Annotated in this window: 58 protein-coding genes (2 of these 58 cut by a window edge); 25 read left to right on the top strand and 33 right to left on the bottom strand. The window is 65.0% G+C overall.

What is annotated here, in order from left to right; genetic code table 11:
- From GR702_RS09280 to GR702_RS09290, 3 genes are all read right to left on the bottom strand, one after another.
- Positions 1-1,636: the 5' portion of a DEAD/DEAH box helicase gene (locus GR702_RS09280; protein ID WP_160985605.1), read on the bottom strand. Its footprint begins 161 nt before the window's first position; only the first 1,636 of its 1,797 coding nucleotides appear in the window; its start codon is at positions 1,634-1,636; its stop codon lies beyond the left edge, outside the window.
- A gap of 192 nt (positions 1,637-1,828) precedes the next feature.
- Positions 1,829-2,044: a hypothetical protein gene (locus tag GR702_RS09285; protein ID WP_160985606.1), complete on the bottom strand. Its 216-nt coding sequence runs from the start codon at positions 2,042-2,044 to the stop codon at positions 1,829-1,831.
- A gap of 137 nt (positions 2,045-2,181) precedes the next feature.
- Entirely contained in the window at positions 2,182-3,882 is a 1,701-nt protein-coding gene (locus GR702_RS09290) for a M28 family peptidase (RefSeq protein ID WP_202408165.1), read from the bottom strand.
- Positions 3,883-4,032: 150 nt separating this feature from the next.
- Here GR702_RS09290 and rpiB point away from each other — a divergent pair, with 150 nt between their 5' ends.
- From rpiB to GR702_RS09330, 8 genes are all read left to right on the top strand, one after another.
- On the top strand, positions 4,033-4,470 hold the full coding sequence (gene rpiB, locus GR702_RS09295; RefSeq protein ID WP_160985607.1) for a ribose 5-phosphate isomerase B: 438 nt from the start codon (positions 4,033-4,035) through the stop codon (positions 4,468-4,470).
- 20 nt (positions 4,471-4,490) lie between these two features.
- Positions 4,491-5,804 carry a serine hydroxymethyltransferase gene (gene glyA, locus GR702_RS09300; RefSeq protein WP_202408166.1) on the top strand — a complete coding sequence of 438 codons (1,314 nt, stop codon included), beginning with the start codon at positions 4,491-4,493 and terminating at the stop codon, positions 5,802-5,804.
- Between the two features lie 5 nt (positions 5,805-5,809).
- A complete protein-coding gene (locus tag GR702_RS09305; protein ID WP_160985608.1) occupies positions 5,810-6,037 on the top strand; it encodes a hypothetical protein in 228 nt (75 codons plus the stop codon).
- Positions 6,038-6,051: 14 nt separating this feature from the next.
- Entirely contained in the window at positions 6,052-6,528 is a 477-nt protein-coding gene (gene nrdR / locus GR702_RS09310; protein ID WP_160985609.1) for a transcriptional regulator NrdR, read from the top strand.
- Positions 6,512-7,270: an RNA methyltransferase gene (locus tag GR702_RS09315; protein ID WP_202408167.1), complete on the top strand. Its 759-nt coding sequence runs from the start codon at positions 6,512-6,514 to the stop codon at positions 7,268-7,270. Before nrdR ends, GR702_RS09315 begins: the two co-directional genes overlap by 17 nt.
- Positions 7,271-7,484: 214 nt before the next feature.
- Positions 7,485-8,099 (top strand): 30S ribosomal protein S4, encoded by a 615-nt coding sequence (rpsD, locus tag GR702_RS09320; RefSeq protein ID WP_160985610.1) that lies wholly within the window; start codon positions 7,485-7,487, stop codon positions 8,097-8,099.
- Between the two features lie 165 nt (positions 8,100-8,264).
- A complete protein-coding gene (locus GR702_RS09325; RefSeq protein WP_160985611.1) occupies positions 8,265-8,468 on the top strand; it encodes a hypothetical protein in 204 nt (67 codons plus the stop codon).
- 55 nt (positions 8,469-8,523) lie between these two features.
- Positions 8,524-9,705: a benzoate/H(+) symporter BenE family transporter gene (locus GR702_RS09330; protein WP_160985612.1), complete on the top strand. Its 1,182-nt coding sequence runs from the start codon at positions 8,524-8,526 to the stop codon at positions 9,703-9,705.
- Between the two features lie 61 nt (positions 9,706-9,766).
- Here the strand turns inward: GR702_RS09330 and tgt are convergent, their stop codons facing one another.
- The 9 genes from tgt to GR702_RS09375 form a co-directional block, all read right to left on the bottom strand.
- A complete protein-coding gene (gene tgt / locus GR702_RS09335) occupies positions 9,767-10,897 on the bottom strand; it encodes a tRNA guanosine(34) transglycosylase Tgt (RefSeq protein WP_160985613.1) in 1,131 nt (376 codons plus the stop codon).
- A 19-nt stretch (positions 10,898-10,916) separates the two neighbouring features.
- A complete protein-coding gene (locus GR702_RS09340) occupies positions 10,917-11,966 on the bottom strand; it encodes a DUF481 domain-containing protein (protein ID WP_237449635.1) in 1,050 nt (349 codons plus the stop codon).
- Entirely contained in the window at positions 11,963-12,736 is a 774-nt protein-coding gene (locus tag GR702_RS09345) for an ABC transporter permease (protein ID WP_160985614.1), read from the bottom strand. Before GR702_RS09345 ends, GR702_RS09340 begins: the two co-directional genes overlap by 4 nt.
- Positions 12,733-13,689: an ABC transporter ATP-binding protein gene (locus tag GR702_RS09350; protein ID WP_160985615.1), complete on the bottom strand. Its 957-nt coding sequence runs from the start codon at positions 13,687-13,689 to the stop codon at positions 12,733-12,735. Before GR702_RS09350 ends, GR702_RS09345 begins: the two co-directional genes overlap by 4 nt.
- Positions 13,690-13,766: 77 nt before the next feature.
- Positions 13,767-14,795, bottom strand: coding sequence for a tRNA preQ1(34) S-adenosylmethionine ribosyltransferase-isomerase QueA (gene queA / locus GR702_RS09355; protein WP_160985616.1), 1,029 nt, complete (start codon positions 14,793-14,795; stop codon positions 13,767-13,769).
- 77 nt (positions 14,796-14,872) lie between these two features.
- Positions 14,873-15,556 carry a peptidylprolyl isomerase gene (locus GR702_RS09360; RefSeq protein ID WP_160985617.1) on the bottom strand — a complete coding sequence of 228 codons (684 nt, stop codon included), beginning with the start codon at positions 15,554-15,556 and terminating at the stop codon, positions 14,873-14,875.
- A 114-nt stretch (positions 15,557-15,670) separates the two neighbouring features.
- The gene (gene coaD / locus GR702_RS09365) at positions 15,671-16,195 is read right to left on the bottom strand and encodes a pantetheine-phosphate adenylyltransferase (protein WP_160985618.1); all 525 of its coding nucleotides are present in this window, start codon (positions 16,193-16,195) and stop codon (positions 15,671-15,673) included.
- Positions 16,195-17,094: a polyprenyl synthetase family protein gene (locus GR702_RS09370; protein ID WP_160985619.1), complete on the bottom strand. Its 900-nt coding sequence runs from the start codon at positions 17,092-17,094 to the stop codon at positions 16,195-16,197. The genes coaD and GR702_RS09370 overlap by 1 nt, the downstream gene beginning before the upstream one ends.
- A gap of 12 nt (positions 17,095-17,106) precedes the next feature.
- The gene (locus GR702_RS09375) at positions 17,107-17,361 is read right to left on the bottom strand and encodes an exodeoxyribonuclease VII small subunit (protein ID WP_160985620.1); all 255 of its coding nucleotides are present in this window, start codon (positions 17,359-17,361) and stop codon (positions 17,107-17,109) included.
- Between the two features lie 134 nt (positions 17,362-17,495).
- Here GR702_RS09375 and purL point away from each other — a divergent pair, with 134 nt between their 5' ends.
- Positions 17,496-19,667 (top strand): phosphoribosylformylglycinamidine synthase subunit PurL, encoded by a 2,172-nt coding sequence (purL, locus tag GR702_RS09380; RefSeq protein WP_160985621.1) that lies wholly within the window; start codon positions 17,496-17,498, stop codon positions 19,665-19,667.
- Between the two features lie 215 nt (positions 19,668-19,882).
- Here the strand turns inward: purL and serB are convergent, their stop codons facing one another.
- On the bottom strand, positions 19,883-20,764 hold the full coding sequence (gene serB / locus GR702_RS09385; protein ID WP_160985622.1) for a phosphoserine phosphatase SerB: 882 nt from the start codon (positions 20,762-20,764) through the stop codon (positions 19,883-19,885).
- On the opposite strand from serB, the gene miaA reads away from it, so the two are divergent.
- The 4 genes from miaA (at position 20,757) to ilvC (ending at position 25,308) form a co-directional block, all read left to right on the top strand.
- On the top strand, positions 20,757-21,737 hold the full coding sequence (gene miaA, locus GR702_RS09390) for a tRNA (adenosine(37)-N6)-dimethylallyltransferase MiaA (RefSeq protein WP_160985623.1): 981 nt from the start codon (positions 20,757-20,759) through the stop codon (positions 21,735-21,737). The genes serB and miaA overlap by 8 nt on opposite strands.
- Before the next feature lie 167 nt (positions 21,738-21,904).
- Positions 21,905-23,647 carry a biosynthetic-type acetolactate synthase large subunit gene (gene ilvB, locus GR702_RS09395; RefSeq protein WP_160985624.1) on the top strand — a complete coding sequence of 581 codons (1,743 nt, stop codon included), beginning with the start codon at positions 21,905-21,907 and terminating at the stop codon, positions 23,645-23,647.
- 16 nt (positions 23,648-23,663) lie between these two features.
- Entirely contained in the window at positions 23,664-24,182 is a 519-nt protein-coding gene (gene ilvN, locus GR702_RS09400; protein WP_160985625.1) for an acetolactate synthase small subunit, read from the top strand.
- Between the two features lie 106 nt (positions 24,183-24,288).
- Complete coding sequence (gene ilvC / locus GR702_RS09405) at positions 24,289-25,308, top strand: ketol-acid reductoisomerase (RefSeq protein ID WP_160985626.1); 1,020 nt, start codon at positions 24,289-24,291, stop codon at positions 25,306-25,308.
- Positions 25,309-25,352: 44 nt separating this feature from the next.
- Here the strand turns inward: ilvC and GR702_RS09410 are convergent, their stop codons facing one another.
- A complete protein-coding gene (locus GR702_RS09410; protein ID WP_160985627.1) occupies positions 25,353-25,637 on the bottom strand; it encodes an HNH endonuclease in 285 nt (94 codons plus the stop codon).
- A 130-nt stretch (positions 25,638-25,767) separates the two neighbouring features.
- On the opposite strand from GR702_RS09410, the gene GR702_RS09415 reads away from it, so the two are divergent.
- Positions 25,768-27,297 carry a TadA family conjugal transfer-associated ATPase gene (locus GR702_RS09415; RefSeq protein WP_202408168.1) on the top strand — a complete coding sequence of 510 codons (1,530 nt, stop codon included), beginning with the start codon at positions 25,768-25,770 and terminating at the stop codon, positions 27,295-27,297.
- A gap of 25 nt (positions 27,298-27,322) precedes the next feature.
- Here GR702_RS09415 and GR702_RS09420 read toward each other — a convergent pair whose 3' ends face one another.
- Positions 27,323-27,811: an SH3 domain-containing protein gene (locus tag GR702_RS09420; RefSeq protein WP_160985628.1), complete on the bottom strand. Its 489-nt coding sequence runs from the start codon at positions 27,809-27,811 to the stop codon at positions 27,323-27,325.
- Between the two features lie 286 nt (positions 27,812-28,097).
- Here GR702_RS09420 and GR702_RS09425 point away from each other — a divergent pair, with 286 nt between their 5' ends.
- Positions 28,098-29,402 (top strand): ammonium transporter, encoded by a 1,305-nt coding sequence (locus GR702_RS09425; RefSeq protein ID WP_160985629.1) that lies wholly within the window; start codon positions 28,098-28,100, stop codon positions 29,400-29,402.
- Between the two features lie 31 nt (positions 29,403-29,433).
- Complete coding sequence (locus GR702_RS09430) at positions 29,434-29,943, top strand: DUF805 domain-containing protein (RefSeq protein ID WP_160985630.1); 510 nt, start codon at positions 29,434-29,436, stop codon at positions 29,941-29,943.
- Here the strand turns inward: GR702_RS09430 and GR702_RS09435 are convergent, their stop codons facing one another.
- From GR702_RS09435 to GR702_RS09455, 5 genes are all read right to left on the bottom strand, one after another.
- Positions 29,944-31,350 carry an NAD(P)H-dependent flavin oxidoreductase gene (locus GR702_RS09435; protein ID WP_160985631.1) on the bottom strand — a complete coding sequence of 469 codons (1,407 nt, stop codon included), beginning with the start codon at positions 31,348-31,350 and terminating at the stop codon, positions 29,944-29,946.
- A gap of 31 nt (positions 31,351-31,381) precedes the next feature.
- Positions 31,382-32,137, bottom strand: a complete 756-nt coding sequence (locus tag GR702_RS09440; RefSeq protein ID WP_160985632.1) for a class I SAM-dependent methyltransferase — start codon at positions 32,135-32,137, stop codon at positions 31,382-31,384.
- A 94-nt stretch (positions 32,138-32,231) separates the two neighbouring features.
- On the bottom strand, positions 32,232-33,359 hold the full coding sequence (gene prfB / locus GR702_RS09445) for a peptide chain release factor 2 (RefSeq protein WP_160985633.1): 1,128 nt from the start codon (positions 33,357-33,359) through the stop codon (positions 32,232-32,234).
- A 187-nt stretch (positions 33,360-33,546) separates the two neighbouring features.
- On the bottom strand, positions 33,547-34,092 hold the full coding sequence (locus GR702_RS09450; protein WP_160985634.1) for a peroxiredoxin: 546 nt from the start codon (positions 34,090-34,092) through the stop codon (positions 33,547-33,549).
- Between the two features lie 53 nt (positions 34,093-34,145).
- On the bottom strand, positions 34,146-34,382 hold the full coding sequence (locus tag GR702_RS09455; RefSeq protein WP_160985635.1) for a biotin/lipoyl-containing protein: 237 nt from the start codon (positions 34,380-34,382) through the stop codon (positions 34,146-34,148).
- 542 nt (positions 34,383-34,924) lie between these two features.
- Between GR702_RS09455 and GR702_RS09460 the strand changes: the two genes are divergently transcribed.
- Complete coding sequence (locus GR702_RS09460; RefSeq protein ID WP_160985636.1) at positions 34,925-35,809, top strand: HpcH/HpaI aldolase/citrate lyase family protein; 885 nt, start codon at positions 34,925-34,927, stop codon at positions 35,807-35,809.
- Positions 35,810-35,897: 88 nt separating this feature from the next.
- Here GR702_RS09460 and GR702_RS09465 read toward each other — a convergent pair whose 3' ends face one another.
- A complete protein-coding gene (locus tag GR702_RS09465; protein ID WP_160985637.1) occupies positions 35,898-37,262 on the bottom strand; it encodes a M28 family peptidase in 1,365 nt (454 codons plus the stop codon).
- 124 nt (positions 37,263-37,386) lie between these two features.
- Here GR702_RS09465 and GR702_RS09470 point away from each other — a divergent pair, with 124 nt between their 5' ends.
- The 4 genes from GR702_RS09470 (at position 37,387) to GR702_RS09485 (ending at position 42,138) form a co-directional block, all read left to right on the top strand.
- Positions 37,387-38,418, top strand: a complete 1,032-nt coding sequence (locus tag GR702_RS09470; RefSeq protein WP_160985638.1) for a hypothetical protein — start codon at positions 37,387-37,389, stop codon at positions 38,416-38,418.
- Between the two features lie 103 nt (positions 38,419-38,521).
- Entirely contained in the window at positions 38,522-40,201 is a 1,680-nt protein-coding gene (ettA, locus tag GR702_RS09475) for an energy-dependent translational throttle protein EttA (RefSeq protein ID WP_160985639.1), read from the top strand.
- A 306-nt stretch (positions 40,202-40,507) separates the two neighbouring features.
- Complete coding sequence (locus tag GR702_RS09480; protein ID WP_337192560.1) at positions 40,508-41,347, top strand: RcnB family protein; 840 nt, start codon at positions 40,508-40,510, stop codon at positions 41,345-41,347.
- A 179-nt stretch (positions 41,348-41,526) separates the two neighbouring features.
- Positions 41,527-42,138, top strand: coding sequence for a 2OG-Fe(II) oxygenase (locus GR702_RS09485; RefSeq protein ID WP_337192561.1), 612 nt, complete (start codon positions 41,527-41,529; stop codon positions 42,136-42,138).
- 6 nt (positions 42,139-42,144) lie between these two features.
- Here the strand turns inward: GR702_RS09485 and GR702_RS09490 are convergent, their stop codons facing one another.
- The 4 genes from GR702_RS09490 to GR702_RS22300 form a co-directional block, all read right to left on the bottom strand.
- Entirely contained in the window at positions 42,145-42,675 is a 531-nt protein-coding gene (locus GR702_RS09490) for a DUF1003 domain-containing protein (RefSeq protein WP_160985641.1), read from the bottom strand.
- Positions 42,675-44,273, bottom strand: coding sequence for a lysine--tRNA ligase (locus GR702_RS09495; RefSeq protein WP_160985642.1), 1,599 nt, complete (start codon positions 44,271-44,273; stop codon positions 42,675-42,677). The genes GR702_RS09490 and GR702_RS09495 overlap by 1 nt, the downstream gene beginning before the upstream one ends.
- A gap of 146 nt (positions 44,274-44,419) precedes the next feature.
- The gene (locus GR702_RS09500; protein WP_160985643.1) at positions 44,420-44,710 is read right to left on the bottom strand and encodes a DUF2218 domain-containing protein; all 291 of its coding nucleotides are present in this window, start codon (positions 44,708-44,710) and stop codon (positions 44,420-44,422) included.
- A complete protein-coding gene (locus GR702_RS22300) occupies positions 44,707-45,165 on the bottom strand; it encodes a PadR family transcriptional regulator (protein ID WP_272916660.1) in 459 nt (152 codons plus the stop codon). The genes GR702_RS09500 and GR702_RS22300 overlap by 4 nt, the downstream gene beginning before the upstream one ends.
- Before the next feature lie 436 nt (positions 45,166-45,601).
- On the opposite strand from GR702_RS22300, the gene GR702_RS09510 reads away from it, so the two are divergent.
- Both GR702_RS09510 and GR702_RS09515 read left to right on the top strand, forming a co-directional pair.
- Positions 45,602-48,331 (top strand): ATP-dependent DNA helicase, encoded by a 2,730-nt coding sequence (locus GR702_RS09510; protein WP_160985645.1) that lies wholly within the window; start codon positions 45,602-45,604, stop codon positions 48,329-48,331.
- A gap of 29 nt (positions 48,332-48,360) precedes the next feature.
- Positions 48,361-48,936, top strand: coding sequence for a SixA phosphatase family protein (locus tag GR702_RS09515; protein WP_160985646.1), 576 nt, complete (start codon positions 48,361-48,363; stop codon positions 48,934-48,936).
- A gap of 56 nt (positions 48,937-48,992) precedes the next feature.
- Here the strand turns inward: GR702_RS09515 and GR702_RS09520 are convergent, their stop codons facing one another.
- The 7 genes from GR702_RS09520 to GR702_RS09550 all read right to left on the bottom strand — a co-directional run bounded on the left by GR702_RS09520 (position 48,993) and on the right by GR702_RS09550 (position 53,724).
- Positions 48,993-49,448 (bottom strand): MerR family transcriptional regulator, encoded by a 456-nt coding sequence (locus GR702_RS09520; RefSeq protein WP_160985647.1) that lies wholly within the window; start codon positions 49,446-49,448, stop codon positions 48,993-48,995.
- Positions 49,449-49,473: 25 nt separating this feature from the next.
- Positions 49,474-49,770, bottom strand: coding sequence for an integration host factor subunit alpha (locus GR702_RS09525; protein WP_160985676.1), 297 nt, complete (start codon positions 49,768-49,770; stop codon positions 49,474-49,476).
- Between the two features lie 107 nt (positions 49,771-49,877).
- The gene (locus tag GR702_RS09530; RefSeq protein ID WP_160985648.1) at positions 49,878-50,846 is read right to left on the bottom strand and encodes a beta-ketoacyl-ACP synthase III; all 969 of its coding nucleotides are present in this window, start codon (positions 50,844-50,846) and stop codon (positions 49,878-49,880) included.
- Entirely contained in the window at positions 50,846-51,919 is a 1,074-nt protein-coding gene (plsX, locus tag GR702_RS09535) for a phosphate acyltransferase PlsX (RefSeq protein WP_160985649.1), read from the bottom strand. The genes GR702_RS09530 and plsX overlap by 1 nt, the downstream gene beginning before the upstream one ends.
- A 45-nt stretch (positions 51,920-51,964) precedes the next feature.
- A complete protein-coding gene (rpmF, locus tag GR702_RS09540; protein WP_160985650.1) occupies positions 51,965-52,144 on the bottom strand; it encodes a 50S ribosomal protein L32 in 180 nt (59 codons plus the stop codon).
- 189 nt (positions 52,145-52,333) lie between these two features.
- The gene (locus GR702_RS09545; RefSeq protein ID WP_272916658.1) at positions 52,334-53,035 is read right to left on the bottom strand and encodes an MBL fold metallo-hydrolase; all 702 of its coding nucleotides are present in this window, start codon (positions 53,033-53,035) and stop codon (positions 52,334-52,336) included.
- 50 nt (positions 53,036-53,085) lie between these two features.
- The gene (locus tag GR702_RS09550) at positions 53,086-53,724 is read right to left on the bottom strand and encodes a S24 family peptidase (protein ID WP_160985678.1); all 639 of its coding nucleotides are present in this window, start codon (positions 53,722-53,724) and stop codon (positions 53,086-53,088) included.
- A gap of 114 nt (positions 53,725-53,838) precedes the next feature.
- On the opposite strand from GR702_RS09550, the gene GR702_RS09555 reads away from it, so the two are divergent.
- Positions 53,839-54,039: a hypothetical protein gene (locus tag GR702_RS09555; protein WP_160985651.1), complete on the top strand. Its 201-nt coding sequence runs from the start codon at positions 53,839-53,841 to the stop codon at positions 54,037-54,039.
- On the top strand, positions 54,029-54,421 hold the full coding sequence (locus GR702_RS09560; protein WP_237449638.1) for a hypothetical protein: 393 nt from the start codon (positions 54,029-54,031) through the stop codon (positions 54,419-54,421). Before GR702_RS09555 ends, GR702_RS09560 begins: the two co-directional genes overlap by 11 nt.
- A gap of 41 nt (positions 54,422-54,462) precedes the next feature.
- On the opposite strand, the gene GR702_RS09565 is transcribed toward GR702_RS09560, so the two are convergent.
- Positions 54,463-55,636: the 3' portion of an acetolactate synthase large subunit gene (locus GR702_RS09565; RefSeq protein WP_160985652.1), read on the bottom strand. Its footprint extends 500 nt past the window's final position; the window shows 1,174 of its 1,674 coding nt (coding positions 501-1,674); its start codon lies off the right edge, out of view; it ends in the stop codon at positions 54,463-54,465.

Consider the following 55,636-nt stretch of genomic DNA (forward strand, 5'->3'; position numbering starts at 1 on the left):
CTTCGCGGTCACGGCTGCGATGCTTGGCGGCCTCGCGCGGCGTGTCGGGCGAACGCTCGATAAGGATCGTGCTCTCGTATTCGCCATCGTCGCGCGCCGTGCGCTGGACCGCGTTGGCGAACTGGTCGGCAAGATTGCGCGGGATCTGGAAGTGCGTCTGGTCGGCCGAGATGCGGATCTGCCCGACCGCATCGCGGGTGACGTGGCCACGGCGGCACAGCACCGGCAGCAGCCAGCGCGCCTCCGCGTTCTGGCGACGGCCCACGTCCATGCGGAACCACACCACGTCCTCGAAGCCGGGGCGTTCGCGCCGCTCGCGGTTTTCGGGTGAATTGCCCAGCAGTTCCTCCGGCTGAGGCATCGAGGCGCGGTGCGCAACCACCAGCGCGGCGGCGAGATCCTCGGCGCTGACCTTCTCGAGCAGGACGCGCGCGATCTCGCGGTCGTCTTCCTCGGCTTCGACGGGCGCCAGCAGCTTTTCCATCAGTCGCTCGCGATCCTGCGCGCGGATGGCTTCCAGCGTCGGAGCCTCGCCCCATTCGGCCTGGATGCGGGCGCCGCGCAGCATCATCTCGACGCGGCGGCGGCGCGGATAGGGTACGAGCAGGACGGCCGTTCCCTTGCGCCCGGCGCGGCCGGTGCGGCCCGAACGGTGCTGCAGGGTCTCGGCGTCCCGCGGAATCTCCACGTGAACGACGAGGCTGAGCGAGGGAAGATCGATGCCGCGCGCCGCGACGTCGGTCGCCACGCAGACCCGTGCGCGGCGATCGCGGAGCGCCTGGAGAGCGTTGTTGCGCTCGTTCTGCGAATGCTCGCCCGAGAGCGCCACGGCGGAGAAGCCGCGCTCGACCAGGGTCGCGTGCAGGTGCTTGACGTTGTCACGCGTGGCGCAGAACAGGATCGCCGTTTCCGCGTCGTGGAAGCGCAGCAGGTTCACGACCGCGCGCTCGATGTCGGAAGGGGCGACCGTGACGGCCTGGTAGGAGATGTCTCCATGGCCACGGTTCTCGCCCACGGTCGAGATGCGCAGCGCGTTCTTCTGGTAGCGCTGGGCCAGCGCCTCGATCGGGCGCGGCATGGTGGCCGAGAACAGCAGCGTGCGCCGTCCCTCGGGCGTCGCGTCGAGGATTTCCTCGAGGTCTTCGCGAAAGCCCATGTCGAGCATCTCGTCCGCCTCGTCGAGCACGACGGCGCGCAGGGCCGAGAGGTCGAGCTTGCCGCGCTCAAGGTGATCGCGCAGGCGCCCCGGCGTTCCGACCACGATGGTCGCGCCGCGCTCCAGCTGGCGGCGCTCCTTCACCGGGTCCATGCCGCCGACGCAAGTGACGATCCGCGCGCCGGTCTTGGCATAGAGCCACTCCAGCTCGCGGCTGACCTGCTGCGCCAGTTCGCGCGTGGGAGCGATGGCAAGCGCGAGCGGGCCTTCGGAATACGGGATGCGCCCGTCCTCGAGAAGCTCGTCGCTCATGGCGATGCCGAAGGCGACGGTCTTGCCCGAGCCGGTCTGCGCCGAGACAACGAGGTCGCGGCCGCGCGCGTCGGGTTCCGTTACCGCGGTCTGGACGGGAGTCAGCGCTTCATAGCCATGCGCTGCGAGGGCCTCGGCGAGAGGCTGGGAAACTTGCGAAAAGGTCATAACTGGCGAATCGATCCTGCCGCATGAGCGGCCTTGGGGAGCGTGGGGAGGGCTGCGAGGGTCGCCCGCAGGCGCACCGATTGCCCTGCCCATAGACCAAACCGCAAGAATTTGCGCGTACCAAATTCACTTTTCTGCAATTTGACCGGCGCAGCGGGCGGCTCGCACCTGTCCGGGCAGGCGCGAAAGAGGTCAGCCGGCGCGGCTCCACAGCGGACGGAACGCGCGATCCGCGTCCGGGCACTGTTCGGGCAGGAGGTCGAAGCTGGGCTGGAATCCGAGCAGGATATACATGTCCCGCTCAAGGAAGGGGGCGGCGTCGCCCGCGCTCATATCGACGCGCGCGCACTCGCCCAGGCCCGGCAGCTTGGTCCGGAAAAGTCCTTTGCGCACAGGCGTTACGCGCATGACAGATGTACCCCTGGAAATGTTGGCGGCTTGTGGAGGGCGCCCGCTAACGATCCTGACAGTGCCGATCAAGCTGGCCCGCAGGCTGTCACAAATCGGAAAGACGGGCAAGTATCGTGGCCCTGGCCTAAGGGCACCTACTTACGTGCGCTGGGGGCACGCGCCTCGCTGTAAGTCGGAATGCTGGCCGCAGGCGCGTCGAGGCGAACCCATAGCGCCAGCGCCACCGCGCCTGCCAGGAGAACTGCGGCCAACGGCGCACTGCGCGTGATAGCGGGGCGAAGCTGCAGGAAAGCGAGCCATGTGGTCGCCAGCGGCAGCACCGCCACCATCGGCAGCATCGGCCCTACCGCCTGCATCAGCGTGTATCCCAGCATCAGGCCGTATCCGCCGACGAGCGGGGCGACGACCGCCCCCGCCGCGAGCCCTGCATTCCCGCGCAGGCGAAGCAGGGCGACCACGCCTCCCAGCATCAGCGGGATCGTCAGCACGTAGGCGGCGACCGGCGCCAGCGCTTGCAGCGCCGCCCCGGCAACCCACAGCGGAACCGCGAAGCCGGCTTCCCCCGAAGGCGTGGCAGGCTTGCGCCCGGCTATCAGGATGCCTGCGGCAAGGCAGGCGCATAGCGCCATGGCCTGCAGCCTCGGGATCGCCGCGAGCCGGTCGTAGTAGTCTGCCGCAGGTCCCGCGCCCGAAAGCAGGTTGAGCAGGTACAGCCCGCCGCCCGAGATCGCAACGAGCGCCAGCATGCGCCCTGCCCCGCCTGCGAGTTCCCGGATGTCGAAGCGCCGCGCCGCGAGCGCCCCATAGCCGATGAGCGCGACCGCCAGCATGCCCCATCCCCAGGCAGTGGCGTAATGAAGCACGAACAGTCCGAAAACGTCGAAGAAGACGATGTCCGGCGCCCTGCCTGGCAGCTGCGCCGCCTGCGACAGAGCGCGGGCAAGGCCGAGCGCCTGCTCTCCCATCTGCTGCAGAGCGCCGGTATCCAGCGCCTGCGGGGTCGCAAGCGGAGAATGGTAAAGGTGGGCACGCCCGATGAACGCGATATTCCACGCCGCATAGCCGCGCGGCAAAGCCACGCTCAGATCCGTGTCGTTGGGAAGCACGCTGTAGATGAAGGTCGCCAGCGACGTACCCGCCGGATGAGGTGCCGTCGCGGCCCAGGCCCGGGCGACGTCACCGTTCAGCGACGAGGTCTGGAACAGGTTGGCCTTGCCGCCCCCGCCCCGCGCCTCGAGGTTGACCACGGCGCCGATGCGCCTGCGCTCCGGCGCCTCGGCGAAGAACAGCTTCGCGCCGGTCAGTCCGGCCTCCTCGCCGTCCGTCAGGATGACGATCACGTCACGCCGGCGCGCGGGGTCGAGCGAAAGCGCGCGCACCGTCTCGAGGATGGCGGCAACGCCTGCTCCGTCGTCGGCTGCCGCAGGCGATCCGGGCACGCTGTCGTAATGCGCCATGAGAGCCACCGCAGGCAGCGCAGGCTCCCGCCCGGGAAGCAGGCCGATGACGTTGACGAGCGGGATAGTGTCCGCCGCGGTCCCGTTATGCCGGTTGAACCATGCGCGCATCTCCTGCGGGAACGCGCCGTCCTGCGTGCGCACGATCAGCCCCATCGCCCTCAGCCGCTGGACGAGATGGCTGCGCACCGTTGCGTGTTCGCGCGAACCGCTGGGGTGGGGATGCCTGCCGATGCGCTTCACGTCCGCCATCGCGCGTCCCGCCGAAAACCCTTCGGCAGGAGCGGATGGCCCCTTTGCCGGCGGCGGCGTCGAGCCGAGCACCGCCAGACCGACCGCTAGGACGAGCGCGGCCACGAATGCCTTGATATTCCCCAACGCAATCTCCCGGTCATCGGCGACAGGCCAGCCTCGTAACGCACGAAAAGCACGGCGGCACCTGTCGGTAGCGCGAGACTGGCCATGCGGGCAACTCGGGACTAAGGGGAGGCGCAAACGAATCCCCGTGAGAAGGACAGACCTCCTCCCATGCGCATTGCGATTGCATCCGATCACGCCGCCGTCGACCTCAAGGCCGAACTGCGCGAGTATCTCATCGAACTCGGCCACGAAGTCGCCGACCTCGGACCGGAAACCGCCGACCGGGTGGACTATCCCGACTATGGCTACAAGCTCGCCTCCGTGGTCGCCGACGGCACCGCGCAGTTCGGCGTGGCGCTCTGCGGCTCGGGCATCGGCATCTCGATCGCCGTGAACCGCGACCCCGCCTGCCGCTGCGCGCTGGTGTCGGAGCCCCTGTCGGCCGCGCTCGCCCGCGAGCACAACGATGCCAACGTCATCGCCATGGGCGCGCGGCTGATCGGGGTCGACATGGCCAAAGCCTGCCTCGATGCATTCCTCTCGGCCGAGTTCGGCGGCGGACGCCACGCCGGCCGGGTCGAGAAGCTCTCCAACCCCTCGTTCTGATCGAAGAGGTCCCAAGAACCATGTCCACAGAAACACTGACTGGCGAAACCGCCATCCGTTCTCCCGGCTTCTTCACCGACACGATCGCCCAGAGCGACCCCGATGTCGCGAAGGCGATCGGCCACGAGCTCAAGCGCGAGCGCAAGCAGATCGAACTCATCGCATCGGAAAACATCGTCTCGAAGGCGGTTCTCGAGGCGCAGGGATCGGTGCTCACCAACAAGTACGCCGAAGGCTACCCGGGCAAGCGCTATTATCAGGGGTGCGAGCCCTCGGACGAGGTCGAGACCCTTGCCATCGAGCGCGCCAAGCAGCTCTTCGACTGCGGCTTCGCCAACGTCCAGCCTCACTCGGGCGCACAGGCCAACGGTGCGGTGCTGCTCGCGACCGTGAAGCCCGGCGACACCGTCATGGGCATGAGCCTGGACGCCGGCGGCCATCTTACCCACGGCGCAAAGGCGGCGCTCTCGGGCAAGTGGTTCAACGCCGTGCAGTACGGCGTCACCAAGGACACGCACCTGATCGACTACGACCAGGTCGAGGCCCTTGCGCGCGAGCACAATCCCAAGCTCATCATCGCGGGCGGTTCGGCCTATCCGCGCGTGATCGACTTCAAGCGCATGCGCGAAATCGCCGATGCCGTCGGCGCGATCTTCCAGGTCGACATGGCCCACTTCGCGGGTCTGGTCGCGGCGGGACTGCACCCCTCGCCCTTCCCGCACGCCCACATCGCCACCACCACCACGCACAAGACCCTGCGTGGCCCGCGTGGCGGCATGATCCTCACCAATGACGAGGCGCTGGCGAAGAAGATCAACTCGGCGGTGTTCCCCGGCCTTCAGGGCGGACCGCTTATGCATGTCGTGGCCGCCAAGGCCGTCGCCTTCGGCGAAGCGCTGCGCCCCGAGTTCAAGGACTACGCCGCGCGCGTGATCGAGAATGCCAAGGTCCTCGCCGAGACGCTGGCCTCGCGCGGCGCCGCGATCGTCTCGGGCGGCACGGACACGCACCTTGCGCTCGTCGACCTGACGCCGCTGGGCGTCACCGGCAAGGACGCCGACGAGGCACTGGAGCGTGCCGGCATCACCTGCAACAAGAACGGCATTCCCTTCGATCCGCTGCCGCCCATGAAGACCAGCGGCATCCGCGTGGGATCGCCGGCTGGCACGACTCGCGGTTTCGGTCCCGAGGAGTTCCGCGAAATCGGCAACATGGTCGCCGACGTTCTCGACGGTCTGGCCAAGAATGGCGAGGCGGGCGACGCTCAGGTGGAGCAGAACGTGCGCCTGCGCGTTGAAGCGCTGTGTGACCGTTTCCCCATCTACGAGGACTGACCAAGATGACCGACCCCCAGCGCCCCAACCAGAACGGCGACTTCGTGACCGATGCACGCCAGGAACTCGCCGGAATGCTCAACGATGGCATGGCCCATCCTTCGACCAAGCCGGTTCTGCTCTGGGGCGCTGCGGGCGCGGTCGCCGCTGCGTTTCTGCCTTTCGTGTCCATACCGATGGGCCTTGCGGCAGGCGCAGGTTACAAGTTCTACAAGCGGGTACGCCCTGATTGATCGAAAGTAACTGAATGCGCTGTCCTTTTTGCGCCCACGACGATTCCCAGGTCAAGGACAGCCGCCCGACCGAGGATGCCACCGCGATCCGCAGGCGCCGCCAGTGTTCGAGCTGCGGCGCCCGCTTCACGACGTTCGAGCGCGTGCAGCTGCGCGAGATCGTGGTGGTCAAGAGCGACGACGCCTCGGGCGAACCCCGTCGCGAACCTTTCGATCGCGCCAAGATCGAGCAGTCGGTGACGCTGGCCTGCCGCAAGCGGGGCATCGGCCGCGACCAGATCGATCGCCTCGCTTCGGGCGTCCAGCGGCAGGTGGAAACTTCGGGCGAGACCGAGGTGCCATCGCGCGTCATCGGCGAGCTTGTGATGGAGGGCCTGCGCCAACTGGACTCGGTGGCGTACATCCGCTTCGCCAGCGTCTACCGGGCGTTCAACGAAGCCAGGGATTTCGAGGAATTTGCAGGAACCGTGCGTGATGTCGGCGTCAATTGAAGTGAAGCAGCCCGTCATCGTGCTGGTCCGCCCGCAGCTGGGCGAGAATATCGGCAAGGCCGCCCGCGCCATGCTCAACTTCGGGCTGACGGAGATGCGGCTCGTCTCTCCGCGCGATGGCTGGCCCAACCCCTCGGCGGGTCCGGCCGCGGCTGGCGCGGACGAAGTGCTGGAGCATGCGAAGGTCTTCGAGACTCTCGCCGATGCCGTGCACGACTGTGCCAACGTCTACGCCACCACTGTGCGCAAACGCGGCGTCACCAAGCCCGTCGTCACGCCCGAAGAAGCCGCGCACGAGGTGCATAAAGATGCCGGCCGCTCGGCCTATGTCTTCGGACCCGAGCGTTCGGGGCTGGAAACCGAGGACGTCGCACTGGCCCGTGCCATCCTGACAGTGCCCATCAACCCGGCGTTCGCCTCGCTCAATCTCGCGCAGGCCGTAATCCTTTGCGCCTACGAATGGTCCAAGGGAGCGGCGCTCGCACAGCCCACGCTGGAGGAACTGCTCCCCCCTGCTCCGCAGCTTGAGCTCGAAGGCATGATCGGCCAGTTCGAGCGGCTGCTGGAGCCGACCAACTACTTCTATCCCGAAAGTCGCGCGGCGGCCACCAGGCTCACCTTGCGCAACATGCTGACCAAGCCCGGCTGGAACAGCCTGGAAGTTCGCACGATGCGCGGCGTTCTCAGCGCGCTGGGCGGCAACCGCAAGCCTCGCGAAGTCGGGACGCCGCAGCCGGACTGACCGGGCGGCCGCTTTCCCTTGACTCCCTGCCCGAAAGCGCTAAGGGCCACGCCTTCACATGGCGCCTGCCCTTTCGGGCCGGTTCGACCACTCGGCCCCGCACTCCGGTGAAGCGGCGGCCGCATCCCGCACGGTAAGGCTGGATGGTGCACCCCGGAAAACTATGGATCGCGCCGCCACAGTGGCAGCGCGGCAGCAGAATGGAAGTAGACTTATGTCGAAGCGCAAGAGCGCCAAGTACAAACTCGATCGTCGTATGGGCGAGAACATCTGGGGCCGTCCCAAGAGCTCGGTGAACCGCCGCAGCTACGGCCCGGGCCAGCACGGCCAGCGCCGCAAGAGCAAGGTTTCCGACTTCGGCCTGCAGCTGCGCGCCAAGCAGAAGCTCAAGGGCTACTACGGCGACGTGACCGAGAAGCAGTTCAAGCGCACCTACCAGGAAGCGTCCTCGATGAAGGGCGACACCGGCCAGAACCTGATCGGTCTGCTGGAGCAGCGCCTCGACATGGTCGTGTACCGCGCCAAGTTCGCGCCGACCATCTTCTCGGCCCGCCAGATCGTTTCGCACGGCCACATCCGCGTCAACGGTGTGAAGTGCAACATCGCTTCGCGCCGCGTGCGCGTGGGTGACATCATCAGCCTGGGCAACAAGGCCAAGGAAATGGCTCTCATCCTCGAAGCGCAGAACCTGCCCGAGCGCGAAGTGCCCGACTACGTCGCTCAGGACGGCACCGACAAGGTGACCTTCGTTCGCGTGCCCACGCTCGACGAAGTGCCTTATCCGGTGAAGATGGAACCGAACCTGGTCGTCGAGTTCTACTCGCGCTGATCGGTCTTCCTTCGGGAACGAACATGCAAAAAGGCGGTCTTTCGAGGCCGCCTTTTTTCTTGTCCGCGTCGTGCAGTCCGCCAGCTTCGGCAGACGCAAAATATTACACGATTTGCTCGACTTGTCCGGGAACTGTCGCATGTTTCTGCGCATTACCGGGGCATCATGAAACGCTATCGCTTCGTCACTCCCCATCGCACCGGCAAATGGTATTCCGACCTGCAGACCGCGCAGCGACACGCCTGCGAAATCGGTGCGGGTTTCCTCGACGGAATGACCGGCAAGTTCGTCGCCTACGTCGAGACCATGCTGGAAGTCGGCAATGCCGATGACGTGACTGGACCGAAGGACCAAGCCCTGGCAGCCTGACGGCTCCGCTCCAGAAACATGGAGCCAAACCTGCCGGAGACGTTAAGAGCGCGGCATGCACCGCCTTCTTCTTCCCGTCTCCGCCTGGTCCTCATCCTTCATCGCCGCGATCGTCGGCTTCGGCGGCACGGTAGCGCTGGTCGTCCAGGCTATGCAGGGGCTCGGTGCATCCGTCGCCCAGACCAGTTCCGCCGTCACCGCCTTGTGCCTTGGCATTGCGGTGACCGGCGCGGCGCTGTCCGTCCGTTGCCGCATGCCGATCGCCCTGGCCTGGTCGACGCCGGGAGCTGCCCTCCTCGCCGCAGCGCCGCCCGCAACCACGTGGCCGGCAGCGCTCGGCGCATTCCTCTGTGCGGGCGCGTTGATGATCACCCTCGGAGCCGTTCCCGCCCTTGGCCGCCTGGCCCAGCGCATCCCTTCATCCATCGCATCGGGAATGCTGGCCGGAGTGCTGCTGCCGTTCTGCCTCGCGCTATTTCGCGCGGGAAACGCTGATCCGCTGCTGGTCTTCCTCGCCGTTCTGGTCTTTCTTGCAGCGCGGATACGCCTTCCGCTTTACGCCCTGCTCATGGTTCTGGCGACGGGCACCGCGCTGGTCGTGGTGCGTGGACAGATCGACGCCCTTCCGCCCGGAGCCACCTTCGGCGTGCTTGTTCCCGTGGTTCCGGAGTTCGCGTGGCAGCCGGTCGCCAGCATCGGACTGCCGCTCTTCCTGGTGACGCTTGCCTCGCAGAACCTGCCCGGCCTCGCTGTGCTGCGAAGCTTCGGGTACGAACCGGAGCCTTCCCGCCTGCTGAAGGGCACCGGAATCGCAACGATGATCAGCGCCCCCTTCGGTGCTCATGCCGTGAACCTCTCGGCGATCACAGCCGCCCTTTGCATGAGCCCCGAGGCTCTGCCCGCACGCTCCCGCCGCTGGCTCGTCGCCTGCATCTACGCGGGCTGGTATCTGGCGCTCGCGCTTTTCGCGCCCCTTCTGGTGCGGTTCTTCCTGGCATTGCCGCCTGCGGCTCTCGCGACACTCACCGGGATCGCCTTGATCCCGGCCCTGACCGGCGCTGTCGAAGCGGCCCTGGCCGACAGGGAGGAGCGCGACGCCGCGATGGTGACGTTCCTCGCGGCCGGTTCGGGTATCACTGTCGCGGGCCTTGGAGGCGCGTTCTGGGGACTGGCCGCCGGCCTTTGCGCCCTTGCCCTGAAATGGCTGTTGCGGCGCAAGCCGGTGTTTCCGGGCTGATCCGGCGCGGGAGACCGCACCCAGTGCATGCTCCCCTTCAGCCGGGACATCCGGGACGGGCTTACTCCTTGCTGAAGTAATCTCGCCGGAAATCCGCCGCGAACGTCGCGAAGCGCTGGTCGGCGATGGCCTCGCGCATGCCCTGCATCAGCTGCTGGTAGAACCCGATGTTGTGCTCGGTCAGCAATATCGCGCCGAGCATTTCGCCGGCCTTGATCAGGTGGTGCAGATAGGCGCGGCTATATGTACCGCAGGTGGGACATGCGCAGCGCGGGTCCACGGGGCCGGTATCCTCTGCATGGCGGGCATTGCGCATGTTCAGGGGACCGTTCCAGGTGAAGGCCTGCCCGTTGCGTCCCGAACGCGTCGGCAGCACGCAATCGAACATATCCACTCCGCGTTCCACGGCGCCGACGAGGTCGTCCGGCTTGCCCACGCCCATCAGATAGCGCGGACGGTCTGCCGGCAACTGCCCCGGCGCGAAATCCAGCGTGGCGAACATGGCTTCCTGCCCTTCGCCCACGGCAAGGCCGCCGATCGCATAGCCGTCGAAGCCGACGTCGGCCAACGCCTCCGCGCTTGTTCGCCGCAAGTCCTCGTCGAGCGCACCCTGCTGGATCCCGAATAACGCGGAAGCCTCGGCATGCTCGCCGCCCTGATCGAACGCGGCACGGCTGCGCCGCGCCCAGCGCATCGACATTTCCATCGAGCGTGCGATCACATCGCGCGGCTGGTCGATCTTGGGGCACTCGTCGAAGCACATGACGATGTCCGAGCCCAGCAGCCGCTGGATCTCCATCGATCGCTCCGGGCTCAACATATGGCGCGAGCCATCGATGTGGCTGGCGAAAGTGACGCCTTCCTCGGTGATCTTGCGCAGTTCCGACAGGCTCATCACCTGGTAGCCACCACTGTCGGTGAGGATCGGGCGGTCCCAGTTCATGAACTTGTGCAGCCCGCCAAGCCGCGCTACCCGCTCCGCCCCCGGACGGAGCATGAGATGGTAGGTGTTGCCAAGGATGATGTCGGCACCCGCCACGCGCACGTCCTGCGGCTTCATCGCCTTCACGGTGGCGGCGGTGCCCACGGGCATGAACGCGGGAGTGCGGATCTCGCCGCGGCGCATCTGGATCACGCCGGTGCGGGCTTTCCCGTCAGTCGCGTGGATGGAGAACTGGAAACGAGGCTTCATGCCGCGCCCGTTACCGCGCCTAGAACCCGTAGACCAGCGAGAACCGCGAGATGGTGTCGGTCTTGAGCGATCCGGCCGGAGGTGAGGTCTCGTGCTCGATCGCGTAGGACAGCTTCGCTCTCAGCCCCTTCACCAACCCGGATTCCAGCGCCGTCAGCGATGTGAAGGTGCTGTTGTCGGAGCCGACATAGGCGCTTGCGTCCTGCATCAGCTTCAACTGGGGATTGATGCGCCAGTCGAAATCCAGCGACGTGAGCATCGACCATGTCGTCTGATTCTGCTGGTCCACGTAGTTGATGCGACGGACGGCTGGACCCAGTTCCACCGCGAGTGTCGTCCTGCGTCCATTGAGAACCCGGTAGCCGAGACCGCCCGAAAGCGAGTAGCGGTCTTCAAAGCCCTGGATGCGGTCGCGCTCGTACTGAACGCGTCCATAGGTGAAGAAGCCCTCGTTCAGGGTATAGCGCGGCTGGTAACCGGCCGAGAACTGCTCGCGCGTGACGGTGCCGCGGTCCTCCTGGTAATCGGCGCGGGCCTGCACCGTGTGCTCCCACTCGATCCCCTTTCGGTTGAAGTTGAAGGCCGCGGTGAAGCCGAAGTTGTCGGTATTGCCGGTCGAGCGGAAGGCGCCGAGTTCGACCTGTCCCTTCCAGAGTTCCAGCACCCCGGAGGCGCGGATGCGTGCAAGCTCCGCCTCGGTCTTGGCAGCAGCCTCGCGCGCGCGGCGATCGAGGTAGGCGCGGTGCAGATCGCGGATCTCGTCCTTGTCGTAGGGCTGGGTCGCCTGTGCGAACCGGACGACGGCCGCGACCGCAGCGCTGTCTTCGGTCTGCATCGCTGCGTCGAGCATGGCCCGAACCTGACGCGCGAGACGCGGCTTCTCGACCTTGATGAAGGGAACGTAGCGGGGATAGGGCGCAAGCTCCAGCACCAGTGGGGGCGGCTCTGCCGGAAGGACGATCAGCGGCGCGGCCTCGTCCTGCGCCTGCGCGGACGCAGGCAGCAGGACGAGCGCCAGCCCCGCGGGAAGGCCGCGTACTGCCATCATGCGGAGAAGGCGGCAGGTCATGTGCGCAGGCGCCATCCGGTGCGGAACACCCAGCTGATGAACCCCACGCAGACGAGCAGGAACAGCAGCGTCAGCCCGAGCGAGAGGCCGATGGGAACGTCGGAACTTCCGTAGAACGTCCAGCGCAGTCCGTTGACGAGGTAGACGATGGGGTTCGCCATCGCCACTGCACGCCAGGGTTCGGGCAGCGAATCGATCGAGTAGAAGGTTCCGCCAAGGAAGGTCAGCGGGGTGAGGATCAGCATCGGCACGATGGTCAGCTTCTCGAAGCTGTCCGCCCATATCCCCAGGATGAACCCGAATAGGGAGAAGCTCGCCGATACCAGCAGGATATAGAGGAACGCATAGAAGGGGTGCGCGATCGAGTAGTCGACGCAGAAGCTCGCCGTCAGAAGGATGATGGCGGCCAGGATCAGCGACTTGGTCGCAGCCGCGCCGACGAAGCCGACCAGCGTTTCGGCTACTCCCACGGGTGCGGAGAGCAGTTCGTAGATGGCGCCTGTGAAGCGCGGCATGTAGATCCCGAAGCTGGCATTGGACGTGCTTTCACCCAGGATCGTCAGCAACAGCAGCCCGGGCACGATGAAGGCGCCGTAGTTCAGGCCATCCACGCCGCCGCTCATCTGGCTGCCGATGGCGGCGCCGAAGACGACGAAGTAGAGCGTCGTGGTGAGAACCGGTGCAAGGATGGACTGCAGCGCCGTGCGAAAGGCGCGCATCAGTTCCTGCTTGTAGATTGTCCAGGCGCTGCGAACGTTGAAGATGTTCATGCCGCAGCCTCCGCGCTCGGTCCGTCCGGGCCTTCGAGCAGGTTCACGAAGATGTCCTCCAGGCTCGATTCGTGGATGTCGATGCCGGTATAGTCGATCCCGGCGCGCGTCAGTGCCTTCGTCAGTTCGGCCACTTCGGCAGTGCCCGCCACTCCGCCTTCGCCGCCGCGATAGCAGAGCACCGCTCCCTCTTCGATCAGCGTAACCGGGTATGCGGACAGGAACTCCGGCAGGCCCGCCAGCGGCTGAGCAAGCGAGATCAACGCCTCGACGCGGCCAAGGCGCTTCATCATGGTGGCCTTGTCGTCCACCATCAGGATCTCACCCTTGCGGATGATGCCGACCCGGTCGGCCATCTCCTCGGCCTCCTCGATGTAGTGAGTGGTCAGGATCACTGTCGTGCCGCGCTCGCGCAGGCGGGCGATCTGCTTCCACATGTCGCGGCGAAGCTCGACGTCGACACCGGCCGTAGGCTCGTCGAGGAACAGGAGCTCGGGCTCATGGGCAAGGGCCTTGGCGATGAGGACGCGCCGCTTCATGCCGCCCGAAAGCGTGCGGATCTGCGCGTCGCGCTTGTCCCAGAGGCTGAGCGCGCGCAGGATTTCCTCGATCAGTGCCGGGTTGGGTGCGAGCCCGAACAGCCCCCGCGAGTGATTGACCGAGCGCAGGACCGGCTCGAACATATCGGTCGCCAACTCCTGGGGCACGAGGCCAACCCGCGCGCGCAGCCGCCGCCAGTGCCTGCCCATGTCCTCTCCGAAAGCATGGATGGTTCCCGAACTGGGCCGCACGAGCCCGCACACGGCGCCAATCAGCGTCGTCTTCCCCGCGCCGTTGGGCCCAAGAAGCGCGAATATCTCGCCCTTCCTGATGCTGAGGTCCACATTTCGAAGCGCGGTGAAGCCGCCCTTGTAGGTCTTGGTGAGACCGGCGATCTCGAGGATGGGTTGCATGGCCCCTGAATGGGACGGAAAGCGCCGTTGGCCAACCCCCTTCGACGCATAATTGTCCGATTATTCGGATGCCTGGCTCAGGGTATGAGCAAGCTGGAGTCGCCGTAGGAATAGAACCGGTAGCCGTCACCAATTGCATGGGCATAGACCGCCTGCATCCGCTCCAGCCCCATCAGCGCCGAGACGAGCATGAACAGCGTCGACTTGGGCAGATGGAAGTTCGTCATCAGGCCATCGATCGCGTTGAAGCGATAACCCGGAGTAATGAAGATCGCCGTGTCGCCCTCGAACGGCCGGATCACGCCATCCTCACCGGTCGCGCTTTCCAGCAATCGCAGCGACGTGGTGCCCACGGCGATCACGCGCCCTCCAGCGGCGCGCGCCTTGTTCAGCCGGTCGGCCGTGGCGGCATCGATGCGACCCCATTCCGAATGCATGCGGTGGTCCGACGTATCCTCGGCTTTCACGGGCAGGAACGTGCCGGCACCGACATGAAGGGTCAGCGTCTCGCGCGCCACGCCGGCAGCGTCGAGCGCATCGACCAGTCCGGGGGTGAAATGCAAGGCTGCGGTGGGCGCCGCGACGGCGCCCTTTTCCCGGGCGAACATCGTCTGGTAGTCGCTCGCGTCGGCCTCGTCAGTCGGTCGCTTGGCGGCTATGTAGGGCGGCAGCGGCATGCGCCCCGCCCGCTCGAGCAGGACTTCGACCGGCTCGTCACCAGGAAAGGCGAGCGTCCAGCTGCCATCGTCGTGCCGCTCCTCGGCCACGCCCATGACCTCCGCAGGGAAGGCGATAGCATCGCCGGGGCGAAGACGCTTGGCATTGCGCACGAAGGCCTGCCAGCGCCGCAGGTCGATCCGCTTGTGGAGAGTGGCACCGATGCGGGCCTCGCCGCGCAACCCCTCGAGCTGCGCGGGAATGACCCGCGTGTCGTTGAAGACGAGGACATCTCCGGCGCGCAGGACCTCGGGCAGGTCGCGGACCTGGCGATCGGCAAGCGGTCCCGCTCCTTTGGCCACCAGCATCCTTGCCGCATCGCGCGGACGCGCAGGACGCAGGGCGATGTTTTCAGGCGGGAGGTCGAAGTCGAAGAGGTCAACGCGCATGGCGCCGCGCGCTAGACCACCCGAACCGCTTGGGCAAGCGCGGCGCTCCTTCGGAAAGGAGCTTGCGCGTCTCTACCTCAGTTCGACTGCGAGTTGCTCAGCTGTGCAGCCGTCGGAACGGCGGGAGCGACCGGTGCCACGGGCACGGCAGGCGCCGGCTTGTTCTCGGAAGCGAGCGAAGCCTGGACGACCTTGGTGGGATTTTCGGGCGGTTCGCCGCGCTGGATCGCATCGACGTACTGCATACCCGAGATCACCCGACCGAACACTGTATATTTCCGGTCCAGCGCAAATCGCGGGTAGAACACAATGAAGAACTGGCTGTTGGCGCTGTTCGGTTCGTTGGTCCGAGCCATGGAAACGGTGCCGCGCAGGTGCGGCATCGAGTTGAACTCCGCTTCAAGGTCGGGAAGCTGCGAGCCGCCCTGCCCCGTGCCGGTCGGATCGCCCGTCTGCGCCATGAAGCCATCGATCACGCGGTGGAATATCACGCCGTTGTAGAAGCCCTGCTTCGCGAGGGTCTTGACGCGTTCCACGTGATGGGGAGCCCACTGCGGCATGAGCCGGATCGCCACGCGTCCGCCGTCCGACAGGTCGAGCAGTAGCACGTTGTCGGGCTCGTGCGACATGTCCGTGTCGATAAGCGTCGGCAGCGGCGCGGGCGCCGTGGGGGCGACCGGTTCCTTGTCCTTGGCGAAAGCCGGGGCGGACATGAGCGCGGCGCCAAGCATCAGCGCAGTCAGGGGAAGGCGAAACTTCATCGATTACTCACAGGCCCATAGTTTGCGGATCCGGCCAACCGGCCGTGGCGCGATAGAGCGCGGCCGCTGTCGACACAATGAACGATTACGCTCAGGGTGCCCCCTGCGGCGTGCTCAGTAGTCTCCAAGAAGACCGTTCTGCTCGATCCTTGCCATCACGTCCTCCCGCACCGAAGTGCTCACGAATTTCGTGATGTCGCCGCCGAACATGGCGATTTCCTTCACCAGCTTGGAGGCGATCGGCTGCAGGCTGACATCGGCCATGAGGAACACCGTCTCTATGGCCGAATTGAGCTGCTGGTTCATGCCCGCCATCTGGTACTCGTATTCGAAGTCGGCGACCGCGCGCAGTCCGCGCACGATGACCGTGGCGCCCTGCTTCTGCGCGAACTTCATCAGCAGCGCATTGAAGCCTACCACGGAGACATTGTCGATCCCCATCGCGGCCACCTCGCGCTCTACCATGGCGATGCGCTCGTCCGGCGTGAAAAGGGGGTTCTTCGAAAGGTTCGTGGTGACGCCGATGATCAGCCGATCCACCAGCTTGGCGCCGCGCCGGATGATGTCGGCATGGCCAAGCGTGATAGGATCGAAAGTGCCGGGATAGACGCCGATACGCTCGGTGACGGAGACTGCCATCAGTGATCCCTCTCGATGATGTAGCGGGCGACGGCGCGCAGAAGGTCCGCCTCGCGGCCATGCTGGGCAAGGTGGCCGACTGCCTGCTCCACCAGCATCCGCGCCTGTTCCCGCGCCCGATCCGGCCCGAGGAGAGAGACGAAGGTTTCCTTGCCAGCGTCCGCGTCCTTGCCCACCGCCTTGCCGGCAACCGCGGCATCGCCCTCGTGGTCGATAAGATCGTCCGCGATCTGGAAGGCCAGCCCGATGTCACGGGCGTAGCCGCGCAGGTGCCCGCGACCTTCGGGCTGCACCCGCCCCAGGATAGCGCCCATCTCCACCGCCGCGCCGAGCAGCGCCCCGGTCTTGAGCTGCTGCAGCCGTGTCACCGTCTGAAGGTCGAACTCGCTCGTCTCCGCGACGAGGTCCATCATCTGCCCACCGGCCATGCCCTGCGCGCCGCTCGCATGGCCAAGCGTGCGCACAAGTTCGATCTGGGTGAAAGGATCGGGGCTCGTGGCAGTGTCAGCCAGCACCTCGAACGCGAAGGCGTGAAGCGAATCGCCCGCGAGAACCGCCGTAGCCTCGTCGAAGGCAAGATGCAGGGTCGGCTTGCCATGGCGCATGGCATCGTCGTCCATGCACGGGAGATCGTCGTGGATCAGGGAATAGACATGGATCGCCTCGATCGCAACGGCGGCCCGTATCGCAGCTTCGCGCTGCACGCCGTACATGTCGGCAACCGCCGTCAGAAGCAGCGGGCGCAGGCGCTTGCCCCCGCCGATCGCGGCATAGCGCATCGCTTCGACAAGCCTGGCGCGCGCGTCGCCCGGAACGGGAAGCAAGGCATCGAACGCGCCGTCGATCTCCTCGGCGATGCGCCCGAGGCTGTCTGCCAGCAGCGAATCGGTCACGCCCATGGCGCCCACGCGTCAGCGGTCCGGCGCATCAAAGGGCTGGGTTCCCGCAGCCCCGCCGTCCGGCCCCGCGACGATGCGCTCGATCCGGGCCTGCGCCGCGTCGAGGCGCTTCTGGCAGTGCTGCCGCAGCTTCTCGCCCTTTTCATAGAGAGAGATCGAATCCTCCAGCGGAACGTGGCCGCTTTCCAGCTGGCGCACGATGGTTTCCAGTGCGCGCAGGGCGTCTTCGAAGCTCAGGGTATCGATGGTTTGCGTGTCGGAAGCCATACATCATGCAATGGCGGGCCCGGCTGGACCGGTCAAGGTGGCACCCCGCGAATTTAGCGCTTGGCACCTGCCCGCCCCCGGCGATTGCCAAGCCATCTAGCGCAGGCGCATCGACATGGCTAAGGCGCGTGCCCATGAGCACGATCACCCCCGAAGTCGTCGAGGCCCATGGCCTCAATCCCGAGGAATACGAGCGCGTCCTCAACGCGCTGGGACGAGAGCCCAACCTCGTCGAACTCGGCATCTTCTCGGTCATGTGGTCGGAGCACTGCTCCTACAAGTCGAGCCGCTTCCACCTCAAGAAGCTGCCCACCCAGGCACCTTGGGTGATCTGCGGCCCAGGCGAGAACGCAGGCGTCATCGACATCGGCGACGGCCAGGCCGCCATCTTCAAGATGGAGAGCCACAACCACCCCAGCTACATCGAGCCCTACCAGGGCGCGGCGACGGGCGTTGGCGGCATCCTGCGCGACGTCTTCACCATGGGCGCGCGCCCGGTGGCGAACATGAACGCACTGCGGTTCGGACGGCCAGAGCACCCGAAGATGAAGCACCTCGTCAAGGGCGTGGTCGCGGGCATCGGCGGCTACGGCAACTGCGTGGGCGTGCCTACCGTGGGCGGCGAAACCAACTTCCACAAGGCGTATGACGGCAACATCCTCGTCAACGCGATGACGGTCGGTATCGCCGACACGAACAGGATCTTCTACTCGGCCGCGACGGGCGTGGGCAATCCGATCGTCTACGTCGGCTCCAAGACCGGCCGGGACGGCATCCACGGCGCCACCATGGCCAGTGCCGACTTCGGTGACGACATCGACGAGAAGCGTCCCACCGTGCAAGTCGGCGATCCCTTCGTCGAAAAGCTGCTGATCGAGGCCTGCCTCGAACTCATGGCGACTGACGCCATCGTCGCCATCCAGGACATGGGCGCGGCTGGCCTCACCTCCTCCTCCGTCGAGATGGCGAGCAAGGGCGGCGCGGGCATCCGCCTGAACATGAACGCCGTACCCTGCCGCGAACAGGCGATGACGCCTTACGAGATGATGCTGAGCGAGTCGCAGGAGCGCATGCTCATGGTGCTCAAGCCCGGCAAGGAAGCGATGGCCGAGGCGATCTTCCGCAAGTGGGAACTCGACTTCGCGGTGATCGGCGAAGTCACCGAAGCCGGTCCGGACGGGGGTCACATGGTGCTGGAGTTCAACGGCGAAGTGGTCTGCGACATCCCGCTAGGGCCCCTCGCTGACGACGCGCCGGAGTACGAGCGGCCTTACGTCACGCCCGAAGAATACAAGGCCTGGGCGAAGGTCCCGGCCCTGGGCGACGTGCCTGCCACGACGGATGTGGGTGCGGACCTGCTCAAGCTCATGGGCGGTGCGGACCTCGCTTCGCGGCGGTGGATCTGGGAGCAGTACGACAGCCAGGTCGGCGCCGACACCATGCAGAAATCGGGCGGCGACGCTGCGGTGGTCCGCGTACACGGAACGAGGAAGGCGCTGGCGATCAGCACCGACTGCTCGCCCCGCTACTGCTACGCCGACCCCTACGAGGGCGGCAAGCAGGCCGTGGCCGAGACCTATCGCAACATCAGCGCGGTTGGCGGCCTGCCGCTCGCGATCACCAACTGCCTGAACTTCGCCAACCCGCAGCGTCCCGAGATCATGGCCCAGATCGTCGGCTGCCTGAACGGCATGGGCGATGCCTGCCGCGCGCTCGACTACCCGATCGTCTCTGGCAACGTCTCGCTCTACAATGAATCGAAGGCGACCGGCGGTGGCTCGGCGATCCTGCCCACGCCCGCAATCGGCGGCGTCGGTCTGCTCGCCGACCTCGAAGCGACGACCACGATCGCCTTCAAGGCGGAAGGCGAGGACATCTATCTCCTCGGCGGCGAAGGGACCCATCTGGGCCAGTCGCTCTGGCTCAAGGACATCGCGGGCCGCGAAGCAGGCGAGCCGCCGGTCGTCGATCTCAAGGCGGAAGCGCGTAATGGCGCTCTGGTGCGTGGCTGGATCGGCGAGGGCAAGGTCACCGCGGTCCACGACGTGAGCGACGGCGGCCTTCTCGTGGCGCTTGCGGAAATGGCGCTGGCCAGCGGGCTGGGCTGCACTCTCGACGCCCACCCGACGACACCGCAGGCATTCGGAGAGGATCAGTCGCGCTATGTGCTGACGGCTCCCGCGGGCACCGAGCTTGCGAACGCCGTGAAGATCGGCACGGTCGGTGGAACCACGGTCGCAGGTGTCGAGATCGCGGCGTTGCGCGCGGCGAACGAGGCGTTCTTCAAGGACTGGATGGAAGCCTGAACCCTGGCGCCCCGGAGTTCATCCGGGGCACCCTGCCCGCTCGAAGGCGCGGCGCACCTGCTCCGGCAAGATAGGTCTGGCCTTGAGACGCGCGGGTTCATGGCGGACCTTACGCCAGTGCGTCTGTCAGCGCCCGCATGAGCGCCCATTCAGGGAATGGCAGTAGGCGAACCTGATCGACGCCCGGCGTTCCCTGCCGGTCTTGCTTCCGGGTACTAGCGCACCCATTCCTTCTCGGGGATGCCCAGAAGGCGCAGCACGCTGGTAAGGTCCCCGCGGTCGATCCAGCCATTGGCGGCGGCGCGGGCCTTGGGTTTCGCATGGTAGGCGATGCCGTAGGTCGCCGCCTCCAGCATGGGGATGTCATTGGCGCCGTCGCCCGTCGCGAGCGTGGTCACTCCCTCACCCGCAGCCTCGATCTCGGCGAGCAGCGTCGCCTTCTTCACGGCCGAATCGACGATGGGGCCATTCAGCCCGCCCGTCAGCTTGCCGCCCGCCACATCGAGGCGGTTACCCACCACATGCTCGAAGCCAAGCTGTTCGGCCACGGGATCGGCGAAGTGGTGGAAGCCGCCCGTGACGAGCACGGTCCGGCAGCCCAGCTTCTTCAGCGTTTCCACCAGTACCCTCGCGCCCGGCATCGGCTGGATCCGCGTGGAAAGGCACTGCGTTATCGCTTCTGTACCAAGGCCCTCCAGAAGGCCTACCCGCTCGCGCAGCGCCTGCTCGAAGTCGAGCTCGCCCTGCATCGCGCGCTCGGTGATTGCGGCGATGCGTTCCTTGAGCCCTGCGAAATCGCCAAGTTCATCGATGCATTCCTGACCGATCATGGTGGAATCCATGTCGGAGATGAACACGCGCGGGACAACCGGCTCGTCCGTGGTGACGAGACCGTCGGTGGGCGCGAAGTGCGCATCCAGCGCCGCCCGCAGCGCCGCGGCGTCGTCATCGGGCGAATCGATCTGCATGGTCCTGCCGCAGAACTCGAGCATGGCGGCATCGGCGATGCGTACGCCGGCTTTCTCCATTTCCGCCTTGGCAGCCTCAAGTCTTGCCGAAAGGTGATCTGGTTCTGCTATCAGACGGGCGATGAGCACTGCAATTTCCCTTGATGCGCCATACGATATCGAAGCCGGAGACCGGCCACCGCTGGCGCTCATCGCAGGGCCGACCGCCAGCGGCAAGAGCGATTGTGCCGTGGCGCTGGCGCTGGAACTGGAACGCCGGGGCCGCCACGCGGTCGTCATCAATGCCGACAGTTCGCAGGTCTACGCCGATCTCACCATCCTGAGCGCCCGGCCCGTCGCTTCGGAAATGAGCGGCATCGATCATCGCCTGTTCGGCGCCTGGGACGGCGCGCAAAGCTGCTCCGCGGCAGACTGGGCCCGCGCTGCCGCCGCCACGATCGCGGAAGTCCACGCCAGCGGAGGAGTACCGATCCTTGTCGGCGGCACCGGGCTTTACATACGCACTCTTCTCGAAGGGATCGCCCCGGTCCCGCCGATCGAACCAGAGGTGCGCCAAGTGGTGCGCGCCCTCCCCGTCGAGGAAGCCTATGCGGCTCTCGTGGAAGAGGACCCGGAACGCGCCGCCTGCCTGGCGCCGGCCGATACGACCCGCGTGGCCCGCGCGCTCGAGGTCGTCCGCTCCACCGGCCATGGTCTCGCATACTGGCAGGCGCGGCCCAGTGGCGGCATCGGACACACCCTCAGCGTTCACGGTGCGGTGCTGCTTCCAGAGCGTCAGTCCCTCTACCATCGCTGCGACCTGAGGTTCACCCGCATGATCGAGCGCGGCGCCATGGCGGAGGTGGAGGCGCTCCTTGCCCGGCGGCTGGAGCCCGATCTCCCTGTCATGCGGGCGATAGGAGTGCCCGAACTCGCGGGCGTAATCGACGGGAGATGGCCTCTCGAAACCGCCATAGAGCGCGGTGCCCAGGCCACGCGGAACTACGCCAAGCGGCAGTTCACCTGGCTGCGCCATCAGCTACCGGAGCAATGGACGCGACTTGAATTTGAAAATTACAACGCAAACGCTGTAACTGATATTTTATTACGTTTTCCGGGTTGACCTGACATATCGTCCTGCCTAGAGGCCGATCCGTCCTTCAGGCGTAAGCCGCGTGGGATGCCAGGAAAGCTGTCGACGGGCGAAAACCTCGCTTTCGACGATTTCAAGAAAGTGCCGGGCTGCGCAATACAGCCTTTCCGCCCGGCCGATCGGTGAAGGAATATGTTGTGAGTGAAGAGCGCAGCGGCGCGAACATCCTGGTCGAAAGCCTGGTCAAGCAGGGGGTCGAATTCGTATTCGGGTATCCCGGCGGCGCCGTGCTACCGATCTATGATGCTCTCTTCGGTGACGAACGCCTTCGCCACATCCTCGTGCGCCACGAAGCAGGCGCGGCCCACGCCGCTGAAGGCTATGCCCGCTCCACGGGCAAGCCGGGCGTCGTCCTGGTCACCTCGGGGCCGGGCGCGACCAATGCCGTCACCGGCATCGCCGACGCCTACCTCGATTCGATCCCGCTCATCGTCATCACGGGGCAGGTCCCGACCGGGCTGATCGGCTCGGACGCGTTCCAGGAAGCCGACACCGTCGGCATCTCGCGCCATTGCACCAAGCACAACTACCTCGTGAAGGACCCGGCCGAGCTTGCCGCGGTCATCGATGAGGCGTTCCAGATCGCCACCACCGGCCGCCCGGGCCCTGTCCTGATCGACATTCCCAAGGACGTCCAGATCGCCTCGGCCGTGTGGACCGATGCGCTCGCGCAGCGCCGCCAGCGCTATGCTCCGCGCACCCAGGGCACGCGCCAGGAGATCGCTCAGGCGGTCGAGATGATCGCCGCGGCCAGGCAGCCGATCCTATACACGGGCGGCGGCGTCATCAACTCGGGGCCCCGTGCCAGCGAACTCCTGCGCGAGCTTCAGGCGAAGACCGGCGCGCCGGTCACCTCCACGCTGATGGGCCTTGGCGCCTTCCCGGCTGATCATCCCGACTGGCTCGGCATGCTGGGCATGCACGGCACCTATGAGGCCAACCTGGCGATGAACCAGGCCGACCTCATCGTCTGCATCGGCGCGCGCTTCGACGACCGCGTGACCGGCCGCCTCGATGCATTCTCGCCCAATTCCAAGAAGATCCACATCGACATCGACCGCTCCTCGATCAACAAGATCGTGCGCGCCGACCTGCCGATCGTGGGGGACTGCGCCGCCGTTCTCGAGCAGATCCTGGCCGAGTGGGGCAGCCGCAAGGGCCAGGACCTCACCGAGTGGAAGGCCTGCGTCGATACGTGGCGCGAGAAGCAGAGCCTCTGCTTCCCGCTCAACGACGAGGCCATCATGCCGCAGCTGGCGATCCAGCGCCTCTACGAGCTGACGAAGCACAGGGATCCGGTCATCTCGACCGAGGTCGGGCAGCACCAGATGTGGGCGGCCCAGCACTTCCCGTTCTTCTCGCCGAACAAGTGGCTGACGTCGGGCGGCCTCGGCACTATGGGCTATGGCCTGCCCGCCGCGATCGGTGCGCAGTGCGGCAATCCGGACAGCCTCGTCATCGACATCGCGGGCGATGCCTCGATCCAGATGAACATCCAGGAACTGGGCACCGCCACGCAATACCGCCTGCCGGTCAAGGTCTTCATCCTCAACAACGAGTGGATGGGCATGGTCCGCCAGTGGCAGGAACTGACCTATGAAAGCCGCTTCTCGAACTCGTACTCGGACAGCCTGCCCGACTTCGTGAAGCTGGCCGAGGCCTATGGCTGGAAAGGCATCCGCATCGAAAACGAGAGCCAGCTGGACGCCGGCATCCAGGCGATGATCGACCATCCCGGCCCCGTCATCGTGGACTGCCTCGTCCACAAGGAGTCGAACTGTTTCCCGATGATCCCCTCGGGCGCCTCGCACGTCGACATGCTTCTCTACGGCGACCACGTTCTCGGCACGATGGACGACGAAGCCAAGGCGCTGGTCTGAGGGAGGCACGAGAACAATGATGCACATCCAGCAAGAAGCCGAGGAACGGCACGTTCTGACCGTGACGGTCGATAACGAGGCGGGCATCCTCGCGAAGATCGCCGGGCTGTTCACCGCGCGCGGCTACAACATCGACAGCCTGACCGTGGCCGACATCACCGAGAACCACGCGGTGAGCCGGATCACGATCGTAACCCACGGCCCGCCGAGCCAGATCGACCAGATCCATGCGCAGCTGGAACGGCTGGTACCGGTCCACAAGGTCGTGGACCTCACCGAGGTGGGCCCGCACGTCGCGCGCGAACTGGCGCTGGTGAAAGTCGCGGGCACGGGCGAAAAGCGGGTCGAGGCGCTGCGCATCGCCGAGGTGTTCCGCGCCCGGCCCGTCGACACGACGACCGAGAGCTTCATCTTCGAGATGACCGGGGCGCCCGACAAGATCGACAGCTTCGTGGCGCTGATGCGCGACCTCGGCCTCGTCGAGGTGGGCCGCACCGGCATCGTCGCGATGGCCCGGGGCCCCCAGGAAGCCTGACAATTCTCTTCGTTGCTTTCGCGTTGGCGGAAGCCCAAAAAACCGCGCGCCCGAGCGCACACACTTCCGGCCATGCCGCGCGCAGGCCGCCGAAAAGGGTACTGAAATGAAGGTCTATTACGACGCCGACAGCGACATCAACCTGATCACCGACAAGAAGATCGTCGTGCTCGGTTACGGCAGCCAGGGCCACGCGCATGCTCAGAACCTTCGCGACTCGGGCGTGAAGGAAGTCGCCATCGCGCTGCGCGAAGGCTCGGCCACTGCGAAGAAGGCCGAAGGCGCCGGCTTCAAGGTGCTCTCGAACGCCGAAGCCGCGAAGTGGGCCGACATCATCATGATCCTGGCGCCCGACGAGCACCAGGCCGCGATCTACGCCGCCGACCTGCACGACAACATGAAGCCTGGCGCAGCGCTCGCCTTCGCCCACGGCCTCAACGTCCACTTCGGCCTGATCGAGCCGCGCGCCGACATCGACGTCATCATGATCGCGCCCAAGGGCCCGGGCCATACCGTCCGCAGCGAATACCAGCGTGGCGGCGGCGTGCCCTGCCTCGTCGCGATCCACCAGGACGTGACCGGCAATGCCCACGACATCGCCCTTGCCTATGCCTCGGGCGTGGGTGGCGGCCGTTCGGGCATCATCGAGACCAACTTCCGCGAGGAATGCGAGACCGACCTGTTCGGCGAGCAGGCCGTGCTCTGCGGCGGCGCCACTGCGCTCGTCCAGGCCGGCTTCGAGACGCTGGTGGAAGCCGGCTACGCACCCGAGATGGCCTACTTCGAGTGCCTTCACGAGCTGAAGCTGATCGTGGACCTGATGTACGAGGGCGGCATCGCCAACATGCGCTACTCGATCTCGAACACCGCCGAATACGGCGACATCAAGACCGGCCCGCGCATCATCACCGAAGAGACCAAGAAGGAAATGAAGCGCGTGCTGGAGGACATCCAGTCGGGCCGCTTCGTCAAGGACTTCGTGATGGACAACCGCGCCGGTCAGCCTGAGCTGAAGGCTTCGCGCAAGGCTTCGCTGCGCCACCCGATCGAGGAAACCGGCGCAAAGCTGCGCGCCATGATGCCCTGGATCGCCGCCAACGCGCTGGTCGACAAGACCAAGAACTGATCCGTTATGAGCGGCGGGCGGCGAGTGTGCCGCCCGCTGCCGAACTACCGTCGCTTTTTCGTCAGCGCGTGGAAGTCGGGCGGCTTTCCCGAGACCCAGCGCACGAACCGCGCGATTTCCTCCACCTTGCGCATGGCCGCGGCATCAGGTGGCATCTTGGCCAGCTGGGCATTCGTCAGCGTTGCGTGGATCGTGCGATGGCAGATCGGATGAACGGGCACGGTCTCCCGGCCGCCACGGCTTTTCGGCACCGGATGATGCCATTCAATGCGGCGCCCCAGCGGGCGATTGCACAGCCAGCATTGCCGCTCATCCGCCTCCGCCTTCATCGCGCCTCGCAAAGCCTGCACCACCCTGCTCGTCCATTAGTAAGTTATCAAAGTTTCAACCTTAATCAGGAGCCGTTCGCAATGGTTCACGCCCGCAAAGCGATGGGCGGCGTAAGGGTTGTTTGCAAAGATGACGGCATTCGGTCGGCGTAACGGTGTTGGCGGCATGGGTCAGGGCGTGCGCCCTGCCTTCGGCGTTGCCAAGCCTCTCAAGGGAGCCCCTGAAAAGCCTGCCGGCCCGGCTAACGGCGGCTCGGCTGCGACCCCGGGATCGGAGCCCTTCCCGGCTGCTGCGGGTGATGGCGCTTCCGCCTCCCTCCAGGGCATGCGCGAGGATGCGCTTTCGCGACTCGCCGATCGGGCCAACGCCGTTCACGAGCAGTCGGAGCAGAACGGCTTCGAGGCCTCGATCCACAAGATCAAGGAACAGGTCCTTCCGCGCCTGCTCGAGCGTGTCGACCCGGAAGCGGCGGCCACGCTGACCAAGGACGAGCTTTCCGAGGAATTCCGACCGATCATCATCGAGGTGCTGGCTGAGCTCAAGATCACTTTCAACCGGCGCGAGCAGTTCGCGCTGGAGAAGGTCCTGATCGACGAACTGCTCGGCTTCGGCCCGCTGGAAGAACTGCTGAACGACCCTGAGATTTCCGACATCATGGTCAACGGCCCCAACCAGACCTACATCGAAAAGAAGGGCCGCCTGCAGCTTGCGCCGACGAAGTTCCGTGACGAACAGCACCTGTTCCAGATCGCGCAGCGCATCGTCAACCAAGTAGGGCGCCGCGTCGATCAGACCACGCCGCTGGCCGACGCCCGCCTCAAGGACGGCAGCCGCGTCAACGTGATCGTACCGCCGCTGTCGCTGCGCGGCACTGCTATCTCGATCCGTAAATTCTCCGAAAAGCCGATCACCATCGACATGCTGCAGGGCTTCGGCTCGATGAGCGAGCAGATGGCAACAGCGCTCAAGATCGCGGGTGCCAGCCGCATGAACATCGTCATCTCGGGCGGTACCGGCTCGGGCAAGACGACGATGCTCAACGCACTGTCCAAAATGATCGACCCGGGCGAGCGCGTCCTGACGATCGAGGACGCGGCCGAACTGCGCCTGCAGCAGCCGCACTGGCTGCCGCTCGAAACCCGTCCGCCGAACCTTGAGGGCCAGGGCGCGATCACCATCGGCGATCTTGTCAAGAACGCGCTGCGCATGCGTCCTGACCGCATCATCCTGGGCGAAATCCGCGGCGCCGAGTGCTTCGACCTGCTCGCTGCCATGAACACTGGTCACGACGGCTCGATGTGCACGCTCCACGCGAACTCCCCGCGCGAGTGCCTGGGCCGTATGGAAAACATGATCCTTATGGGCGACATCAAGATCCCCAAGGAAGCCATCAGCCGCCAGATCGCCGAATCGGTCGACCTCATCGTGCAGGTGAAGCGCCTGCGCGACGGCTCGCGCCGCACGACCAACATCACCGAGGTCATCGGCATGGAAGGCGACGTCATCGTCACGCAGGAACTCTTCAAGTTCGAGTACCTGGACGAGACCGACGATGGCAAGATCATCGGTGAGTTCCGAGCCTCGGGACTTCGCCCGTACACGCTCGAGAAGGCACGCCAGTACGGCTTCGACCAGGCTTACCTGGAAGCTTGCCTCTGATCCTACCTGAACGTGCCGGGCAGGATCAGGGGGCGCCGGTGCCCCAGAGCCTGTCCTCGCGGACAAACCCCTTGTGGCCGGTCGCATCGAATGCGCACCAGCCATCCTTGCATTCTCCGAGGAGCCCGACGACGCCGGGCTCGACCCGCCACAGCATCGGCGCGCCGCTGCGTCCTTCGGCGCGCATCTCCGTGAGACCGCCCTTCTTCACCATTCCGGCACGCTGGCGCGAAAGCAGCAGGTCGCGCATCCACCCCTTGTCTCCGCTCGGATCCTCGATGAGTCGCCACGATCCCTCGCGGCGCAGCACTTTCACCGGCAGGTGCGGACGGCGGTAGACCCAATCGATGCGGTACGAATCGCCCGGGCCCACACGAAGGTTCGCGATTTCAGCATCGACCGAAGCCCAGTACGGCACCCTGTCGTCATCAGCGGCCCGGACGGGCGTGATCGCGGCAAGCCCGAGGCCGCAGATTGCGCTCAGAGGAAGCAAAATTTTGCGCCAGTTCATCATCCAATCCATACTGTGTCGCACAACCTTGCTTCAAGCGTCTTCGCTCCTTCGCTGTGGACGGTAAGGCGTTCCATGCGGGCCATCGGCAGGGGCAGCGGAAAGGCCGGCCGCCCCTTCGCCATGGCAGCCTCGACAAGCTGCGCCGCGAGAGAGACTACCCCGCGCTTGCCTCCCGGTCCGCAACGGTACGGCATGCGCTTGTGCAGGGTTAGTATCCTGATCTAACCGCAGGTGACATGCCCAGCGTTTCAAACCACGCTCGACGGCATCAGGGGGATAGTACGAGATGAACAAGCAGCATCTGCTGCCGATCGTCGCTGCCGGTCTAGCGCTGCTTTCGCCCGCGGCGATTGCGCAGGACGGACGAATCGATGTCAGCAGCGGCGGCGACACCGCATGGATGCTGGCGTGCTGCTCCATGGGACTTCTCACCCTGCCCGGGCTCGCCCTGTTCTATGCCGGGCGCGTGCGGAGCAGGAATGCGCTTTCCCCCATCATCCAGTGCGCTGCCATCTTTGCCCTTTGCTCGCTGCTCTGGTTCATGGTCGGCTACACGCTGGGCTTCGGCGAGGTGGGGAAAGGCTGGATCGGCAACGGCAATGCGTGGATGCTCGTCAGTCTTGGCAACCTTCGGGACGGCACCTCCGTGCCGGAGAGCGTCTTCGCTCTGTTCCAGATGATCTTCGCGTGCCTGGCACCGGCCTTCCTCGCAGGCGCTTGGGCGGAGCGGGCGCGCTTCGGCTGGACACTCGCCTTTGCGGGGGCGTGGAGCATCGTCGTCTACGCGCCGGTCGCGCATTGGATTTCGGGGAGCGGCTGGCTTGCACGCGGCGTCGGGACACTCGACTGGTCGGGCGGGATCGCCGTCCATGTCACGGCGGGCGTCTCCGCCCTGGCACTTGCCATCATGCTCGGCAGGCGCAGGGGCGTGGCGCCTGGCCAGGTAGCCCCCCATGGCTCACTCATCACCGTGGCCGGGGCATCGCTCCTGTGGATCGGCTGGCTCTCGCTTGCCGGCGGATCGGCGCTCACCGCCAACGACGATGCCGGAGCCGCCATAATTTCCATGCATGTCGCGTGCGCAGCATCGGCGCTGACGTGGATGCTGCTGGAGCGTATTGCCCGCGGCAAGCCCTCGGCCACCGGGTTCGCGATCGGCATCAATGCCGGGATCGCCGCCGTCAGTCCCGCCGCAGGCTACATCTCGCCCGGCGGCGCGGCGGTGTTCGGACTTGCTGGAGCGATCGCCTGCTGGTGTGCGATGCAGTTCATGAGGCGACGGCTGAAGATCGACGATGCACTCGGCGTCTTTGCGGTCCACGGCGTGGGCGGGGTGCTGGGCGCTCTCCTTCTTGCGCCGTTTCTTTCTCCGCTCCTCGGCGGAGTGGGCTACGGCGAGGGCATGAACCCGATTGCGCAGCTGGTGGCGCAAGGCGTTGGCGTTGCGGTGGTAGCGGCATGGTCGCTGATCGCGAGCGTCATCATTGCGCTGATGGCCTCGCTTGCGTTCCCGATGCGAGTGTCCGAAAGCGCCGAACGCACAGGCCTCGATGCAAGCAGCCACGGGGAACAGGCGTGGCATTTCGATTGACAGCCGCGCGGCGATTGCCGGAATGGGCGCGATGAAGGACTACTTGCGCCACGTGGGCCAGACACTTGCCCGAGCCCTGGAGTTCCAGGGTAGGGCCCGCCGGCGCGAGGTGATCGACTATCTCGTTATCTCGGCAGCATTCCTGATGATCGTCAACGGGCTGGCAGGAGAACTGGCCGAGCCGCACGTCGCTCGCTGGGTAGCATTTGCAACGCAGTATCTCATCCTCGTTCCGGCGGCTGCCCTCGTCGTTCGTCGCCTTCACGACATCGGCTGGAGCGGGCGATGGAGCATCGTGCTGCTCCCTGTCGCATTGCGGAACATGGCGCTCGATCTGCTGGCGCAAATCGGTGGGTGGGAGGCGCGGCGGCCGGTGGAGGCGGTCCTTGCCTATGCCGACTGGGTGCTGTTTCCACCCTTCGCGCTGCTCTACCTGCTTCTGATCGTGGCGCCCGGCAAAAAGGGTCCGAACCGCTTTGGTCCGGACCCTCGTATAGGCGATGACGGTGCAGTCAGTGACAGGACTGCGGGCGACGTCTGATCAGTCGCCGGTCAGGATGCGATCCACCAGTTCCTTGACCGTAGGCGTGAAGCCGTTGGAATAGAACGGATCCTGCTTGAACTTGTAAGCCGCATGGCCTGCAAACATCAGGTTCTCTTCCACGGGGCCGCCATGTGCGATGTCCTGAAGCGTTTTCTGAATGCAGAAGCTGCGTGGATCGGCAAGGCGGCCGGTGGTGTAATCGTCGTGGTCCTTCCACGATGAGAACCCGCAGTGCGAAAGGCAGCCCATGCAGTCCACCTGATCCTGCCGGATGATGTCCCGCTCCTGGGGACTGACGAAGACGATGGTATCGTCCGGTGTGCGCAGGCCGTCGGTGTGCCCCTGTGCCGACCATGCCCGCGCACGGTCGAGATCGCGCGGAGCGACCCAGAAGTTCTTGCCCTTGACGCCCACGTCGAGCCGAACCGTATGCTCTCCCGCTTCCACCTTGGAGTAAGGGATCTGGCGCTCCGAACGCGCTTCGAGATTGCGCAGGAAAGGATTGCGCACGGCCGAGGAATAGAAACCGGTGGGCGAGAACCGGTGCAGCAGGACATCGCCCGGCTCAAGCTCGCGCAGTGCATCCTTCCAGGCCTGCGGGATCGGACTTTCGTGCGTGAGCAACGGACGGGTTCCGTACTGGAACGCGATGGAGCCCAGCTCGGGATTGTCGATCCAGTTTTCCCAATCCCGCAGGAACCAGACGCCGCCGGCCATGACGATGGGCACGCTGTCGGCGATGCCTTCCGCACGCATGGTGTCACGCAGCGCCTTCACGCGGGGATAGGGATCTTCCGGCTTGAGCGGATCCTCGGCGTTGGAAAGGCCGTTGTGCCCGCCCGCGAGCCACGGGTCTTCGTAGACGACCGCGCCCATGAGGTCGGGAACCTTGTTGTAGGCCCGCTTCCACAGCGCCCGGAACGCGCGGGCCGAGCTGACGATCGGCAGGTAGTTGACGTTGAAGCGTCCGGCGATCTCCGAAAGCTTGTAAGGCATGCCCGCACCGCAGGTGACGCCCGCGACCATGCCGCGCGTCTGCTCCAGCACGCCTTCCAGGATCGTCTGGGCCCCGCCCATCTCCCACAGGACGTTGATGTTGATCGCGCCGTTGCCGCCGGAGATCTCATACGCGCGGCGCACCTGCTCGACAGCACCGGCGATCGCGTAATCGATCAGTTCCTGGTGCCGCTCCTTGCGCGTGAGCGCATGATAGCGCTGCGGGATGATCTTGCCCTCGGCATCGTAGCTGTCGGCATTGACCGCGCTGACCGTACCGATGCCGCCGGCTGCGGCCCATGCACCCGAACTCATGTGGTTAGTGGCGGCGACGCCCTTGCCGCCCTCTACCAGAGGCCAGACTTCACGACCGCCGTAAACAATCGGCTTGAGACCCTTGAAACTCATTTTCTCTTTCGTCTTTCCCAGGCGTTGCGCGTCAGCCCTGCGATCTTTCGGTCTTCGGCGGCGCTTCGCCTGATATGCGGCAGGGCTTGATATCCGCCGGATCAGGCCGCACCCCGGCGGCCTCAAACTGCGCATAATAGCCCTGCAATTCCGGCTTGCGAACAAATTCCGTCAACCGCAACCCTACGGACGCGAATTCGCAGAACAGCAGCGCCGGCGCAATCCCGTGCGAGTCCGCAGGTCGATCCACATCCACCACGATCACCCGCCCTCCGGGCCGCAGCGCCGGACGGAGCCGCCAGAGGAAGGCGTAGGGTTCGGTAACCTCGTGGTACATGTGCACCAGCAGAATCCGGTCGAAACTCGCTGGAGGCAGGCGAGGATCGTCGGGCGCGCCGAGGGTGATGGACACGTTCTCGATGCCCTCCCGCATGATCCGGGCACCAAGGCGTTCGTTCGCGGCGGGATTGATGTCTTCGGCGAGCACTCGACCACGTCGCCCGACACGCTGGGCGAGACGCGTGGTGTAATATCCGTCGCCCGCACCCAGATCCGCGATGCTCATGCCCGGCGCGATCTTCGCCAGGTCCATGATGACTTCTGCCTCGTGAACCTCCTCGCGCTGCACCTCGGACGAGAAAGTGGTCGCGCCGGTTTTCGAAACTGGCCGATCAGGCAAGGGAAAAGCGCGCGCGCCCGGCGTCCGTCCGTCGTCAGTGGACGGCTGCTGGCAGGCCCCGAGCGCCAGGGCCAGGAAAGCAGAAACGGACAGACCGGCGCGAAACATGCGGCCCCTTAGCGACCTGGAGCCGCTTTGGCAAAATCCTTGACGAAGCATGCGACGGACGCCTCGTCCTGGGACGAGACGCCGGCGTGGATCATCAATCGGCGTCCTCGACCTCGACCTTCTCGCCGGTGACCCGCTGTGAGAGGGCCGCAGCCATGAAGGGATCGAGTTCACCGTCGAGCACATCGTCCGGCGAAGTCGAGACCACGCCCGTGCGCAGGTCCTTCACCTGCTGGTAGGGCTGCAGGACGTAAGAGCGGATCTGGTGTCCCCAGCCGATATCGCTCTTGCTTGCGTGCTCGGCGTTGGCGGCTTCCTCGCGCTTGCGCATTTCTTCCTCGAACAGGCGCGCCTTCAGCATTCCCATCGCGATCTCGCGGTTCTTGTGCTGCGAGCGGTCGATCTGGCTCGCCACCACGATCCCCGACGGCGCGTGCGTGATGCGCACTGCCGAATCGGTCGTGTTGACGTGCTGACCACCGGCGCCCGAGGCCCGGTAGGTGTCGATCTTCAGGTCGGCCGGATTGATGTCGATCTCGAAGGTGTCGTCGATCACGGGATAGACCCATACCGACGAGAAGCTCGTGTGCCGACGCGCCGAGCTGTCATAGGGGCTGATCCGGACCAGCCGATGGACACCGCTTTCGGTCTTCGCATAGCCATAGGCATTCTCGCCCTTGATCAGCAGCGTGCAGCTCTTGATGCCCGCAGCCTCTCCAGCGTGGTAGTCCACCAGCTCCACCTTGTAGCCCTTGCGCTCGGCCCAGCGCGTGTACATCCGCTGGAGCATCTCGGCCCAGTCCTGGCTCTCGGTACCGCCGGCGCCGGCATGCACTTCAAGGTAGGTGTCGTTCGCGTCCGCCTCGCCGCCGAGCAGCGCCTGGATCTTGTCGGCGTCGGCGCGGTCGGCCAGCGCGGAAAGGGTGGCGAGACCTTCGTTGATCGTCTCGTCGTCGCCTTCCATCTCGCCGAGTTCCACGAACTCGACGGCATCGGCCATCTCGGCGCTGATCTGGTTGACCGCGCCGATCGCCGCCTCGAGCCGGCGACGTTCCTTCATGACCGCCTCGGCTTCCTTGGGCTTGTCCCAGAGAGTGGGATCCTCGACCCGTGCGTTGAGCTCGTCGAAGCGCCGCAGCGCGCGATCCCAGTCGAGGAACTTGCGGACCAGCGCGAGGGCCTTTTCGATACGCGCTATATGAGCCTGCCCTTCGGCACGCATGACGGGATTCTCCAACGAAACTGCTACGCCCGCCGCGCATAACGCCGATGGAGCGTATGTAAAGCGCGCGGGACCACCGCAAGGTGAAAGGCCGCGTCTTACCTCCTGCTCGGGACATCATCAAGCCGCCCCGGCAACCCGGTCGGCTCCCGTCAGCCCGGCTGACTGGCCGCCGGGCGCGCAGCCGTTAGCGCCTCAGCTTCTGCACGGCGGCGAGCGTCAGCTTGGCGTGATCGCGGTAATCGAGTTCGGAATGGACCATGACGATGCGCCCATCCTGCGCGATGACATAGCTGGTGCGATCCGTCATGCTCGCTGGCGCCCCTTCTCGCTTGAGCGCGACATCGTAGCCCTTGATGACCTTGGGCGTTGCCACCGCGACGGTGAACTTGTCACGGCACGCCTCGGTCGAGAACTTCCGCAACGTCGGCAGGTCGTCTGCGGACATGCCGACGACTTGCGCGCCTGTCTTGGCAAAGTCATCGCTCGCTTCGGCGAAGGCATGCGCTTCGAGAGTGCATCCTTTGGTGAAGGCCTTGGGGTAGAAATAGAGGACAACCGGTCCGCGCCTGAGGGCCTGCTTCAGGTCGAAGGACAGCACCTTCCCGCCCTTGGCCCCCTGCGTTGCGAACATCGGGGCCCTGGCGCCTACCGGCAGGCTCGCGTGGGCAGCGACTGGAGCCAGGAGTATCGTCACGGCAGCGACGAAAGGGGTGAGCAGGTCTTTTTTCATGCCACGCAGTCTGGCCCGGCAGCACGCGCGTGTCCAGCCAGTGCGCGCCTCGATCACTCCACTTCGATCCACCCCAGAACGGTGCCCACTTCGTAGGTCTCGCCAGTAGCCGCCGTGATCTTCAGCGTGCCCGAGGCGGGGGCCTCGACCTCGTTTGTGGACTTGTCGGCTTCGAGCGAGAACAGCGGCTGCCCTTCCGTCACCTTGTCTCCGTCTTTTGCGAGCCACTCGGCAATCTGGCCCTCCTGCATGGAGAAGCCGATCTTGGGGAGCAGGATTTCAACGGCCATGAATATGGTGTCCTCAAGGTAAAGGGGCTCGCGGCAGTCACCTGAGCACGCGGCCACGATCACCTGATGAATAGCGCCGCATTCAAAGCGGGCAAGCGCGCCTTACTGTATAAAGCCGCAATCACCGTGTAGGCGATACTGCCGCAGCATACAGCGCGTGACGAGGACTGAAGCGCAAACGCAGCTTTCCAAGAGAAACGGTGGCGCGAGTGCGCAACGCGATCACGACAGACATAAGCTTCAGGAAGTTTGGCGCCGCTCCGCGCCGCCAATTGCGGAACACGGCACGGAGCGACGCGTGCGACCCCGAAGGGCTGCCGCGACGGGCTTGGAGAGGAGAATCCCTGCCCTGATCTGCCTTGACGGCGACCACTGCGCGACAAAACCGGGCTAACACTCGTGCAAACGATTGTGAACTGTCCTTTCAGCTTATGGATCGTTCCGGGTCAGTTTAGGAGGCAAACGTCAATCATGCCTCCATGCTTGACCGCGCGGATCTATGCGCCTCAAGAAATCTCGACTTCAGCGACCATGGAACCAGCATGACCCGCCCACAAGCCAGTGCCGAACAGCCTCGCCGCAGCGCTCTTTACCTCCCGGCGTCGAACCCCAAGGCCATTGCCAAGACGCGCACCCTTCCTTGCGACATCGTTATCCTCGACCTTGAGGATGCCGTTGCGCCCGAGATGAAGGAGGAGGCCCGCCGGGCAGCGGTGGCGGCACTAGAGGAAGGAGGCTTCGGCGGCCGCGAAGTCGCGATACGGGTCAACGGCCTCGACACTCCGTGGGGATCGGACGATCTTGCGGCGATCGCCACATCCCGCGCCGATGCAGTGCTCGTCCCCAAGGTCGACGGACCTTCCGACATCGCCCGCTACGAGGCTGCCCTGCGCGAAGCGCCCTCCTCGCTCCAGCTTTGGGCCATGATCGAGACTTGCGCGAGCGTCTTCGCGCTGGAGTCGATTGCAGCCATGGCGAAGACCGGCCGCCTCTCACTATGGATCATGGGAACGAACGATCTGGCGAAGGAAATGCGCGCGCAACTGACACCCGAGCGCACCCCTTTCCTGCCCTTCCTCTCCATGGCCGTGGCCGCCGCCCGGGCTCATGGGCTTACCGTACTCGATGGCGTGTGCAACGAATTCCGCGATTTGGACGTCTTCACCGCGGAGGCGCGGCAAGGCCTCCTTTTCGGCTTCGACGGGAAAAGCCTGATCCATCCGTCGCAGATAGAGCCCTGCAACGCGGTGTTTTCGCCGGGTGAACACGAACTGGCGTGGGCCCGCGGCGTGATAGAGGCCTTTGCCTTGCCGGAGAACCGCCAGAAGGGCGTCATCCGGGTGGACGGCAAGATGACCGAGATCCTGCATCTGGAGCAGGCGCGAAGGCTTGTGGCCGTGGCGGAGCAGATCGCGGCTCGTGACTGATCCGGAAGCGTTGCTTTTCCGATTTTCCTGACCCGCCCGTCACCTGGATCCGGTTGAACCTACCCGGCGGCGGACCGGGCTCTCTCGATCAGTCCGCCCGCTGGACCTTGCCGATCGGAGCCGCTTCGTTCGCCACCACCTTCAGCACCGCCGCCCAGGCATCGACATTCTGCTGCAGCGCCGCCGGGTCGACCTTGTCGAGCGTATCGTCAGGGGTATGGTGGAGGTCGAAGTAATGCGTGCCGTCCTGCCCCAGATCGATCACGGCAAGGTTCTGCGCCGCGATGATGGCCTCCACGTCCGCGCCGCCATCGGCCTTGCCTTCGTGAGGGACGATGCCCATCGGCCAGAGCGCCGCCCTTACCCTGTCGGCCAGCCCCTTATCCTGCGGCGCATGGCTGAAACGCACCTGCCAGACCTTGTCTGCCCCGAAGTCGCTTTCCATCGCAAGCGCGTGCGGCTCCGAACCATGCCGCTTGGCATAGTCGTCTCCGCCGCCGCCCGCGATGCCGGTTTCCTCGTTGCCTGACCACAGGACGCGGATGGTGCGCAAGGGTTGGCCGCCCTCCTGCGCCGCCAGCGCGGCCGCGGTGATGATCCCGCAGCCGGAGGCATCGTCCACTGCGCCGGTCGCGAGATCCCACGAATCCAGATGGCAGGCGAGCACGATGATCGGCAGCGACGGGTCACGGCCGGGAAGGTCGGCGATGACATTCCCCGAGGTGGCATCGGGGAACGGCTTTCCCATCAGCGTGAGGTCAATGGCGAGGGGCTGCCCTCGTGCGGCCGTACGCGCGATCAGGTCGGCGTCCGGGTTCGATACCGCACCGGCGGGGATGGGCTTTACGTCCTTGGCGAAGATGGTGACGCCCGTATGCGGATTGCGATGACTGTCCGTGCCCGCCGAACGGATGACGACACCCGCCGCTCCCTTGCGCGATGCGACGGTCGGCCCCTTGCGGCGCACGTCCCCGTATGGGCCGTAGCCCGACCCGTCCTGGGCCGCGCGCATGGCGTGATCGATGAAGGCAACCCTGCCCTTCAATGACCCCGCAGGCGCGGCCTCAAGAGCCGCAAGGGTGGGAAAATAGACGAGTTCCGCCTTGAGGCCACCCTTGGGTGTGGGCACCGAGAAGCCCAGCGCCGTGATCGCCAGAGGCTGCGGATAGGGCGCCGTCAGTTTTGCGCTTTCGGGGCCACGCTGCCAGCCGAGGGTCTTGAACTCCTCGACGCGCACATTTCTGAAGCCAAGTGCCGTCAGCTTCTGCGCTCCCCAGTCCCGCGCGCGATCTTCCGCCTGCGAACCCGCAGGACGAGGGCCGATTTCGGTGGTCAGGCCCTCCACGATTTCCCAGGCGACGCCCGTTCCCTGCACCGGAGCCGCTGCGGCGGGAAGCGATAGCGAAAGTGTCGAGGCACAGAGGACGGCGCGCAGAGCGGTGGGGATCTTCATACCGCAGGTGCTAACGCCTCCATGCAGGGCTGCCAAGCGCCTGCGAGGACCCGCCGACCGCCATGTGGATAAGCCTGCGTGAGAGGCCTTGCCGCAGAGCGGCGGAGCGAACACACCTTCCCTCATGCTTGCATCGCTCACCCGCGCCCAGGCCCTGATCGTGATCGCTGCGCTTGCGCTGCTGCTGGCGCTTTCGCTGATGATACGACCTGCGGACAGCGAAGGGGCGATTACCGGGGACGGTACATACTCCGATGTCCAGCTCTACAGGGATGTCGCTCATGCCGTGGCATCGGGAGAAGGCTACTACCCGGCGGCAACCCGCCTGCATCGCATGCACGGCTTCCCTACTCGGCCCTTCATCACCGTGCGGCTTCCCACGCTCGCCTGGATCGAAGCTGGCCTTGGCTGGCGAGCTACCCACATGCTGCTCCTCACCCTGCTTGGCGCGGCCGCGCTGGCGTGGTTCTCCATGCTGCGGCCCCTCGCCGGCCAGGCCGAGCGCTTTGGCGCATCGCTCCTCGTGGTTGCCGGCGGCGCCATGGCCGCGAGCGACGAACTCGTCGTGACGCATGAACTGTGGGCCGGCGTTCTCGTGGCGCTTGCCCTCGCCATGACCGTCCGCGGCAACCTCTCCGCAGGCCTGGCAAGCGCCGCGTGCGCATTGGCGGTCCGCGAGCTTGCGGTCCTCTTCGTTCTGGTGGCGGGAGCTTCTGCCCTACACAAGCGCCAGTACCGGGCAGCTTTTTGCTGGGCGGGCCTGCTGGCCGGATACACGGTGGTGCTTTATCTGCATTGGCGTGCAGTAGCGCCGCTGTCCCTGCCGGGAGATGCGCTCTCGCAAGGCTGGAGCGGGATGCGCGGACCCGCCGCTCCATTACGCGACATCGCTGAGGTCACTCTCATCAACCTCGCTCCGCAACCCTTGTCATACTGCCTGGTAATGCTTGCCCTGGCGGGCTTCCTGTCGGCGCCGCCGTCAGTTGCACGCATGGCCATTCCTTACCTTGCGCTCGTCGCCGCCCTGCTCGCGGTCTTCGCACGCCCTGTGAACTTCTACTGGGCCATCCTTGCCACGCCGACCGTGATGGCAGGGCTTGCCTTCCTGCCTCGTCTAGCGGGTGACCTAGTGCGAGGACTGCGCCGGCGGGCCTGACTTGATACCGGCCCGCCCCGGCCCATCTTGCGACGACATGCCCGGGCCTGTAAGGGCCGGTACCAAGACTTTCCCTATCGCCATATCCATTCAAAGGACGCCCATGGCCGCCCAATACGCCTATGTCATGAAGGGCATGACCAAGACCTTCACCGGCGCTCCCAAGCCGGTGCTCAACAACATCTCGCTCCAGTTCTACCAGGGCGCCAAGATCGGCATCGTGGGCCCGAACGGTGCGGGCAAGTCCACCCTGATCAAGATCATGGCCGGGATCGACACCGATTTCACCGGCGAGGCCTGGGCGGGCGAGAACATCACGATCGGCTACCTGGAACAGGAACCCGAACTCGATCCCACCAAGAACGTGCTTGAGAACGTCAAGGATGGCGCGCGCGAGACCGCTGACCTCGTTGACCGCTTCAACGAGATCTCCGCGATCATGGGCGACCCGCCGGAGGACGTCGATTTCGACGCACTCATGGAGGAGATGGGCGACCTGCAGGGCAAGATCGACGCGGTCGATGGCTGGACGCTCGACAACCAGCTCGAGATCGCGATGGAAGCACTGCGCTGCCCGCCGGGAGACTGGCCCGTGACCAGCCTTTCGGGCGGTGAGAAGCGCCGCGTTGCGCTCACCCGCCTGCTCATCCAGAAGCCCTCCATCCTGCTGCTGGACGAGCCCACCAACCACCTCGACGCCGAGTCCGTCGAATGGCTGGAAAACCACCTCAAGGAATACGCCGGCGCGGTGCTGATGATCACCCACGACCGCTACTTCCTCGACAACGTGGTGGACTGGATCCTCGAGCTCGATCGCGGGAAGTACTTCCCCTACGAAGGCAACTACTCGACCTACCTCGAGAAGAAGGCCAAGCGCCTCGAGCAGGAGGACCGCGAGGAATCCGGACGCCAGAAGGCGCTCAAGGAGGAACTCGACTGGATCCGGCAGACGCCCGCCGCGCGCCAGACCAAGTCCAAGGCCCGTATCCGCAAGTTCGAACAGCTGCAGGAGGCGCAGTCGGGCCGCAAGCCGGGCAAGGCGCAGATCGTCATTCAGGTGCCCGAACGTCTGGGCGGCAAGGTCATCGAGGTGAAGAACATCTCCAAGGCCTATGGCGACAAGCTGCTGTTCGAAGACCTCTCGTTCATCCTTCCCCCCGGCGGCATCGTCGGCGTAATCGGCCCCAACGGCGCGGGCAAGTCCACGCTGTTCAAGCTGCTGACCGGTAAGGAAGAGCCCGACACCGGATCGATCGAGATCGGCTCGACCGTGCACCTCGGCTTCGTCGACCAGAGCCGCGACCACCTCGATCCCAAGAAGAACGTGTGGGAGGAGATTTCCGACAGCCTCGACTACATGAAGGTCAACGGGCACGACATGTCGACGCGCGCCTATGTCGGCGCCTTCAACTTCAAGGGCCAGGATCAGCAGAAGAACGTCGGCAAGCTTTCGGGCGGTGAGCGCAACCGCGTGCACATGGCCAAGATGCTGAAGGAGGGCGGCAACGTCCTGCTGCTCGACGAGCCGACCAACGACCTCGACGTGGAAACGCTGGGCGCTCTGGAAGAGGCGATCGAGAACTTCGCGGGTTGCGCCGTGGTCATCAGCCACGACCGCTTCTTCCTCGATCGTCTTGCCACGCACATCCTGGCGTTCGAGGGCAACAGCCATGTCGAATGGTTCGAGGGTAACTTCGCGGCCTATGAAGAGGACAAGCGCCGCCGCCTGGGCGATGCAGCGGATCGTCCCACGGCGCTTGCCTACAAGAAGCTGACCCGCTGATCCCGGCGCCGAGCCAGGCCTGATCACAAGCCGCTGTCCCGTCTCCGGGGCAGCGGCTTGTTCATTTATGGTCGAACGAAAATGAACGGCGAGCGCTTTGACGGTTCAGTAAAGCGACAGCGCGTATCATTTACATCGGGGTTACGAAGAGCCGTGATCGCCGTCCGGCAAACTCGATTGGAGACCGGAACAATGGCCGTAACGAACAAGAAGAAGTCTGTCTGGTTGAAGGTCGGGGCGATCGCCTTGCTTGCGACCAGCCTCTCCACCCCCGCTCTCGCCTAGTCCCGATCTGAAGGCGGCAGGGTGGAACGCTCGTCGCCGTCACGGTCGCAGTCGCCCCGGATGGATCGCGGCCCGCAGGCAAGGCCGCAGCGCCCGGCGCCCGCAGCCCGGCCGAACGATGCCGGGGCTCGCAACTGGCAGCGGAGCGAATCGCGTCCTCGCCCCACCCGCGCGACGCCGGAACGATCGCAGACGCGTCCCGAGGTGCGCCGGGAGCCAAGGGCGAATGAAATCCGGCGCGGCCTGCCCGGCTGGGCCGGGGGCACTCGCAGCGGCGAACCTATCAGCCCGAACGGGAACGCTCGTCCGAACCCGAGTGACCGCAGTGCCTGGCAGCGCGGCACGGAGCGCCGCAACGACGATCGCCGCAACGACGATCGCCGATGGGATAACGACCGCCGAGACAACGATGGCCGGTGGCGCGACAACGATCGCCGTGACAACAACGACCGATGGCGTGACAACGACAGGCGGGACAATGATCGCTGGCGTGACAACGATCGCCGCTACGGCAACGAACGCTGGCGCGGGAACGACAATCGCGGACGTGACTGGGATCGTACCTCATGGCGCCGCGATTCCCGTTACGACTGGCAACGTTACCGTGACCGCAACCGCTCGACCTATCGCATCGGGCGCTATTACGCCCCTTACCAGGGCTACTCCTACCGGCGGATAGGCCTCGGCTTTTCGCTGGGTTCAATGTTCTACGGAAACCGGTACTGGATCAACGATCCGTGGCAGTATCGACTGCCCCAGACTTATGGTGCTTACCGCTGGATCCGCTACTACGACGATGTCCTGCTCGTCGACACCTACTCCGGCCAGGTGGTGGATGTGATCTACGACTTCTTCTGGTAACGGTTTGGGAAAGAAAAAACATAAAGGCCTTCCGGTTCTCTGAGGCGGGAGGCCTTTCACTTCACGGTGCCCTCAATTTACGTGGGGATTGATTTGCAGGTTGCGCCGAGTACTCTGTCGGCAGGATGGCAAATCACCCCCACCCAGATCGCAAAGTGCTTGCCCGGACGGGGGCCGAGGTGCGCGATCGTCTGGCGGGAGACCCGGCGGTATGGCGCTTCCCCGAGGAGCGCGCGGAAGTTTACGTTGTCGACGACTTTCTTCCGGCATCCTCGTGCCGCTACCTCATGAGGCTGATCGATGACGTTGCGTGCCCCTCCTGCGTTATCGACGGGAAGGACTGGCCGGATTACCGCACCAGCTACTCAGGAGACCTCGACGTCCGCGACCGCTGCGTCAGTGACTTGGAAAGGCGGATTTCGGCTGTCACGGGGATTGCCTCCGAGCGGGGCGAGTGGGCGCAGGGCCAGCGTTACCGGCGCGGCGAGTTCTTCGGTGAGCATTGCGACTGGTTCGATACCGCCTCGACGTACTGGCAGCATGAGCGGCGCTGCGGCGGGCAACGCAGTTGGACAGCGATGATCTACCTCAATGCCGTGGAGGAAGGCGGCACCACCGAGTTCACGCGGGTCACTCTCAGCGTGCCCCCTCGCGCGGGGGCCTTGCTGCTATGGAACAATGCCCTGCCTGATGGCACTCCCAACCCCTGGACGATGCACGCGGCGCGGCCGGTGTTGCGCGGTGTCAAATACGTCGTCACCAAGTGGTTCCGGGCCCGGCCATGTCAGTAGTCGCGGTCAGCCATCCTGCCCGGTTCCGTTGCCGCCGCGACCGACAAGGTGCTCGAACAGATGATCCATCCTCTTGTGGAGGCGAATGATTTCCAGCTGCGTGCGCAGGTTTACCTCGTAGTCGTGACGGGCAGCGATCCGGTCCTTGTCGGACTGCCGGTTCTGGCTCATCATGATCACCGGTGCCTGGATGGCCGCCAGTGTCGAAAGCATCAGGTTGAGGAAGATGTAGGGGTAGGCATCGAAGGGATGTAGCCCGAGCGCCTTCAGGACCTCGCTGTTGATGAGCATCCAGCTGAGCAGGACAACGCCGAATCCGACGATGAAGGACCAGGAGCCGCCGACCGCCGCCACCTTGTCGGCGAGCCGGTCGGCGAAGGTGGCATTGAGCGCGGCCTCTTCCTGCGCGTCGAGGTCCATCACGGTGCCAGAGGCAATACGTTCCAGCACCCGCCGTTCCTCGGCATCGACGTCCGAGAGCTTTCGCCCGAGAAGCTCCTCGCAAAGCTCGGCCGCGGTCCGAGGCAGGCCATTCATCAGCTTTCCAGCGCCTCGGCAATTAACTTACGGGTTTCAGGCACGCCATAGAGCGCGATGAAGCTGCCCATCCGGGGCCCCTGCGGGCTGCCGAGCAAAGTCTCGTAGAGAGCCTTGAACCAGTCGCGCAGGGTCTCGAACCCGTACGCCTCGTTCTTGCCGATTTCGTAGACGATGTTCTGCAGTTCCTCGGCGGTGGGATCGGCCGCGAGTGTCGCAAGCTGATTGTCGAGGTCTTTGAGTGCCTTGGCTTCCGAAGGGGTAGGCGCGCGGCGCTGGAGCGTGGGCGCGATAAAGTCGCGGTTTGTCGCCAGGGCTGCGCGCACCATATCCGCAAGCGCCGGATGAGCCTCGGGACTGGCGTCCGCCACGTAGTTCCCGAGATAAGACCAGACCTGCTCGGCCGTGGCATCCGCGCCCAGAACGCCGATCAGGTTAAGCAGCAGAGAAAAGGTGACCGGCACGGTATCGCCGGCGCCTGCATCTCCGCCGTTGGCGCGCAGCAGGTGCCACACAGGGTTGCCAAGCTGCTTGTCCAGCGCTTGGCCGGCAAGGTTGCCGTGGAACTGCCAGTATTCGTCCACAGCCTTCGGGATCACTCCCACATGCAGCTGCTTGGCGCTTTTCGGTTCGCGGAACAGGTAGAAGCCCAGGCTTTCCTCGGTCCCGTAGGTCAGCCACTGTTCGATGGTGAGGCCATTCCCCTTGGACTTCGAGATCTTCTCACCATTCTCGTCGAGAAACAGTTCATAGATCAGGCCTTCGGGTCGCCGTCCGCCAAGCACCTGCACGATCTTGCCTGATTGGGTCACCGAATCCGTGAGGTCCTTGCCGCACATCTCGTAATCCACACCCAGCGCGTACCAGCGCATTGCCCAGTCGACCTTCCACTGCAACTTGGACATCCCGCCAAATGCAGTCTGCTCGATGACGGTGCCGTCTTCATCGGTGAAGCGGATCATCCCGGTCGCCGGATCGAGAACCTCGACCGGCACCTGGAGCACTACGCCGCTCGTCGGCGAAACCGGGAGCACCGGCGAGTAGGTCTTGCGGCGTTCCTCCCGCAGCGTGGGCAGCATCACGTCCAGAATCGCCTGATTGCATTCCAGCACCCGCGTCAGTGCCGCATCAAAACCGCCGGAGTTATAACGATCGCTCGCCGAGACGAACTCGTACTCGAACCCAAAACGATCGAGGAATTCGCGCAGCATGGCATTGTTGTGATGAGCAAAGCTCTCGTGCGTGCCGAACGGATCAGGAATGCGGCTGAGCGGCTTGCCGAGGTTGGCGGAAAGCAGTTCGGCGTTGGGGATGTTGTCGGGCACCTTGCGAAGCCCGTCCATGTCGTCGGAGAAGGCCACCAGGCGAGTGGGCGCGCCGCCGGTCAGCGCCTCATAGGCGCGCCGGACGAGCGTGGTGCGCAAGACTTCCTGAAACGTGCCGATATGCGGCAGACCCGATGGGCCGTACCCGGTCTCGAACAGCACCGGCGCGCCGCCGGGTTTACCCTGCGGATAGCGCTTGAGCAGCTTCTGGGCCTCCCGGAAGGGCCAGGCCTTGGACACGCGTGCGGCTTCGATCAGGGCATTTTCAGTCATGGCGCGCTCTTTGGCGAAAAGCGCGATTCCCGCAAGTGTGGAGTGGCGCGCCGGTTCGCTTCGATGTTCGCACGAGCCCTGCCACGGCTGTTTGATCAATGTCGGAGAGGCGGGAGGCCAGGCGCGCCCGCTCCCCGCCTTTCCCATCATTCTCGCCAGGTCCACTCGTACGCGAGAGGCGCCTCGCGGAAGGCGAAACGATCGATATGGCTGGCGACGACGTCGGTGAGACGCTCCAGGTCGGCACGGTCCTCTCCGCTTATGGCGATGGCAAGGCTCTCCGGCCCGGCCACCATAGTCGCGACAGCATTGGGGAAAGTGACCGTTCCCGCGTCCCCCTCTACCTGCGTTTCCAGTTTGTGACTCCAGTGCTTGCACAACTGGCGCACGTACTTCCCGCCGTTTTCGGTTTTCACCGTGGCTTCAATGGTGCTCAATGGTCGATCCTTTCAATCTTGCGGGTCGCCTCGTCGATGGCATCGGCCACCTTGAGAATAAGATCGCGTCCGGTTTCGTCCTGCGAGAGGCGATCGAACACGGCGGTCTTGAGCGCGTGCATTGCGCGGCGGACCGGTGCTGCGTCCACCTTGTCGCGACGAGCGGCCAGGGCGCTCAGACGGGCTTTCAATTCGCCGGCCCTTTCGGCATCCGCCAAGGCCCGCGCGCGCCCATCCTCGGTTGCTTCGAAGGCCCTGCGGGTCGTCTCTCCGGCAACGGGAGCGATGAGACCAGCCTCCTCCATGTACGCCAGAGCGGGATAGACGACGCCGGGGCTTGGCGCATAGTCGCCACCGGAAAGACCCTCGATCTCGCGGATCAGGTCATAGCCATGGCGCGGCATTTCCGCGACGAGAGCGAGAAGGAGAACCTGGAGCTCGCCTTGATCGAACAGCCGCCTGCGCCGACCGCCCCCGGGTCCGCCTCCGCCCCGGCCGCCTCGAGGTCCGCCGCCGTCTGGGGCACCGCCAAATCCGCGGCCTCCGCCATATCCTCGGCCTCCGCCGAACTCTCCTGAACCGAAGTGCCCGCGGCCAATCCCGTGGCGCGTACGCGCGCCGGACATTGCCTGTGGCTCCCCCCAGTCCATCGCGTCCGCCCGGAAGGCGCGGCGGTGCATACGGTGCCCCCCGCCCCTACGGCCGCATCCATCAAACTTTTCACGGCCGTAGCCGCTCACTTTGTCATTCATAATGTCGATTGTTCTTTCATCAGTCTTGATAACTCCAAGATATATCTTTGACGCTGGTTTGCAAGACCCGTCATAAATTTGCCTCGTCATTCGCTGCCCCGACATTGCAACCGCGCGCTGCAGGCCTAAAGACAGCCTCATGGCCGCGCTTCCTCTTCCTGCCCTCCATGCCAGCCATGGCGGTTGCTGGCTGCGGGAAACGGATCTGACCGGAACAGCCACTCGCCCGGTGTCAAAGGGCGAGGCGGTCATGGCGGCAGCGGACACTCCGCTTTTGATCCTCAATGCGCCGCTGCTGGCAACGCGGCTCGGCTATCCGGACCTTTCAGGCCTGGACCTGCTCGAACTCTACGCATTCGTGCATCCCGCGCGCTTCGTCGTGCCGACCCCCAAGGGACTGGCACACGCGCTGGGCCTTGCCGAACCCGCCACGGACGCTGACGTGCCCAACCTCCTGCAGGCGGCGGCCGGAGTGCTCCTGACAACCTGCGAAAGCACCGAGTGGGCCGAGCGCGAAGGTGCATGGACTTCGCTGCAGTCGCTCGTCCGCATGCGCTGGCCCTGGGCCACGCTGCTGACGGCGCGCATCTCGCGCCCTTCCGAATCGGAGCGCTGGCTCTTCAGCCGCCTGCCCGAATGGGAGGAAAGCCCCGAGCCCGCACAACCGCGTCAGATCGCCTTGAACGAAGCCGAGGTGCTCGATCGCCTCGCCAAGCTCACCGGGTCTGCCGCCGAACAGCGGCCCAGCCAGCGCGCCTACGCCGCAGAGGCAGGAAACGCTTTTCTTCCGCGCGAGCGGACCGGACGCCCTCATGTGCTCCTTGCGCAGGCGGGAACCGGCATCGGGAAGACGCTGGGCTACCTGGCACCCACGTCGCTCTGGACCGAGCAGTCGGGCGGCACAGTCTGGGTCTCGACTTATACCAAGGCGTTGCAGCGCCAGCTGAGGCACGAGAGCCGCCGCGCATGGCCGGAACGGCGAACAGATGGCTCCCGCCCGGTGGTAGTGCGCAAGGGCCGAGAAAATTACCTCTGCCTGCTCAACCTGGAAGATGCCCTGCAGGGCGGGTTCTCGGGACGGGCCGCGATACTTGCACAACTTGTGGCACGCTGGGCCGCCTACACGCGCGATGGCGACATGATCGGAGGCGACCTTCCGGGCTGGCTTGGAACCCTCTTCCGCCAGCGGGGCATCGCCGCGCTGACGGATCGGCGCGGAGAATGCGTCTATGCCGGATGCCCTCACTACCGCAAATGCTTCATCGAGCGCGCCACCCGCGCCAGCGTCGGCGCCGACCTCGTGATCGGCAACCATGCGCTCGTCATGGTCAACGCCGCCCGGGGGCGCGACCCGGCTTCAAGGCCCACGCGCATCGTCTTCGACGAAGGACACCACGTGTTCGATGCCGCCGATTCGACCTTCGCCGCAGCGCTTACCGGCGCCGAAGCGATCGAACTGCGGCGTTGGGTGATCGGGCCGGAAAAATCATCCAAGGGACGGCGGCGCGGCCTTGCCGCAAGGCTTGCCGACATCGCCAGCTATGACGAGGCCGGAGGCAAGGCGATTACCGCCGCACGCGCTGCCGCCGAAGCCCTTCCCGGCGATGGCTGGCTCCAGCGCATCGCCGAGAATGCCGCTTCGGGCCCTCTGGAAGAGCTGCTCGCCGCTGTCCGCGCCACGGTCTACGCGCGCGACGAAAGCGGCGGCCAGGACGCAGGCTATGCCTTGGAGACTGAGGCAGCGGGCCTGGAAGGTGCGTTCGTGGAGATCGCGCAGGCTGCCCGCATGGCGCTCGCCGACCTGCGGCAACCGCTGATCCGCCTCGGCATGCGGCTCGAGGCTCTGCTGGAGGAACCACCCGACTGGCTGGACAGTGCAGGCCGCGCGCGCCTCGAAGGCGCTCGGCATTCCCTCTCCTGGCGGGTCGAAACGCTCTCTGCATGGGAGTCGCTTCTGGACAGGCTGGGGGGCGCCGCCGATCCGGAATATGTCGACTGGCTGGCTGTCGATCGTTCCGAATCGCGCGAGTTCGACATCGGTATCCATCGCCGCTGGCTCGATCCTATGAAGCCCTTCGCGCAAGTCGTGCTCGAACCGGCACATGGCGTGATCCTGACGTCCGCGACATTGCGCGACGGGGACGACTGGACGAAGGCGGTCGCGCGATCCGGCGCAGCGCAGATCGACGTCGTGCCGCGCCTGTCGACTCACCTGAGCCCTTTCGATTACGCGGCGCAGGCCGAAGTGCTGATCGTCACCGACGTGCCCAAGGGCGACATACCCGCTCTCGCTGCCGCCTTCGGCCGCCTTATCGAAGCGTCGCAGGGCGGCGCGCTTGGCCTGTTCACCGCCATCCGGCGGCTGCGCGCCGTACATGGCCGTATCGCCGATCGTCTGGCCCGCGGCGGCCTTCCGCTTTACGCCCAGCACGTGGACCCGATCGACACGGGAACGCTGGTGGACATTTTCCGCGACGACCCGGCCGCGTCCCTACTTGGCACCGACGCGCTGCGCGACGGTGTCGACGTGCCCGGCCATTCGCTGCGCCTGGTGGTCATGGAGCAGGTGCCCTGGCCCCGGCCCTCGATCCTGCATCGCGCCCGCCGCCTGGCGAATGGCGGCAGCGCCTATGATGACACGCTCATCAGGGCCAAGCTTGCGCAGGCGTTCGGCCGCCTCATTCGCAGCCGCGACGATCGCGGCCACTTCGTTGTCCTGTCCCCTGCCTTTCCATCGCGGCTGCTGTCGGCTTTCCCGCCCGGAACGCCCATCCGCCGGATAACTCTGGAAGAGGCTTTACAGCGCGTGGCGGGCCATGCTTCAGCAACCGCTGCGGAGCCCGCCCGGCCTTCGCGCGCGCCTTCCTGATCCGTTCCCACGAGATTGGCCACACACTGATGAAGACCCTCGGCATCTTCCGCCACGCCAAATCGGACTGGACCGATGCCCGGCTGCGTGATTTCGACCGTCCGCTCAACAAGCGCGGCCGCGTGGGCGCGGGTATCATGGGCAAGCACATCCGCGACTACGGCGTGGAAAATGCCGTCGGGTGGCGACGCATAGTGGCATCGCCCGCCGTCCGCGTCACCCAGACCATCGAGCTTGCAGGCGAGGCCGCGGGGGAGACGCCGCCGATCACCTGGGATCGGCGCATCTATCTCGCCAACTCGGCCACCCTCATGGACGTGCTGCGCGAGCAGGATAGCGACGGCGACTTATCCGGAAACGCGCGTTCGATCATGCTCGTCGGCCACAACCCCGGATTGGAGGACCTTATCTTCGATCTTGTTCCCGACGATGGCAGCAGCCCGTTGCGGGACGTGGTGGAGGACAAGTTCCCGACCGCAGCATTCGCGGTGGTTCGTCTCGACATCGAGAGCTGGGCAGACCTCGCGGAGAACTGCGGCAGACTGGTGCACCTCGTCCGCCCGCGTGATCTGGATCCATCGCTTGGCCCCGCTATCGAGGACTGACGGGTCAGCCGGCTTGACCGTGGAAGTCGGAACCCGGCCCCTCTCCGCTGCGGAACCTAGGCTGCAGCCAGCGCCGCGGCCAGCCTTTCCCGGATTGCGGCCAGCTTTGTATGAATCGCCTCGGGGTCCAACTTGCGAGAAGTTGCGGCAGGAACTTGCCCATTACTTGCAGCTGTCTGCAACAACTTGCTCTCAAGAGCTTTCGCCGCACCGCGCAGGGTGTAGCCTTCATGCTGAACGAGGCGGTTGATCTCGACGATCAGTGCCACATCCTCCGGACGGTAGTATCGCCGCGACCCGCTGCGCTTGATCGGTGCCAGCGCAGGGAACTGCTCCTCCCAATAGCGTAGGACATGGGGACGGATCCCCAGCGCACCCGCGACCTCGCCGATAGTCCGCAGCGCTTGCGGATCCTTTCCGTCATTGAAAAGGGGGTTGCCGGGCGCAGGCGCTTCAGCCGTCGCCTGCGCCGAGGTCACGGCGCTATCGCGCTGACTTTCGCTGTCATTCATACCTGTTTCGTTTCGAGCGTCTTCATCATGCCTCGGCGATGCGGTCCTTCAGCATCTGACTGGCGCGGAACGTCATCACCCTTCGAGGCGTAATCGGAACTTCCACGCCGGTCTTGGGGTTGCGACCAATCCGCTCGCCTTTGTCCCGTAGCAGGAACGTACCGAAGCCGGAGATCTTGACGTTCTCGCCATTGCTAAGCGCAACGCACATCTGCTGGAGAATGGCTTCCACCATCGCCAGTGATTCCGACCGGGATATTCCCAGTCGACGGTGAATGGCTTCGGCAATTTCTGCCCTGGTCAAAGTATCCGTAGAGCGCATCAAGCCCGCATCCCCTTCGTGCGCCGATGGGGGTATAATATGAAAAAGCGCGAGGAAAGCAATGCTGCGTCCAATATTGAACGCTATTGGACGGGCAGGGAAGCCGATTAGACCCGAATGAGACTTGCACCCCAGGTGAAACCACCACCCATGGCCTCGAGCATGACGAGGTCCCCGGCCTTGATTCGCCCGTCCCGAACCGCCTGATCCAGCGCGAGCGGCACTGATGCGGCCGAGGTGTTCGCGTGCTGGCCCACGGTCATGACGACCTTTTCCGGCGGAAGATTCAGCTTTCTCGCCGTCGCATCCAGGATCCGGGCATTGGCCTGGTGCGGCACAAGCCAGTCGATGTCGTCGGTCGAAAGACCGGCGTCCTCGATGACTTCGCGCAGGACCTCGGCCAAGTTGACCACGGCGTGGCGGAATACCTCGCGCCCCTTCATGCGAAGCTTGCCGACGGTCCCAGTGGTCGACGGACCTCCGTCCACGTAAAGCAGCTGGTTGTGAGCGCCGTCTGCGTGAAGACGCGTGGCAAGAATGCCCCTCGGCGCATCACCCTCCTGCTCCTGCGCCTCAAGAACGATGGCTCCAGCCCCGTCTCCGAAGAGTACGCAGGTCGTGCGGTCTTCCCAGTCCAGGATACGGCTGAAGGTTTCCGCACCGATCACGAGCGCGCGGCGAGCCATGCCCGTGCGCAGCATCGAATCGGCGACGCCGACGGCATAGAGGAAGCCCGAGCAGACAGCCGCGACGTCAAAGGCGATACCGCCCCTGCACCCCAGATTGCTCTGGACCAGGGTGGCACTGGCCGGGAAAGTCTGATCCGGCGTTGCTGTGGCAAGCACGATCAGGTCGATCGAAGCAGCCTCGATCCCGGCTGCCTCTATCGCACGGCGAGCCGCGTCGGTCGCCAGGCTCGTAGTGGTCTCGTCGGGCGCTGCGATATGGCGATTGGAGATGCCGGTACGCTCGACGATCCATTCGTCGCTCGTATCCACGCGCATTGCCAGTTCGGCATTGCTCACCGCCTGGCGCGGCAGCGCCGAACCGGTTCCGATCAGGACCGAACGCAACATCAGGCGCGTTCTTCCTGCACACCCGGGATGGAGCTTGTGCGGCGCCAGGTATCCCCGCCAAGACGGGCAAGGTCGGCGGTGATGCGCTCGGTCACGTTTTCCTCCAGCAGTCGGGCGGTGACCGCCACGGCGTTGGCCACTCCCGCTGCATTGGCACTTCCATGGCTTTTCACCACGATGCCATTGAGGCCGAGGAAGACCGCTCCGTTGTGGTTGTTGGGGTCGAGGTGGTGTTTCAGCAATTCGGTCGCGGGCCTGGAGATAAGAAAACCCAGCTTGGACCGCAGCGAACTTGAAAAACCGCGCTTCAGCAGGTCGGCAACGAAACGCGCCGTACCTTCAACCGCTTTCAGCGCGACGTTACCCGAGAAACCGTCCGTCACTACAACGTCGACATCTCCGCGACAGATCTTGTCCGCTTCGGTGAAGCCGTCGAAGGACATCGACAGGTCGCCGGCGACACCCTTGAGGATCGCCGCCGCATCGCGCACTTCGTCCGTGCCCTTGATCTCTTCGCTGCCGATGTTGAGCAAACGCACGCGCGGCTGCTCACGCCCGGTGGCGACGCGCGCATAAGCTGCGCCCATGATCGCGAACTGCACGAGGTTGCGACTGTCGCACTCGGTGTTGGCACCAAGGTCGAGCATCACCACGTCGTTATCGCCAAGCGTCGGCAGGAGCGCTGCCAGTGCGGGACGATCGATCCCGGGCATCGTTCGCAGCGAGAGCTTGGAGATCGCCATCAGCGCGCCGGTATTTCCGGCGCTGACGGCAGCACCGGCATGACCCAGCTTGACCGCCTCGATGGCGCGCCCCATCGACGTGCCCTTCGCACGGCGCAAGGCCTGACTCGGCTTGTCTTCGCCGCTGATGACGCCTTCGGTGTGAAGGATTTCGGAGCTCGCCCGCAGATTGGGATGACTCTCCAGCGCGGACTTGATCCGCGCCTCGTCACCGACAAGCAGGAACTTGAAGCGATCGTGCCGACGGCGCGCAAGTGCCGCGCCCTCGATCATGACGCGCACGCCCTCGTCACCGCCCATCGCATCAATGGCGATACGCGGTAAGCTCATGGGGCTGTCTCCGAAATTCGCCAGAGGTCCTTAAGACCGTAGGTCTTAGACTTCGACCGCGACGATTTCGCGACCCTTGTAGTGGCCGCAAGCGTTGCACAGGTTGTGCGGGCGCTTGAGTTCACCGCAGTTCGAGCACTCGTGGAAAGCCGCGACGGTCAGCGCGTCATGGCTACGGCGCATGCCCCGGCGGGACGGGGTCGTTTTTCTTTTAGGGACAGCCATTTCGGCACCTGTTCCTGGAAATGCAGTTTTGTCAAAAAGGCCGCCGATGACCGTTACGGGACACGGCGGCTTGCGAAGGCGCGCCTATAACCGATTTCTGGCGAGTTGCAACCCGTTCCTCCCCCACTCACGAATGGATCGTCCTTCGCGGACCAGAACCAGGCTCCTCGGAAAGGCGGCCAACCTTCTTCAGCCCGGCAGGCCCTGTTCCAGAGCACGATCGCTCACATAGGGGTTTGTCCGCCGTTCCTGCCCGAAAGTGCTTACCGGCCCATGTCCGGGTACGAAAGTAACGTCATCGCCCAGAGGCCAGAGCTTGCGGGTGATCGAATCGACCAGATCGTTCAGGTTGCCCCTTGGGAAGTCCCAGCGACCGATCCCGCCCTGAAAGAGCACATCGCCAACCATTGCGAACCGACTGGGCGCGTGGTGGAACACCACGTGGCCGGGTGTATGGCCCGGGCAGTGAACGACGTCGATCTCGAGGTTTCCGACCGTGACCTTGTCTCCATCTTCCAGCCACCGATCGGGCTCGAAGGTATGGGCCTCCATGTTCCAGCGAGGGCCGTCGTCGCTGAGCTGGGCAATCCAGAAGCGGTCTTCCTCGTGCGGCCCTTCGATCGGCACGCCCAGTTCCCGGGCAAGTATCCCGGCCTGGCCGCAATGATCCAGGTGGCCATGCGTGACCAGGATCTTCTCGATCGTGACGCCTGTCTTCTCGATGGCCTGCCGCAGCTTGGGCAGGTCGCCGCCGGGATCGACGAGGGCGCCGCGCATCGTCGTCGTGCACCAGAGTAGGGAGCAGTTCTGCTGCAGCGGCGTAACGGGAATGATGCCCACCCGCATCTGCTGCGGTGTCATCTCCGGATCGGTGCTGGTCTTGTCGGTCATGAGGGATGGAATGGCGACAAGGACATCCGAATGCAACCGGAGAGGCGCCGCTAGATCGGGCCACCCTTCCAGACCACGCGGCCAATGAGTTCCACTTCCCGCACTGCGCATTCGACTGCCGGATAAGCGGGATTGTCACTGATCAGAACGATCTTTCCCGGTCGCCCAGTATCGAGGCGCTTGACCAGCAGGCTGTCGCCCAGGCGGATCACATGAATGCCGTCGCGCATGCCCCGGGCCTTGCGGTCCACCAGAATTTCGTCCCCGTGCCGCAGCGTCGGCTCCATCGAATCGCCGCTAACCACAATCGTCGAAAGCTGATCAGGCTGCAGCCCCATGGCTCTCAGCCACCGGAAAGAGAAGCGGATCGTGTCGAACGCGACTTCGCCGGCGACCTCGGCGCCCGGCCCTGCCGAGGCCCCGATCGCGAGCCGAGGCACATCGATCCAGTCAACACTCAAGGATTCGTAGGAATTTTCCTTCGGCTTTCCAAGTTGATCCTCGCTGATCCCGAAGAACCGGGCCAGCATTGCGCGATCCTGTTCCTCCAGCTTGCGCGGACTTCCCTTGCGCACGAATTGCTGCAGGTAGCTGGGATTTTTTCCAAGCATCTGCGAAAGCCGGGAAAGGCTAACCCGCCGCTCCTCGGCAAGCTCCAGCAGGCGTCTATGGGCGGGTTCAATTTCCATCTTGTAATCCATAGTCGTAGGAAATTTCCTAGACAAGTAGGATTTTCGTTGGAACATAATGGGAACATCAAGAGGCTAATCTCCTGATACGCTTCAGAGAAGGGACCTGCCTGAATGCTCCTGCGACAGATTGAACGATTTCTACGCCAGACCAATATGCCATGGACCAAGTTCGGCCGCCTCGCGGCACACGATCCCCGCTTTGTCGCCGACCTGCGTAACGGGCGAATCCCGCGCGAGCGAACCGCCGAGCGTGTCGAGGCGTTCATGAGCACCTATCTCGCAAACGCGATGGAGGGCGGCCATGTACTCTGATGCGCTCGGTACGGCTGCTGCCGCTCATCATGCCAGTCATCGGGAGTTGACCCGCCACGAAAGTACCGGGCGCGGCCCCTGGCTCAGGCTGCTTTCGCAGGCGCTGGAGCTTGCCGGGCCTGACGCGGAGTTCCTGCGACACAGCGAATGCCCCTGGTCCAGCGCAACGTTCTCCGGGACGCGGCACCGGATACTCGTGGCCTTCAACGGCGAACACGCCCTCTCTAGTGGCGAAGCTTATATCGCCGCTCTTCCAGAGCACGAATTCAGCATCTCCCGCCAGATCGTGGCCGACGCCACCGTCGTTGAGGTGGAGCACGCGGTTCTGCCCGCGCCCCGAATGACGGTGGAGGCGGAACTCCTGCTTCTGGATGACTGCTGATCAGCCGCCGGGTCGCCCCGAACCTTTCGGGGCGACCTGCATCATAGTGCTCGTGACAGGTCCTTGATCTCGGTGTTGAGGATGCGGTCGTTCTCCGAATAGTCGACCGGGCAGTCGATGACATGGACACCTGGCGTGTCACGGCATTGGGCCAGAAGCTCCCGAAGGTGCGCGGCGCTCTCCACCCGGTGCCCACTTGCGCCGTAGCTCTCCGCATATTTCACGAAGTCGGGATTGCCGTAGGAGAGGCCGAAGTCCGCAAACCCCATGTTCGCCTGCTTCCAGCGTATCATGCCATAGGCATTGTCGTTCAGGATAAGGACCGTAAGGTCCAGCCCCAGGCGAACCGCCGTCTCCAGTTCCTGGCTGTTCATCATGAAGCCGCCGTCGCCGCATACCGCGAAAACCTTGCGATCGGGGTACACCATCGCACTGGCCATCGCGGAAGGAAGGCCTGCTCCCATCGTCGCGAGTGCGTTATCAAGTAGCACCGTATTACGACCTCGTGCCGAATAGCCCCGAGCGAACCAGATCTTGTAGATGCCGTTGTCGAGACAGATGATGGCGTCATCCGGCAACGCATCTCGCACCTGGCTGACGACATGCGGCGGGAAAATCGGGAAACGTTCGTCCGCAGCAAGTCGCGCGGTGTGCTCCACCTCGGCCCGGCGGTATCGCAGCATCGCCTCGAAGTTCCACCTCGGCGACGGCGTCAGCGCCTCTTTCAGCTGCCACATGGCGTTGGCGATGTCGCCGATCACCTCGATGTGGGGGAAGTACACCGGATCGACCTCGGCGGTCTTGGTGGAGATGTGAATGACGGTGCGATCGTCGCGGGTACCGTCATTGGTCATGAAGAACGGCGGCTTCTCGATCACGTCGTGTCCGATGTTGACGATGCAGTCCGCATCATCAATGGCGCGGTGCACGAAATCGCCCGAGGAAAGCGCCGCGCACCCCAGGAACCGTGGGTGCCGTTCGTCGATCACACCCTTGCCGAGTTGCGTGGTGAGGAACGGTATGCCCGTCTTCTCCACGAACTCGCCCAGCATCTTGCTCGTCATCTTGCGGTTTGCCCCTGCGCCGATGACCAGCACGGGCCGCCTGGATTTCTCCAGCGCCTCGACCGCTTGAGCAATGGACTTCACGTCGGCCGTGGGGCGCCGGACTATCGAGCGGGGAACGGGACGCGACTCGGTATGCTCGTCGGCAATG

Source organism: Novosphingobium silvae (assembly GCF_009856825.1).
In the GTDB taxonomy this organism is placed as follows: domain Bacteria; phylum Pseudomonadota; class Alphaproteobacteria; order Sphingomonadales; family Sphingomonadaceae; genus Novosphingobium; species Novosphingobium silvae.

Bases quoted from the DNA above. Each gene is read 5' to 3' on its own strand.
- GR702_RS09430 (WP_160985630.1), top strand. From the start codon at position 29,434: ATGAAGGACTACTTGCGCCACGTGGGCCAGACACTTGCCCGAGCCCTG.
- GR702_RS09325 (WP_160985611.1), top strand. From the start codon at position 8,265: ATGAAACGCTATCGCTTCGTCACTCCCCATCGCACCGGCAAATGGTAT.
- GR702_RS09465 (WP_160985637.1), bottom strand. From the start codon at position 37,262: ATGAAGATCCCCACCGCTCTGCGCGCCGTCCTCTGTGCCTCGACACTT.
- GR702_RS09455 (WP_160985635.1), bottom strand. From the start codon at position 34,382: ATGGCCGTTGAAATCCTGCTCCCCAAGATCGGCTTCTCCATGCAGGAG.
- GR702_RS09350 (WP_160985615.1), bottom strand. From the start codon at position 13,689: ATGCAACCCATCCTCGAGATCGCCGGTCTCACCAAGACCTACAAGGGC.
- GR702_RS09550 (WP_160985678.1), bottom strand. From the start codon at position 53,724: ATGGAAATTGAACCCGCCCATAGACGCCTGCTGGAGCTTGCCGAGGAG.
- GR702_RS09360 (WP_160985617.1), bottom strand. From the start codon at position 15,556: ATGAAGTTTCGCCTTCCCCTGACTGCGCTGATGCTTGGCGCCGCGCTC.
- GR702_RS09530 (WP_160985648.1), bottom strand. From the start codon at position 50,846: ATGTTGCGTTCGGTCCTGATCGGAACCGGTTCGGCGCTGCCGCGCCAG.
- GR702_RS09285 (WP_160985606.1), bottom strand. From the start codon at position 2,044: ATGCGCGTAACGCCTGTGCGCAAAGGACTTTTCCGGACCAAGCTGCCG.
- GR702_RS09490 (WP_160985641.1), bottom strand. From the start codon at position 42,675: ATGAATGGCCTGCCTCGGACCGCGGCCGAGCTTTGCGAGGAGCTTCTC.
- tgt (WP_160985613.1), bottom strand. From the start codon at position 10,897: ATGAAGCCTCGTTTCCAGTTCTCCATCCACGCGACTGACGGGAAAGCC.
- GR702_RS09460 (WP_160985636.1), top strand. From the start codon at position 34,925: ATGACCCGCCCACAAGCCAGTGCCGAACAGCCTCGCCGCAGCGCTCTT.
- GR702_RS09555 (WP_160985651.1), top strand. From the start codon at position 53,839: ATGCTCCTGCGACAGATTGAACGATTTCTACGCCAGACCAATATGCCA.
- ilvC (WP_160985626.1), top strand. From the start codon at position 24,289: ATGAAGGTCTATTACGACGCCGACAGCGACATCAACCTGATCACCGAC.
- GR702_RS09420 (WP_160985628.1), bottom strand. From the start codon at position 27,811: ATGATGAACTGGCGCAAAATTTTGCTTCCTCTGAGCGCAATCTGCGGC.
- ilvN (WP_160985625.1), top strand. From the start codon at position 23,664: ATGATGCACATCCAGCAAGAAGCCGAGGAACGGCACGTTCTGACCGTG.
- coaD (WP_160985618.1), bottom strand. From the start codon at position 16,195: ATGGCAGTCTCCGTCACCGAGCGTATCGGCGTCTATCCCGGCACTTTC.
- GR702_RS09435 (WP_160985631.1), bottom strand. From the start codon at position 31,350: ATGAGTTTCAAGGGTCTCAAGCCGATTGTTTACGGCGGTCGTGAAGTC.
- GR702_RS09450 (WP_160985634.1), bottom strand. From the start codon at position 34,092: ATGAAAAAAGACCTGCTCACCCCTTTCGTCGCTGCCGTGACGATACTC.
- GR702_RS09470 (WP_160985638.1), top strand. From the start codon at position 37,387: ATGCTTGCATCGCTCACCCGCGCCCAGGCCCTGATCGTGATCGCTGCG.
- GR702_RS09510 (WP_160985645.1), top strand. From the start codon at position 45,602: ATGGCCGCGCTTCCTCTTCCTGCCCTCCATGCCAGCCATGGCGGTTGC.
- GR702_RS09425 (WP_160985629.1), top strand. From the start codon at position 28,098: ATGAACAAGCAGCATCTGCTGCCGATCGTCGCTGCCGGTCTAGCGCTG.
- plsX (WP_160985649.1), bottom strand. From the start codon at position 51,919: ATGAGCTTACCGCGTATCGCCATTGATGCGATGGGCGGTGACGAGGGC.
- GR702_RS09345 (WP_160985614.1), bottom strand. From the start codon at position 12,736: ATGAACATCTTCAACGTTCGCAGCGCCTGGACAATCTACAAGCAGGAA.
- queA (WP_160985616.1), bottom strand. From the start codon at position 14,795: ATGCGCGTTGACCTCTTCGACTTCGACCTCCCGCCTGAAAACATCGCC.
- GR702_RS09410 (WP_160985627.1), bottom strand. From the start codon at position 25,637: ATGAAGGCGGAGGCGGATGAGCGGCAATGCTGGCTGTGCAATCGCCCG.
- GR702_RS09495 (WP_160985642.1), bottom strand. From the start codon at position 44,273: ATGACTGAAAATGCCCTGATCGAAGCCGCACGCGTGTCCAAGGCCTGG.
- rpmF (WP_160985650.1), bottom strand. From the start codon at position 52,144: ATGGCTGTCCCTAAAAGAAAAACGACCCCGTCCCGCCGGGGCATGCGC.
- GR702_RS09340 (WP_237449635.1), bottom strand. From the start codon at position 11,966: ATGACCTGCCGCCTTCTCCGCATGATGGCAGTACGCGGCCTTCCCGCG.
- GR702_RS09415 (WP_202408168.1), top strand. From the start codon at position 25,768: ATGACGGCATTCGGTCGGCGTAACGGTGTTGGCGGCATGGGTCAGGGC.
- nrdR (WP_160985609.1), top strand. From the start codon at position 6,052: ATGCGCTGTCCTTTTTGCGCCCACGACGATTCCCAGGTCAAGGACAGC.
- rpsD (WP_160985610.1), top strand. From the start codon at position 7,485: ATGTCGAAGCGCAAGAGCGCCAAGTACAAACTCGATCGTCGTATGGGC.
- purL (WP_160985621.1), top strand. From the start codon at position 17,496: ATGAGCACGATCACCCCCGAAGTCGTCGAGGCCCATGGCCTCAATCCC.
- GR702_RS09370 (WP_160985619.1), bottom strand. From the start codon at position 17,094: ATGGGCGTGACCGATTCGCTGCTGGCAGACAGCCTCGGGCGCATCGCC.
- GR702_RS09515 (WP_160985646.1), top strand. From the start codon at position 48,361: ATGAAGACCCTCGGCATCTTCCGCCACGCCAAATCGGACTGGACCGAT.
- miaA (WP_160985623.1), top strand. From the start codon at position 20,757: ATGAGCACTGCAATTTCCCTTGATGCGCCATACGATATCGAAGCCGGA.
- GR702_RS09545 (WP_272916658.1), bottom strand. From the start codon at position 53,035: ATGACCGACAAGACCAGCACCGATCCGGAGATGACACCGCAGCAGATG.
- GR702_RS09305 (WP_160985608.1), top strand. From the start codon at position 5,810: ATGACCGACCCCCAGCGCCCCAACCAGAACGGCGACTTCGTGACCGAT.
- GR702_RS09440 (WP_160985632.1), bottom strand. From the start codon at position 32,137: ATGTTTCGCGCCGGTCTGTCCGTTTCTGCTTTCCTGGCCCTGGCGCTC.
- GR702_RS09520 (WP_160985647.1), bottom strand. From the start codon at position 49,448: ATGAATGACAGCGAAAGTCAGCGCGATAGCGCCGTGACCTCGGCGCAG.
- GR702_RS09525 (WP_160985676.1), bottom strand. From the start codon at position 49,770: ATGCGCTCTACGGATACTTTGACCAGGGCAGAAATTGCCGAAGCCATT.
- GR702_RS09315 (WP_202408167.1), top strand. From the start codon at position 6,512: ATGTCGGCGTCAATTGAAGTGAAGCAGCCCGTCATCGTGCTGGTCCGC.
- GR702_RS09560 (WP_237449638.1), top strand. From the start codon at position 54,029: ATGTACTCTGATGCGCTCGGTACGGCTGCTGCCGCTCATCATGCCAGT.
- glyA (WP_202408166.1), top strand. From the start codon at position 4,491: ATGTCCACAGAAACACTGACTGGCGAAACCGCCATCCGTTCTCCCGGC.
- prfB (WP_160985633.1), bottom strand. From the start codon at position 33,359: ATGCGTGCCGAAGGGCAGGCTCATATAGCGCGTATCGAAAAGGCCCTC.
- GR702_RS09330 (WP_160985612.1), top strand. From the start codon at position 8,524: ATGCACCGCCTTCTTCTTCCCGTCTCCGCCTGGTCCTCATCCTTCATC.
- rpiB (WP_160985607.1), top strand. From the start codon at position 4,033: ATGCGCATTGCGATTGCATCCGATCACGCCGCCGTCGACCTCAAGGCC.
- ettA (WP_160985639.1), top strand. From the start codon at position 38,522: ATGGCCGCCCAATACGCCTATGTCATGAAGGGCATGACCAAGACCTTC.
- GR702_RS09375 (WP_160985620.1), bottom strand. From the start codon at position 17,361: ATGGCTTCCGACACGCAAACCATCGATACCCTGAGCTTCGAAGACGCC.